This window comes from Pelotomaculum sp. FP, from assembly GCF_004369245.1.
Classification (GTDB): Bacteria; Bacillota; Desulfotomaculia; order Desulfotomaculales; family Pelotomaculaceae; genus Pelotomaculum_C; species Pelotomaculum_C schinkii.
Genome location: NZ_QFGB01000031.1, coordinates 1 through 49,090, shown reverse-complemented (window position 1 = coordinate 49,090; position 49,090 = coordinate 1). Strand labels below are relative to the sequence as shown.

29 protein-coding genes are annotated in these 49,090 nt (G+C 49.7%); 22 read left to right on the top strand and 7 right to left on the bottom strand.

All coding sequences use genetic code 11. The features are described from left to right. Window positions 1-478 precede the first annotated feature (478 nt). The 4 genes from Psfp_RS22050 (at window position 479) to Psfp_RS12860 (ending at window position 4,206) form a co-directional block, all read left to right on the top strand. Window positions 479-883 carry an IS110 family transposase gene (locus Psfp_RS22050; RefSeq protein ID WP_243120632.1) on the top strand — a complete coding sequence of 135 codons (405 nt, stop codon included), beginning with the start codon at window positions 479-481 and terminating at the stop codon, window positions 881-883. Beyond that, window positions 828-1,652 carry an IS110 family transposase gene (locus Psfp_RS12870; RefSeq protein WP_243120630.1) on the top strand — a complete coding sequence of 275 codons (825 nt, stop codon included), beginning with the start codon at window positions 828-830 and terminating at the stop codon, window positions 1,650-1,652. Before Psfp_RS22050 ends, Psfp_RS12870 begins: the two co-directional genes overlap by 56 nt. A 1,359-nt stretch (window positions 1,653-3,011) precedes the next feature. Continuing rightward, on the top strand, window positions 3,012-3,761 hold the full coding sequence (locus tag Psfp_RS12865; protein WP_134218945.1) for a transposase: 750 nt from the start codon (window positions 3,012-3,014) through the stop codon (window positions 3,759-3,761). After that, window positions 3,727-4,206 carry a transposase gene (locus Psfp_RS12860; protein WP_192895420.1) on the top strand — a complete coding sequence of 160 codons (480 nt, stop codon included), beginning with the start codon at window positions 3,727-3,729 and terminating at the stop codon, window positions 4,204-4,206. The genes Psfp_RS12865 and Psfp_RS12860 overlap by 35 nt, the downstream gene beginning before the upstream one ends. Window positions 4,207-4,263: 57 nt before the next feature. Here Psfp_RS12860 and Psfp_RS12855 read toward each other — a convergent pair whose 3' ends face one another. The 3 genes from Psfp_RS12855 to Psfp_RS12845 form a co-directional block, all read right to left on the bottom strand. Next, window positions 4,264-6,540, bottom strand: coding sequence for a penicillin-binding protein 1A (locus tag Psfp_RS12855; protein WP_134218943.1), 2,277 nt, complete (start codon window positions 6,538-6,540; stop codon window positions 4,264-4,266). 133 nt (window positions 6,541-6,673) lie between these two features. Beyond that, window positions 6,674-7,075 (bottom strand): LysM domain-containing protein, encoded by a 402-nt coding sequence (locus Psfp_RS12850; RefSeq protein ID WP_190258610.1) that lies wholly within the window; start codon window positions 7,073-7,075, stop codon window positions 6,674-6,676. 222 nt (window positions 7,076-7,297) lie between these two features. Further along, window positions 7,298-8,416 carry an Ig-like domain-containing protein gene (locus tag Psfp_RS12845; protein ID WP_134218941.1) on the bottom strand — a complete coding sequence of 373 codons (1,119 nt, stop codon included), beginning with the start codon at window positions 8,414-8,416 and terminating at the stop codon, window positions 7,298-7,300. Between the two features lie 462 nt (window positions 8,417-8,878). On the opposite strand from Psfp_RS12845, the gene Psfp_RS12840 reads away from it, so the two are divergent. The 16 genes from Psfp_RS12840 to Psfp_RS12765 all read left to right on the top strand — a co-directional run bounded on the left by Psfp_RS12840 (window position 8,879) and on the right by Psfp_RS12765 (window position 39,795). Next, a complete protein-coding gene (locus Psfp_RS12840; RefSeq protein WP_134218940.1) occupies window positions 8,879-14,050 on the top strand; it encodes a fibronectin type III domain-containing protein in 5,172 nt (1,723 codons plus the stop codon). A gap of 254 nt (window positions 14,051-14,304) precedes the next feature. Continuing rightward, window positions 14,305-21,894 (top strand): fibronectin type III domain-containing protein, encoded by a 7,590-nt coding sequence (locus tag Psfp_RS12835; RefSeq protein ID WP_134218939.1) that lies wholly within the window; start codon window positions 14,305-14,307, stop codon window positions 21,892-21,894. Window positions 21,895-22,082: 188 nt separating this feature from the next. Then, window positions 22,083-26,381, top strand: coding sequence for an S-layer homology domain-containing protein (locus Psfp_RS12830; RefSeq protein WP_190258606.1), 4,299 nt, complete (start codon window positions 22,083-22,085; stop codon window positions 26,379-26,381). A gap of 93 nt (window positions 26,382-26,474) precedes the next feature. After that, window positions 26,475-27,629, top strand: a complete 1,155-nt coding sequence (locus Psfp_RS12825) for an S-layer homology domain-containing protein (protein WP_134218937.1) — start codon at window positions 26,475-26,477, stop codon at window positions 27,627-27,629. Window positions 27,630-27,822: 193 nt separating this feature from the next. Next, window positions 27,823-28,665, top strand: a complete 843-nt coding sequence (locus Psfp_RS12820) for an energy-coupling factor transporter ATPase (RefSeq protein ID WP_243120628.1) — start codon at window positions 27,823-27,825, stop codon at window positions 28,663-28,665. After that, window positions 28,638-29,486, top strand: coding sequence for an energy-coupling factor transporter ATPase (locus Psfp_RS12815; protein WP_134218935.1), 849 nt, complete (start codon window positions 28,638-28,640; stop codon window positions 29,484-29,486). Before Psfp_RS12820 ends, Psfp_RS12815 begins: the two co-directional genes overlap by 28 nt. Continuing rightward, window positions 29,483-30,322, top strand: a complete 840-nt coding sequence (locus tag Psfp_RS12810; RefSeq protein ID WP_243120627.1) for an energy-coupling factor transporter transmembrane component T — start codon at window positions 29,483-29,485, stop codon at window positions 30,320-30,322. The genes Psfp_RS12815 and Psfp_RS12810 overlap by 4 nt, the downstream gene beginning before the upstream one ends. Before the next feature lie 60 nt (window positions 30,323-30,382). Then, window positions 30,383-31,225 (top strand): hypothetical protein, encoded by an 843-nt coding sequence (locus Psfp_RS12805; protein ID WP_134218934.1) that lies wholly within the window; start codon window positions 30,383-30,385, stop codon window positions 31,223-31,225. Between the two features lie 13 nt (window positions 31,226-31,238). After that, window positions 31,239-31,682, top strand: coding sequence for a hypothetical protein (locus tag Psfp_RS12800; RefSeq protein ID WP_134218933.1), 444 nt, complete (start codon window positions 31,239-31,241; stop codon window positions 31,680-31,682). A gap of 34 nt (window positions 31,683-31,716) precedes the next feature. Then, window positions 31,717-32,298, top strand: a complete 582-nt coding sequence (locus Psfp_RS12795) for a hypothetical protein (RefSeq protein WP_134218948.1) — start codon at window positions 31,717-31,719, stop codon at window positions 32,296-32,298. 55 nt (window positions 32,299-32,353) lie between these two features. After that, window positions 32,354-33,088: a hypothetical protein gene (locus Psfp_RS12790; protein WP_134218932.1), complete on the top strand. Its 735-nt coding sequence runs from the start codon at window positions 32,354-32,356 to the stop codon at window positions 33,086-33,088. Between the two features lies 1 nt (window position 33,089). After that, window positions 33,090-33,353 carry a hypothetical protein gene (locus Psfp_RS12785; RefSeq protein ID WP_243120626.1) on the top strand — a complete coding sequence of 88 codons (264 nt, stop codon included), beginning with the start codon at window positions 33,090-33,092 and terminating at the stop codon, window positions 33,351-33,353. A 74-nt stretch (window positions 33,354-33,427) separates the two neighbouring features. Continuing rightward, window positions 33,428-35,416 (top strand): (Fe-S)-binding protein, encoded by a 1,989-nt coding sequence (locus Psfp_RS12780; protein WP_134218931.1) that lies wholly within the window; start codon window positions 33,428-33,430, stop codon window positions 35,414-35,416. 362 nt (window positions 35,417-35,778) lie between these two features. After that, complete coding sequence (gene acs, locus Psfp_RS12775; RefSeq protein WP_134218930.1) at window positions 35,779-37,884, top strand: acetate--CoA ligase alpha subunit; 2,106 nt, start codon at window positions 35,779-35,781, stop codon at window positions 37,882-37,884. Window positions 37,885-37,893: 9 nt separating this feature from the next. Next, the gene (locus Psfp_RS12770) at window positions 37,894-38,943 is read left to right on the top strand and encodes a phosphotransacetylase family protein (protein ID WP_134218929.1); all 1,050 of its coding nucleotides are present in this window, start codon (window positions 37,894-37,896) and stop codon (window positions 38,941-38,943) included. 147 nt (window positions 38,944-39,090) lie between these two features. Next, on the top strand, window positions 39,091-39,795 hold the full coding sequence (locus tag Psfp_RS12765) for a FadR/GntR family transcriptional regulator (RefSeq protein ID WP_190258600.1): 705 nt from the start codon (window positions 39,091-39,093) through the stop codon (window positions 39,793-39,795). A 37-nt stretch (window positions 39,796-39,832) separates the two neighbouring features. Here Psfp_RS12765 and Psfp_RS12760 read toward each other — a convergent pair whose 3' ends face one another. The 4 genes from Psfp_RS12760 to Psfp_RS12745 all read right to left on the bottom strand — a co-directional run bounded on the left by Psfp_RS12760 (window position 39,833) and on the right by Psfp_RS12745 (window position 46,140). Next, a complete protein-coding gene (locus Psfp_RS12760; RefSeq protein ID WP_134218928.1) occupies window positions 39,833-40,330 on the bottom strand; it encodes a hypothetical protein in 498 nt (165 codons plus the stop codon). A 205-nt stretch (window positions 40,331-40,535) separates the two neighbouring features. After that, window positions 40,536-40,961 carry a hypothetical protein gene (locus Psfp_RS12755; RefSeq protein ID WP_134218927.1) on the bottom strand — a complete coding sequence of 142 codons (426 nt, stop codon included), beginning with the start codon at window positions 40,959-40,961 and terminating at the stop codon, window positions 40,536-40,538. A gap of 681 nt (window positions 40,962-41,642) precedes the next feature. Next, window positions 41,643-42,752 carry a hypothetical protein gene (locus Psfp_RS12750; protein WP_134218926.1) on the bottom strand — a complete coding sequence of 370 codons (1,110 nt, stop codon included), beginning with the start codon at window positions 42,750-42,752 and terminating at the stop codon, window positions 41,643-41,645. A gap of 91 nt (window positions 42,753-42,843) precedes the next feature. After that, window positions 42,844-46,140 (bottom strand): PAS domain S-box protein, encoded by a 3,297-nt coding sequence (locus Psfp_RS12745; RefSeq protein ID WP_134218925.1) that lies wholly within the window; start codon window positions 46,138-46,140, stop codon window positions 42,844-42,846. 581 nt (window positions 46,141-46,721) lie between these two features. Here Psfp_RS12745 and Psfp_RS12740 point away from each other — a divergent pair. Both Psfp_RS12740 and Psfp_RS12735 read left to right on the top strand, forming a co-directional pair. Continuing rightward, window positions 46,722-48,017 (top strand): helix-turn-helix domain-containing protein, encoded by a 1,296-nt coding sequence (locus Psfp_RS12740; RefSeq protein ID WP_134218924.1) that lies wholly within the window; start codon window positions 46,722-46,724, stop codon window positions 48,015-48,017. Window positions 48,018-48,267: 250 nt separating this feature from the next. Then, complete coding sequence (locus Psfp_RS12735) at window positions 48,268-48,807, top strand: PadR family transcriptional regulator (protein ID WP_134218923.1); 540 nt, start codon at window positions 48,268-48,270, stop codon at window positions 48,805-48,807. The last annotated feature ends 283 nt before the right edge of the window (window positions 48,808-49,090 follow it).

Here is a 49,090-nt window from a genome sequence, read left to right as displayed (position 1 = left end):
GGCATTTTGCATCACTTTTGGGAGAAGTGACTGAGGTTTATCAGGAGCCGGATACGAGGCCCGTAAGTCCGGTTCTGTGAGAGGGATAACGCCGCAGAAAATTACTGCGGCGCTACCCTACTCGATTTTTTCATAATAGTAATTGACCTTTGGGATATACCCTGGGACAATCACGGTAGAACCGATGGCGGGGCAGTTCAAATCCTCCTGCACTTTAAGTGCTTTTAAAGACTGCTCCCGGCCTGGTGGCAACCGCTTACGCGCGGGTTGCACGCCCCAAGAGGTTCTCCCTTCAGCAAGGAGCATTACACCAATCTCTTTAGGTGAGTGCTCATCGGCAAGGTTGCTATTACACCAGGTTTCCAGGGATACCCCAAAATATTGGTTTCTTTAAGTTCATCTGAAAGGAGGTGTTGATACATGGGCCGTACTCTTTTTGTCGGCATTGACATAGGGGCCGACACCAATGTAGTTTAGAATCCTTGATGATACCGGCAACGATGTCTGTGGATTCACGGTCTCCAACGACCTCCCTGGAACGGAAAGATTTGTCGAAAAAGTAGTTGATACAGCTGATGCCTTACCCGCCGACAAGGTCAAGATTGGCATGGAGGCCACCAACCTTTACTGGTGGCATCTGTCCCAGGCACTTCATGATGACCCTCAGTTAACAGCTCTCAGAACTGAAATCGCTGTGATTAATCCCAAGGTCATTGATGGGTTTAAGCGTATCTACACAGATATACCCAAGACAGATGCCCTAGACGCCAGGGTTATTGCTGCATTGCTTGCGGTTTGGACGAGTCCGTCCAACACCACCTCCCGACATGAGGTATGCACCTTTGCAACGGCTAACCCGGTTTCGCTATCACATGGTGAGTAACCTGACCAGGGAAAAGAACAGGGTCTTGAACCTGATTTTTCTTAAGTTCTCCACATACAAGAAGGACTGTCCTTTCTCGAACCTGTTTGGTCAGGCTTCTTCAGCGGTGATTGGAAACTTAACTCCTGACCAGATCGCTGCGATGCCTGTGGAAGAACTGGTAGATTTGATACTGCAACACGGAAACCAGCGGTTAAAGGATGTTCCCGAAATGGCCAAGACTATCAAAAGAGCTGCCCGCAACTCCTACCGCTTAAACCCGAAAATGCAAGAGTCTGTGGACATTACTCTGGCCATGTCCCTTGAAACCATTCGGTTCTTTGAAAGCCAGCAAAAGAAAATCGACCAAGCCATCGCTAAAGAGATAAAGGCCATTCCACACACATTGGAAACAATTCCTGGCATCGGACCGGTTTACGCAACCGGCATAGTTGCTGAAATCGGTGACATATCAAGGTTTGACAATCATAATGCTCTTGCCAAATTTGCGGGCTTAACCTGGCGTGAGAATCAGTTAAGTAAGTTCAACGCCCAGGATATTCCCCTGACCAGGTCCGGTAATTATTATCTGCGGTATTACCTTGTAGAAGCGGCCAACTCCGTCCGGGTGTGGGAGCCGGAGTACGCTGAATTCTACCGCAGGAACTTTACCGAGGCCAGGCATCATAACCATAAACGTGCAGTAGTCCTTACGGCCCGCAAACTCGTTCGCATGGTCTTCACGTTGCTGAGTGAGGGCCAAATCTACAAGCAAAGGAGGCTTTCTTAACCAATACTTTACAATTCTCACTTTTTTGTATAACTGGGAGTCTCTTACGATTGCTGGGAAGGATATTTGTTGCCTTTTTTACATAATGGTCAAAAAAATTTCCAATTCAGGGACTTGACATTTTACCGCGGGTCTTTAATTTCTGATTCTGGATTTCCGTTGAAATCTAAATTTAGATGTGTTTAAATAGAAGCAGTGGTTCAGGCTAGGTTGCTATGGGTACAAGGCTGTAAGTTTGTTCCCCGGTTTACCTACCGAACCACTATTATACTTTTTGGGTTCCGGGGGGGCTCGATTTTTTTGATAATAAATCACATTCTCACCTCCTATGTTTGGGTAGGATAGCATTGGCATCAGTGACAACAAGGGTAAATAATATCCATTTGTTTCTCTATTACTACCAATATCCTTCTATTATTTTTATTTTTTTCTATTTATATCCAGCATGCATCGACATATTTCGACTAAAAATTGGAGCATTGAACATTATCGAAGGTACCTAAAGCTTGTTTCAGCCCGGACTTTATTAGTAATAAATTGGGCAAATTCTTTTAAATATCGCGTCTCCGGCCGGGTACCCACGTGTATCGTTAACTTATTTAAAATAATCAAGGTCGTACATCAGCACTTTCTTTGCTTATTGCTCGCTTAACAGATTTTGCGCATAAGAAATTGTTTAATATAACATGTCCTGACCTAAATAAAACAGGATATATTTACACCCAATTATACTAACTATATAGTTTGCCTGGTACAGGCGAAGTGTTGTTCCTGCTCACTTCGATACTCAGTGCAAGATGCGCGCCGCAACTCGCTTCGGTCCAAACTAGCGGCGCTGTAAAGACGGCGATGAGCTTAAAAAGCCCCGGCTATAATAAAAAAAAGCAGCCTTCGCGGTCAGCTTTAAAACATACTTTTACCTGTTTTAACTCAGTAAATTTATTTTATGATAGTTAGGGTTCGTTTATTATTCTAAAACAGAATGCGACTTACTATGAGTACCTTAAAATGGCATCCGGTTCAAGCATTTCAAGTGAAATTGAAAATGGAGGTTTCTGCTAGGCCTTTGCATACTGCATTTCTACGGGGTCATGTGCGAATGAATTCGCACCTCGTATATACTTGTGGTAAAACCTTAGCCTACACAAAGGTTAACCTCTTTAGAACATAGAATTCTTTTGGCAATGTCTGAGGGCAGCGTTTCGCACCTTGAGGTAAATGGCCTCGTAATGCAGGATGCTGCCTCGGCTTTGTGAGACAAGACTCGAATAAGTAATGCGACGCATAACGAACGAGGCAGAGTTTGCTCCAAAGCTGAGGGTTCCCTTAGCAGCAATATCATGCTTTGGAGGGGATTAAATGTTCTTTATTGGCGTGGACATTGGCAAAAACCAACATGAAGCAACTGTACTGGATAGTGTAGGTAAACCGGTCGGAAACTCTATCCGCTTCCATAATGATGAGGATGGTTTCCGGCAACTTTGGGAAACAATACCTGCCCAGCCACGCCAATTTGCAATGAAGGGTACTGGCCATTACTGGCTAAACCTTTATACCTTCCTGGTAAGCAAAGAAGAAAAGGTTCTGGTGATTAACCCCATCCAAACCGAGGCATTTCGGCGAGGCCAGATCCGAAGGACCAAGACAGATCGCCGTGATTCCTGGGTAATTGCCGAGCTTTTGAGGACCAACGCTGTACATGCGAGTTATGTTCCTGAACAGCGAGTACAACAAATACGCGACCTGACCCGTTTTCGCTTTGGCTTAGTGGACCAAGTAAGTGATTTAAAACGACAGTTACTTACGGTACTGGATCGGGTGTTTCCCGAGTTTGAAAAGATTTTTTCTAACCCATTTATCCGCTCAGCCCGGGAGCTTTTAAGGACGGTCCCTCTACCAGAGGAAATCGTCAATTTTGACCTCTCCGAACTGAGTACCTTGTTGGCTGAAGCAAGCAGGGGTCGCTTCAAAGATACCAAGGCTCAAGAGATAAAGAAGGTTGCAGGCTGCTCTGTTGGTACCCGGTTTAGTCAGGACGCTGCACGCCTACAGATTCGCTGTCTGTTGGAACACATTGAGTTTTCTAGAAGCCCAGATAGCCGATATTGAAGCGCAACTAGAGGAGTTGGTACAAAACCAAGATCAGTATCTTTGCACAATTCCAGGGATCAGTACAACAATAGCAGCGGTCTTACTGGGTGAAATCGGAGATATTAACCGTTTTGAAAAGGTGGAGCAATTGGCTGCCTATGCAGGCATTGATCCAACCACTGTTCAGTCAGGTGAGTTTACCGGTAGTAAGAACCATATGTCTAAACGTGGCTCACCATATCTTCGCAGAGCATTGTGGTTGGCTGCTACACCAGCCCGTAATAATGACCCTGGTTTGCAGTCCTTTTATGAAAAGAAACTTGCTGAAGGTAAGCACCACAGCACTGTTACAGGTGCTGTTTGCCGTAAGCTACTTAATCGAGTCTTTGTAATTCTCAAAGAGCATAACCTTATGAAAAACTGTAAATATTACTTGACTTTATATAGTAGGCTGCATTTTTAAGGTAGAAAAAAGCAAAACCCCCTTGCAAAAGGAGGTTTGCTTTTTTTTAAAATTATTTTACTGGTTTTTATCGCTTTGGTCCTCAGTCTGGTTGGTTTTGTTGGGTTTTGTAACCGGGATGGCCGGGTTGACCGGAGCTCCAGTTTGTTCCGGCGTAATACCCTGGCCGTGTATAGTGCAGGTCTCAGTAGGCACACGCTGGGCGTAATCCAGTACGGTGGCAGGGACCGGGTAGGGCAGTTTAATCAGTGGTTTGATAATCCGGTCAGGACAGTACTGGTTGGGGAGCTGCCCGCTGGCCGCGCAAACTTCCACAAAGACATGCACATTATCCTGCTCCGTTGGCACTGTTCCTTCAGCAAACAAGTCCGTTACCAAAGAGTCGGCAGGTGTGTTTGGCCCCGGCAAAAGACCGGACTTGCTGTCGACCGTTGCCGAGATTACCCCGGCCGGCCGGTTGAAGTCCTGGACCGGAAGGCCGCTTAAGGCTTTGCTCATAATTTCCTGCCAGATTTTGGCCGGATACATGCCGCCATAAGCCTGCGGCATAGATGTGGGAGTATCGTAGCCGATCCACACTGCCGCCGTAAGCTCGGGGGTATAACCAACAAACCAGATGTCCTTACCTTCGTCGGTGGTCCCGGTTTTGCCCGCCGCCGGTCTCCCGATTTGGGCGCCGGTTCCGGTACCGCTCTGGATCACCGAGCGCAGCATGTCTGTAATCAGATAAGCGGTGGTAGCCTTCATGGCCGATCGCTGCTTGGAGACATGCTGATCGAGGATGATCCCGTCTGCTTTTTCAACTCTAATGATGGCGGTAGGCTCAATGTACACACCATGGTTGGCAAAAGCGCCATATGCAGCCGCCATCTGCAGCGGTGTCACCCCTTCATGCAGGCCGCCAAGCGCCATGCTGAGGCCGTGCACGTCCGGATCAAGATTTATGCCAAGCCCGGATGCAAACCGGACAGCATTATTAATCCCGGTGTCATTTAAAAGTTTTACGGCAACTATGTTCACTGAACGGGTAAGAGCCTCCCGCAGGGTTAGCAAGCCCCGGAAGACACCGTCAGAGTTGCGTGGCGAGTAGGAGCCATAGCTTACCGGGACATCGTCAACCACCGAGGCAGCCCCGCGTCCAAGGTATTCAATGGCCGGCCCGTAAGCTGCTATTGGTTTGAAGGCGGAGCCTGGCTGCCGTGTTGTCTGACTGGCCCGGTTCCAGGACCTCTTCTGAGTATGCTCGCGTCCTCCTACCAGAGCTACAATATGGCCGGTGTCGGGATCAATGACTACTGCCGCACCCTGCGGCTGCATGACACCATTGGCATCTGCGCTTGAGGAGGGGAAGTTGGAGGACCTGCTCATAGCTGCCTCGGCAATCAGCTGTATTTTAGGATCAAGGGAGGTGTATACCTTAAGACCTCCTTTGAATACCTCAGCCTCGCCGTACTTTTCAATCAGTTGTTCAGTTACGTAATCAAGAAAATATGGATACGGGTACTGTCGTTGGGAAACCTCATTGGTGTCCAGCTTCAGTTCCGTATCCTTGGCCTGGTTAGCTTGCTCTTGAGAGATAAAATTGTTCTTGACCATGCTGTTTAGTACAGCGTTACGCCTTGAAATAACGGTATTAATTTGTTTTTCTTTTTCCTGGCCTTCCAAAGTATAAATTTTAAATGGGTTGTAGGCGCTTGGCGCCTGAGGAAGTCCGGCCAGCAGGGCTCCCTCCTCAAGGGTAAGCTCGCTTACATCTTTACCAAAAAAGGTCTGGGCAGCGGCCTGAATGCCGTAGGCGCCTTGACCGAAGAATGTATTATTGAGATACATCTCCAAGATTTCGTCCTTGGTGTAGCGTCTTTCCACCTGGAAGGCCAGGATAACTTCCTGGATTTTCCTCTTGAGGGTTTGGTCAAGGCTCAGAAAAGAGACTTTGACCAGCTGCTGGGTAATGGTGCTGCCTCCCTCAACGATTTGCCTGGAGATCAGATCGGACCAGGCGGCCCTGGCAATACCGCGGATGCTGATGCCGTGGTGTTGGTAGAAAGCCGGGTCTTCTATGGCCAAAAAGGCGTTCTTAACATTGTCGGGGATTTCCTCTAAATCAACCGGAACGCTGTTTTTAAGACCAACATTGGTAACCAGGTTGCCGTCCTTGTCGTAAATCATGGTGGAGGCGCCGGATTCCAGGGCGCCCGGGCTGATGACCGGCAAATCCCTGATACTGGTAAAGAGCACGGCCGCCAGCACGCAGCCGGCGCCTATAATGGCGATGCCCAGCAGAAGAAAAAAGAACCGTGAAAGTTTTAACTTCCTTTTTAACCTTCTTGCCAAGTCTTTGATCCTCCATTTAAACAATTTACTGAATTATAACATATCCTTAAGGGCATGTAATAAACAAATATTACCTGTTGGGTAAAGCAAAAAATAAGGCCTCCTGTGGAGGACCTTATCGGAAATTTTATCATCAAAAGGGGTCGAAGGGTGGAAAGTTGGGAGGCAGGTTCGGTTTTTGTATTGGGGTCACCGGCATCTGTGGTAAGGCTGCATAAGGCAGGGGAATGGTAATAATCTGACCGGGGTAAATCAAGTTGGGATTGGTAATTTGGGGATTGAACTGCAATAGTGCCCCCGGCGGGATATTATACCTTAATGCGATTGAAGTCAACGTATCTCCAGGCTGGATAATGTAAAGCGACCCCTTTGGTATGGGGCTTACACCTGCGATTGGAATATGGATAATCTGCCCGGGGTAGATGGCATTCGGATTTACAAGTATTGGGTTGACTCTGACAATGTCTTCAACAGTGACACCAAAGCGGGCCGCGATGGATGTTAACGTATCACCGGGCTGGATGACGTAGTCCATAAGGACACCTCCTTTTTCCCTATAATATTCTTCAGTGGTAGAAAGTGTAACCGGAAGGGACCCTGCTTTCAAAAAAGCCCTCCCTGACATCGTTCACGGTTACAAAGATATGGTCCCGGCGAGGAGAAGATCCGCCTGAAGATGGGCATAAAAAAAAACGGCTCAAGATAACCTCGATTATCTGGCCTTGCTTGAGCTTCACCCTCCGGCGCCGCTCTCCATCTACGCAATCGATGAGCCGTCTTGTTCATCGGTACCGGTGATGTTGGCATTGCCGGTGGTGAAGGTGATAACTTTGTCGGTTCCCAACAGCTTTTGATTGGCGCCCTGAAGGTTTTCGGAGATGGTCAGGATATAGACAGTATTTCTATGTAAGCCGTGCCGGGGATGGATAATGATTTCCTTTTTCTTCTCGGAATTATCATTCGGTTCAGCCATGGTAACATCTATCTCAACGGGCTGCTTCTTGCTGCTTTCCATAGAAAAGCACTGCAGATTGTGGTTCCGCACCGCATTGGCAACGACGTTGCTGGAAAATGTCAGCCTGATATCGGTATTAACCGGAACATTCTCGTCGCCGGATGAGATATTGCTGCCGTCCAGTGTCAGTGAAAGATAAGGACTGCACAGTTTCTTGTTAAAGGGCGTGATGTCTATGATTTCGTACGTTGAAAATGTGATCGTGTGGTTTTCTTTCAGATATTTGTAGTTATTGGCTTGCAAGAGTTTGGATATGTTCAGCTTATACGCCCTTCCGTCAGTAAGCCGGATCTGGGGCCTAACAATAAAGGTCCTTTCAGCTCTCTGCCCAAGCATTTTTTTGTTTCCGGGTATGACATCGATAGGCACTTCTTTCATCCCGTCGTCAAACAGATGGAAGCCCGTCATATTCCTCTTCGTGCCGTCCGGGATCCGGTGATCCATGATGGCGGAAACATTGGCAGAGAAGACCAACTCAATTTCAAAACCATCCTTATCAGGGTGGTTAAGATTAATTGCCTGTAAGGTTAATGGGTTCTCACCAGCCGCGTGTCCCTGGGAAAGCGAGGAGATAAATAAATCAAGCGCATCAACCTGTTCGACCGGGAGTTTTCGTATATTGCCGACGATCCTGTTGATCTTCGGCGATTCAGGTTCACTCAACAACTCTTCACCGAGCAACTCGCCTAAACTCATCCCCAGCCCAAGTGATAGTTTCCTCAGAGTCTCAAGCGTCGGCTGCTTTTCTCCGGATTCAATTCTCCAGATAAACGACTGGCTTAGACCGGATTGTTTGGATAACTTGGATGTTGAAAGCATCTGGCGTTCTCTAATCTGTTTCAAGCGATTACCAAAGTTCATGGATGCAGGTCATCTCCCTAGTAAGGATTATGCCATAATTTCAGACAATAAACAATATTTGGTTGTCTGATTCGGTTGCTGCATTTATCAGAATATCTTATTGCTCATTTCATTACTAAACAAAAACATACATAACAAAATAAAATAATTTAATATGTAGTTTTTCATCATGTTAAATTATGCTATAATATATATTGCCTAAAGGCATATGGTTTTGATGCCCACAAGGATGGGCTGTGCAGCTCAATTTAAAATGACGGAAACATATATAACGAGACAAAAATGCATCTAAGCATCTTCTTGCTGGAGAGTTTGTTTTTTTGGGGGGGGGAGAGCCGGGAACACAATTGCTGTACCAACGGGATATTAAAAGAAAGAGGGGGGAAAAAACGCCTTCAGATAAGGCTATTGTATTGATAGTTAAGCAATTAATCATCAATTAAAAAGGAGGAACTAAGGCTCATGCGTTTTAAAGCAAAGTGTCGCGCCCTGTCCTGGCTGCTCACGGCATTGATGTTGCTATCGTCGTTCCTTAATATCATGCCGTTGACTGTAGCAGGCGCAGAAACGGATACAACTCCGCCCGCCTGGGAAAACGGTACGCTCAATGCCACCGCTGTGACTGATCAAAGCCTGACCCTGGACTGGTCCGGCGCCCAGGATGACACCGGGGTGACGGGCTACATAGTATATGAGAACAGCTCTGTGCTGACCATGGTGTATGGGGCCGATACCTGTGACGTCAGCGGCCTGCAGCCCGCAGCATCCTACAATTTCGCAGTGCAGGCGCTGGATGCGGCCGGCAATGAAAGCACAACCGGACCCGGCGTCACAGTAACAACGACACAAGTTGCTTCGGGTTCAACAGATCAAACTGCACCCACCTGGACTGACGGAGTGCTCAACACGGCTAATATAACAGCGACCGGCTTGACTCTAAATTGGTCGGGAGCAAGCGATGACACGGCTGTAACCGGTTATAAAGTCTACCAGGGGACAGAACTTCTGGTTGCTCTGGGGGATGTTACAACTTATGACGTCAGTGGCCTGAGTGCTGCCAGCGCATATACCTTTACAGTACAAGCCCTGGATGCGGCCGGCAATGAAAGCAGTAACGGACCTACGGCCACTGCAACAACTGCAACGACTGCAACAACTGCAGCAACACCTGAAAGCGATGCCACAGCGCCCGCATGGCCGTCCGACAGCACCTTGACGGCGAGTAATGTGGCTCAAAACAGTCTGACCCTGACTTGGACTGGGGCCACCGACGATGTGGGTGTGACGGGCTACCAAATTTACCAGGACAATACGGTTCTGACGACAGTCGATGGAAACACATTGAATTACAATGTCACCGGGCTAACCGCCGGCACTCCATATAGCTTTAAAGTCGAAGCCGGTGATGCGGCGGGCAACTGGAGCAGCGGCGGCCCGTCTGCTGATGTGACTACAGCAGCTGCTGTAACCGCGGACACCAGAGTCACCGCTTATCTGGCCAGCATCAACAGCGATAACATTACTTCAACGAATATAGAAGCAATTGACAGCAGTGTATTGGCGCCGCTAAACCCCATTATTAAACTGAAGTTTGCCTATAATGTGATAGCTAACACTGCCCAGAATATCAACTGTATTACTTTGCTGGACAGCAGCGGCCAGCAGGTGCCAAACGTGAATGTATTTAGTTTGGGAGATACAAGTAATACACAAAATCCCGAGAAAACCAACTTATTTGTTCAACCCCAGACCCAGTTAACTCCCAACTCAACTTATAAGATTGTCGTATCACCGGACGTTACCTTTAAAAATGGAAGTACACTGGGTGAGCCTGCGGTGGAGATTCCCTTTACCACAGTGGCGGACATCCCTGACGTTGCTTTGACAAGCGCCTTGCTGTCCGGCCAGACATTAACTTTGACCGGACTACCTGATGGAGCCGAACTGGAATACCGGATTGTTACCGGCAGCACCTCTGGTGACTGGACTGCCCTGCCCTATACGGGAACGACGGCGGCAATTGACGCTGCTGCATTAAGCATCCTTACCGGAACCAGTCAGGTGGAAGTGCGGGTCAAAGGCGGGGATGGCGCAACAGTCAGCAAGACTGTCTTCCTGACCGAGGACGGGAACCAAGTGGAGATGCAAAACGGCGTTCCTCTTTGTTTTGAAGACAATGTCACCGTCACGGCGGAAAACCTCGATTCTGCTGCGACCAACCGGGTCAGTCTAAAGCGTACTGTTATCAATAAAAAGTATTATATCACTCCAGTAGGGTTTGCTTATGAGGTTTATCTCCAGGGTGCCGGAGACGGTAAGAAAGTAACCCTTACCTTCCCGGTGGACCCGAGCCCGGATATCAACAAGATGTCTGTATATACCGGAGATCTGCTGTACCTGACCCCGGACCGCAGTCAGGCTGATAAACACCTCATCAGTATAACCACCACCGATGTGCCGGAAGCGGGCGGGACTTTTGTCTATCAAGTTTTCTACGATAATACCGTACCAGGACCGGTAGCTTTTACAGCCCCTCCCACTGTTGATATCGAGAACCATAAAATTGTCTTCCCGCAGATCCAGTGCTATGACAACGACTGTATCAGTTATGTCGAAGTGTACAGGAACGGCCAAATGATCGGTTACGTTGACGGCTCCGGCGGGTTCGGAAGCGCTAAATTTATAGATTCCGATCCTACTCTGCAGGTGGGTCAAACTTACGCCTACAACATGAAAGCCTATGACCGCATGGGCAACTGGGACTGGTGTACTAATAATGCACCCCCGCCAGGTGAAATACCCAACCAGACCGGGGATGTCAAGGTGCTGTTCAGTGCTAATGCCGATGTATTTGCCACAATCAGGCAGCAGCTCGAAGACGGGACTATTCCCATCGTCTATGCCGACGGCGACAATGCCGACCATGTGATTGCCGATATCAAACTACCTTGGACCACATCCGTGGATGAGCAGGTCCGTATTTGGTGGACTTCGAGTGATCCGGAAATCATCAAGTTAACATCTGCAGAATCTGCTATGGTGGTTAAACCAGCTGACGGTAGTGATAGAGTGGTAACCCTGACGGCAACGATAAAACGCGGTGAAGTAATTGATCCTGTCACTGTATCGAAACAGCTGCGGGTGACCTGGGAACCATGGGCCAACGGGGTTATGCCTGTTCATACCTTGTCTGAACTCCAGTATGCTATAAATCAGGACAATATTCAGACGGTTATTCTTAAAGATGGTTTTCCTAATTTTCCCAATAATGTCTTTGATGCCAAGGGCAAGACCCTTGTAGTGGGGCCATTTGCAGTTAATGCTATTAACGGCGCCGGTGTTAATATTATTATTAAGAATGCCGTAATTGATGCTAATGGCTCCGAATACCCCGGCTTATTGGACCCGGCATTAGGCTATTCATTTGTAGCTCTGGCGCAAAGCCGTAGCGGTTATGACTTTGAAAACGTGGAATTCAAGGGTGGGGAAAACCTGGACAGCTTCATCTTGTCCCATGGCGGCAGCCTCGTGCTTACCAATTGCCGCTTCGGCAGCACCAAGGTTGCGCCTGTTATCGTTACACAGGGTAATGCGGTCAATGAGCCCACGGGCATCAGGATTGAGAACTGTACCTTCGACGGCGCCGGCAAACCTGGCTATGGTGTACTCTACGATAAAATCGGAACCCTTACCGCTGTTAACAACAACATTACAGGATACCAGGGAACCATGACCAGCGGCGGACCTTCGGCCGGATTACTGATCACCCCGGGCCGTACTGCGACCCTGATCGGGAACAAGATCAGCAATTGTGATGACGGCATTTTAGTTCAAACCAAGTCGACAGCCAATACCGTCATCAATGGTGTAAAGATCACCGATGCGGCGTCTGCAGCGACTGCGGGAACAGCCTTGCTGACAAATAATGAACTGACCGCCGGCAGCGGACCGGTAGTTGTTGTCAACAACGTGGACAGTGTTTTCCATCCGGTGGTCTTGTATCAGGCGGCAACGGATGACCAGACTGCCTCCTCCCCGGGAGCGCCTGCCTGGGCGGCGAACAGTACCCTCACCGCCAGTGCCATTGATGAAACGGAACTGACTCTCACCTGGATCGGAGCCAGTGATACCGTGGGAGTGACCGGATACCGGGTGTACCAGGGAGCTGACCTGATCGCTATAGTCAGTAATACTTCCTGCCATGTCACCGGCCTGCGGCCCGGTCAAACCTATCAGTTCAGAGTTGAAGCCGGCAATGCCGAGGGGAAATGGAGTCTGGACGGTCCTGTTACCACTGCTGCGACTCTGCCCAATACTCTCCCGGTCTGGCCGGAAGGCAGTAAGGTCACTGTAACTGCAGTAAACCCCAACAGTGTAATACTGAGTTGGACCCCGGCTACTGATAAAGAGGGGCTCCACGCCTATTGGATCGGTGTTAATGGTCAAAGGACAGCCCGCTGGACTGCACCGGGCTGCCTGGGCTGTGAAGTTAATGAATTACAACCGGATACCGAGTATACTTTCCAGATCTATGCTGAAGACGCGTTGAGCAGGTTGTATAGCCCCGGTCCCAGTGTAACCGCCAGGACAGCAGCCAGCTCCGCTATGAACTGGTCCATAAATAACAAAATTATTGTCAGCAACCTCAACAGCACCAGTCTTACCTTGAATTGGGCGCAGCCCTGGCAGAGCGCCAGTTCAGGATTGCAGTACAAACTGTACCAGAATGGCGAAGTATTGACTACTTTCACTTACGGCTACACCCTTCTTCCCTTTACCTGCCGCTACAATGTAACGGGACTGCAACCAGGGACGACTTACAACTTCAAGTTGGAGTTAATGGATACAGAGAATTCCGAAACCACAGATGGTCCCAGCATCTCCGTCACCACTCCGGCTCAGGGCAGCCAGAGCGGATACATCGGGCAGCCGGTGGATATCTATTTTCAGGGCGATACGGAATGGATGAATTCAATCAGTGACGTGCTCCTAGGAGTTCAGGGTGCCTGGCCGGAGCTTGGTACTTCTGTTTTCAACCAGTGCACCATAACCACGGGCCATATCCTGATTGCTGCCGGTGTGTTTGAAAATCCCAAGAATGATACGGTAGTGATCAGGGCCAACGGGTATCCGGATATTTTTGTCAACCAGATCATGGTTGCAGATTCCTCTTCAAAATTATTGGCGCCATCCCTGGCAGCGGCTGTTAATAACACCGTCGGCCTGTCAGTGAAGCTAACCTTTGCCGACAATGAAGCCTGGCGGGCGGCCATTACCGGCATAACCGTAGACGGTGCGGTTGTGGACAAGGCCCGGTACAGCGTCGCTGCCGGTGTCATCACTATTGATTCGAGTGTTTTTACTGCAGCCAAAGACTATGCAATCGTAGTAAACGCCACAGGTTATAACGACGCTGCGGTTACCCAAACCATGAAGGCATTAGCTAGCAATACCTGGGGTGATGTAAACAATGATGGTACAGTTAATATCCTGGATGTTGTGCAGGCAGTAAACTTTGCGCTTGGCAAGGCAACTCCGACTGCGGCGCAGTTAAATGCTGCCGACCTCAATGGTGATGGTAATATCAATATCCTGGATGTGGTGCAGATGGTGAAAAAGGCTGTAGGAAATTGATGGCAGGATAAGCAACTTTGGTAAACCATTAAAAAATTGCAGGAAAAGGCATACCGCAGGGCAGGGCAGGGGGCGGGATAGGCGATTCCCTAGACGGGTAAGCAATTTCTTTATCAAGGGAATAGGCAACTCCCCCTGCGCGGCTTGCCTTCTTGTGATAGCAGGCGGCTCATAACTATGGATGACCGATAATTGATATTACGCAATCTAGGTGAAAGAAGAAGCTATATCAATTTGCTGAAGGTGATTATTAAGTGAAAAACAAACATAAACCTATTATTTTAATTGCCATCATGTTGTGTTTCCTGGTTGCGGCTGGCAGCATACCTGCTTTTGCGGCAGAGAACACAGTGGATGTGGTCAGCACTGTAGCCGGTACTGGAATTAACGGCTATGCAGGCGATGGCGGACCGGCTGTTAGTGCGCAAATATCGAGTGTTTACGGGCTGGCGGTTGACAGTGCAGGCAATATCTATATACCTGATCAATACAATCATCGAGTCCGCAAGATTGACACCGATGGCAATATCAGCACCGTAGCGGGTACCGGCAATTCCGGTTATTCAGGTGACGGCGGTTCAGCCCTGAATGCAGATCTGAAAGCTCCAACAGCGGTGGCGGTAGACAGCTCTGGAAACCTCTACATTGCCGGTTATAGAAGTTATCGGATTCGCAAAGTTGACGCCAGCGGCAACATTAGCACCGTGGTGGGTACCGGGAGTTCCGGTTATGCAGGCGATGATGGACCGGCTGTCAATGCGCAAATATCATCGTATGTTTACGGGCTGGCGGTAGACGGCGCAGGTAACCTCTATATTGCTGATAGTAACAACTACCGGATTCGCAAGGTAGATAACAACGGCAACATCAGCACTGTGGCCGGGACTGGAAGCAACGGTTATTCGGGCGATGGCGGGCCGGCTGTGAGTGCGGAAATATCGGAGGTTTATCAGCTAGCCGTAGATAGCGCCGGCAATCTTTACTTTGCAGATAGCCAAAATAACCGAATTCGCAAGGTGGATACCGCTGGTGTTATTAGCACCGTGGCAGGCAACGGCGCCGGTGGTTTTGGCGGCGACGGTGGTCCGGCTACCGCCGCGCAGCTAGGTTATCCTCATGGAGTGACAGTGGACAGCGCAGGCAATATTTACATTGCCGATAGTAATAACCAGCGAATCCGTAAGGTGGACGCCAGCGGCAATATCAGTACTCTGGCAGGTAGTGGAACTTATGGTTTTTATGACGGACTGGCTACCGCCGCTGAATTTTTTTCACCGTATGGTGTGGCGATTGACGGGAGCGGTAAACTTTATATTGCCGATAATAGCAACTATCGAATTCGCCTGGTTAAGTCTGTTGAATTTGATCCAACGATACCCAGTTGGCCGGACAGGACTTTCACTGTTTCGAACCTGACCGCCACCGGCCTGACTTTGAATTGGAACCCGGCGGCAGATGATGTGGCTGTCACCGGCTACAGGATTTATGAGGGCACAACTTTACTGACGCCTGACCTGGTAACTACGACCACTTACAATGTAAGCGGGCTTACGCAGAATACCAGTTACACCTTTACCGTTCAGGCGGTTGACGGGGATGGGCACGAAAGTCTCTACGGACCCAGGGTTTCGGCAACCGCATTAGACGCCACTCCGCCCGCCTGGACCAGCGGCAGCCTCACGCAAACCGGGCTGGTTGCGGACAGCGTAACCCTGAACTGGAGCGTAGCAACCGACAACCAGAATCAACTAAAGGGCTACAAGCTCTACCAGGGCGCCGCTTTATTGACGCCTGACCCGATCACGGCAACTGCTTATACTGTGAGCGGTCTGACTCCCGCTACCCAGTATACTTTTACCGTCCAGGCAGTGGATACGACCGGGAACGAGAGCACTGATGGCCCCAGTCTCACTTTGACCACCAATGCTTATGACGTGACCCCGCCCGCCTGGACCAATGGCAGCCTTACCACTGCCGATCTGTGCCCGCAGAGTGTGACGCTGAACTGGAGCGGGGCCTGGGATAACATCGGGGTGACAGGCTATAAGGTTAAGCTCTACCAGGGCAGTGATGCCAGTACTCTGGCGGATGAAACAACCGTTACCGATGCCAGCTGTACACTGCCGCTTTTTTCCGGTACGGATAACACTATAAAAGTGGAAGCGCTTGACGCCAATGGCAACGAAAGCAGTGACGGTCCCCAGGTAACTGTTACTACCCCGAAACTCAATCCCGGAAGCACTTACCCGATTTATACCGGCCGCCCGATGATCTATGAAGGTGGACTTGTCATCGACCTGTTGAACTTAAAAGTTCCTTCAGGTGCTACTATGACAGTTACCGAATACACACCGGATCCTGTCCCAGGTCTTCAAGTGGCTGGCAAATTTATACATGCGGAATTTACCGGTTTTGAGTTCAAAGGAGCGATGAAGATTACTTCCCCCCTGGTAGAGGGAGTAAACCCCGAAAAATGTACGGTTTACCCGCTTCAAGGAAAATGGGTGACTGGCATCGTTCCAGAGGTGCAAGGTAACAATATAACCGGAACGGCGTATTATGATTACCGTTTTGTTAAAGACTTTGGCGTCTGGGAGGATACGGAGGCGCCATTGGGGTATGCCTTTGATACGCCCTCGATTTCGTCCAATCAAGTGAGGCTTGATATCAAAGAGCCCAAAGCTGGTGCAGATGTGTACCCGGACCCCGCCGGCATCGTTAGCTACAATATTTACCGTGATGATTTCCTATTGGGTCATTACGATGTGTCCCATGAATCTGGTAATTGGTGGTGGTATTTTGGCACCCCAACCTATCCAGGCTTCTATGATACTAATGTCGAGCCGGGACATACCTACCGTTACAGTGCAGAAGTCATAGACTGGTTTGGCAATATTTCAGCAAGAATTCCGGAAATCAGCGTATACATCTCAACGAGCGATGCCGATACTGTGGCAACTATCAAGGCCATGGACCTGGTTACATTTGCCGCTGGGGACAGCGTTGACAGCGTAACCCAGAACTTGGGTAGAAAGCAACAACCTTATCCCAACGCTACGGTGAGCTTTGCATCTTCAAATAGCGCGGTCCTGGATCCTAACGGCTTCTATGTAACCAAACCGGCGGATGCCGATAGTGCTGATGTTACATTAACCGAAACGATTACATGCGGGTCAGTGACTGACACCAGGATTTATAACCTGACCATACGCTGGACGGAGACCGCCCCGGCCCGAACCTGGGACGAGTTTAAAATCGCACTGGACAAATCCCAGGTGAAAAACATCGTTCTGACCAATGCAATGATGGCAGGAGGCACATATGACTGCAAGGGCAAAACGCTCATGGCCAACTTTAGCGGTGAATATATCTTCTGGCCGGATTGGCAAAAGGGTCTGAACCTGGGCAACTTTACCTTTGACGGTAATGGAGTATCAACGATAAGCAAATTTGCTTCTGTGCCCGACTACCTTTTCATTAACTTGGATAACATTAATTTCCAGGGAATGGATAATTACGGTTATATTATTAATGCTGTCGAGAATAATACCACACAGCAATATGAAGTAGTTCTCAATAATTGCCAGGTTTCCAAAACGAAACAGTATGCCGTTTTTGCTACCGCTTCTACATTGGGAACACCTGGCACAGGCAAGAAGCTGACCATAACCAACAACACTTTTGCCTCGGGGGCCAATAACCGCATTGAGGCCGGTGTCGTGACTATAACCGGCAATACCTTTAATTCCCGGCTGGAAGCCGTTGCCGGCGCCACCCTCAACGGGGTTGCCATCACGGACGCAGCTTCAGCCCAGACAGCGGCACAAGCGGTGTTGTCAGCCAACACATTTACCGGCTCTGATGCCAAAATCGTCATCTATGATACCCAAAACAATATTCTGTACGATTCAGCAGCGGTAGCATCTGCGCCTAGCTGGCCGACCGGCAGCACCCTGACGCCAAGCAATATTGCCCAAAACGGCCTGACCCTGACCTGGAGCGCGGCCACGGACAACGCGGGCGTAACCGGCTACAAGGTTTATCAGGACGGCATGGAACTGACTACGGTTGACGGCGATATCCTGACTTACGATGTTACCGGCTTGACCGCTGACACCCAGTATACCTTTACGGTGCAAGCGGGCAACGCGGCCGGAAGCTGGAGCACAGACGGGCCATCAACAACCTTATCCACACTTCCTTCCAGTGCCGCGACGGTGCTGACCGCCGGTAATGTTAGCGGAGTTGCCGGAGATGTGATTACCGTACCGGTTGATTTAACAAGTACGGGTGAAGTAACCGGAATGCAGTTTGATTTAAGCTATGACCAGACCCAGTTGATTTACCAGCAAGCCAGCCTAGGAAGCCTTACCAGCGGCTTTATGGTTAGCGCCAACCCGGTAGGAGACAGACTGAAGGTGATGATCTTCAGCGTTAGCAATACACCTATTGCCAGCGGCAGCGGGTCGGTGGTGCAGTTGCAGTTTAAGGTCTCCGAAGGAGTGCAGGCTGGACAAACAAGCACACTGGGGTTAAGCGGGGTAATTCTTTCCGATGCCCAGGGCCAACCTATTACGGCAACAGTGAACAACGGGCAATTCAGCGTACCCCAGCCTGCTGACACCGCAGCGCCCACCTGGGCAAGCGGCAGTTCGCTAACCGCCCGCAACGTAACCCAGAGCGGATTGACCCTGAGCTGGAGCGCCGCCGCGGACAACACGGGCGTGAACGGCTACAAGGTTTACCAGGACGGCACTGAACTGGCTACGGTTGATGGCAATATCCTTACGTATAGTGTTACCGGTTTAACCGTCGGTACCCAGTATACCTTCACGGTGCAGGCAGGCGACGCGGCCGGCAACTGGAGCACAGACGGCCCGGCTGCAACAGCCACGACCGAGACTGCACCGGTAAGCGATACCGCAGCACCCACCTGGGCAAGCGGCAGTTCGTTAACCACGAGCAATGTTACCCAGAGCGGATTGACCCTGAGCTGGAGCGCCGCCGCGGACAACACGGGCGTGAATGGCTACAAGGTTTACCAGGACGGCACTGAACTGGCTACGGTTGATGGCAATATCCTTACGTATAGTGTTACCGGTTTAACCGCCGGTACCCAGTATACCTTCACGGTGCAGGCGGGCGACGCCGCCGGCAACTGGAGCAGTGACGGCCCGGCTGCCACGGTATCCACATTGTCGCCTCCTGTTGGTACGGCTCCGGTGTTGACGGCTGGTAACGCCAGCGGCGGTGCCGGAGATGTGATTCAGATACCGGTCACCTTAACGAGTTCGGGTGAAGTAGCCGGACTGCAGTTTGACTTAAGCTATGACCATACTCAACTGGTTTACCAACAAACCAGCGCAGGGAGCCTGGCAAGCGGTTTTACCGTTATTACCAACCCGGTAGGTGATAACTTAAGGGTGATCATCTACAACGGGAGCAACACACCTGTTCCCAGCGGCAGCGGCACGGTAGCGCAGCTGCAGTTCCAGGTTGCCGCAGGAGTGCAAGCCGGACAGACGAGCGCACTGGGATTAAGCGGGGTAATTCTCTCTGACGCCCAAGGCCAGTCCATTGCGGTAACAGTGAACAACGGGCAATTCGGCGTACCCCAGCCTGCGGACACCATGGAACCCACCTGGCCGTCCGGCAGTACTCTGACGGCTGGCAATATAACCCAGACCGGACTGACTCTGACCTGGACCGTCGCCACGGATAACGTGGGTGTAACCGGCTTCAAGGTTTACCAGGAAGGTACGGAAGTGGCTGCAGTTGATGGTAACACCCTGACGTATAATGTTGCCGGTCTGACCGCCGGCGCCCAGTACACCTTCACCGTGCAGGCAGGCGACGCGGCAGGCAACTGGAGCACGGACGGCCCCAGCGTCACCGTGGCGACAAGCAATGCCGTAACGATTACTGATTCGAGTGTGACGATCACAGATGACGGCGCCAATAAAGATCTTGCCGTAACCGCGGATACACCGGCCGATGTCAAGATCACAGTACCTGCCAGTGTAACCGACGCGACGGTTAGCGTGTCGGCATTGCTCAACACGCCTGTCGCAGGTACGGTAACCACAACAGCTTTACCGGCGCTGGACATAGCAGCCAATACTTCCGTCAGCGCCGACCCAGTGCAGGTAACCATTCCGGCAGGAGCTACCGTAAGCGCTCCCGAAGGGTGGAACGGCGCCATTCATATGCCGGCAGTCCGGTCTAACGGTTCCGTAACGGTAACACCGGACACCGGAAAAACTGCTACAGTCAACGCTGTCATAGAAATTGGCTATGGCGATGTGCCATTGACCTTCAATAAAGCTGTAAGGATCCTGATCCCAGGGCAGGCAGGCAAAGATGTTGGTTATAGCAGGGGCGGCGTGTTCACCAAAATAACCAACGTCCTGACCTCTGACAGTCAGGAGGCGGGTGACGCTCTGATCTCGGGCGGTGATGGTAAGATTGACGCTGGTGATGATCTGGTGATTTGGACCAAGCACTTTACCCAATTTGTCACTTACACCCAAACTGCGGTTGTGTCCGACACCACCGCGCCGAGTTGGAGCAGCGGCAGTCTGACGACTTCCAGCGTGAGCCGGACCGGGCTGACCTTGACCTGGAGCGGCGCCTCAGACAACGTCGCCGTGACCGGGTACAACGTTTACCGGGGAACCACCCTGCTGACCGCGAGCCCGGTTGCTGATACCAGCTACAATGTAACCGGTCTGAGCGCGGGCGCCCGGTATACCTTCAAGGTGCAGGCGGTAGACGCGGCCGGCAATGAGAGCGCGGATGGTCCCAGTGTCACCGTGACGACAACTAGTTACAGCGGCGGCGGTAGCTCAAGCACATCGAATACGGTTAACTCCACGACAGGAGCGGCAATTGTAACACCCAGTAAGGGTGGTACAATAAGCCTTGGTGATGAAGCTACTGTAGAAATTCCGGCAAACTCACTGCAGGGAACCAGTACTGTAGAAGTAAAAATACAGAAAGTAGACCAACCTCCCGAAGTGTCTGAAGGCTTCAAACTGGTTGGTAGTGTATACGAGTTCAGCGTAGACGGCCAGGACAACTACAGCTTTGCCAAGGATGTAACCTTAAAGTTTAGCTTCAACCCGGCGGACCTTGCTTCGGGCGAAACCCCGGCTGTCTACTATTATGACGAGACTGCAGCTAAGTGGGTGAGCCTTGGCGGAGCCGTGTCGGGCTCTACCATCACCGTGAAAGTTAACCACTTCACCAAATTCGCCGTACTCGCTGCTGTCAAACAGGAAGAAGAGACTACAGTCGCTAAGGATGATATCCCCGGCCAAGAGACTACGCTCACCCTGAATGATATTGCCGGCCACTGGGCTGCGGACAACATCAATAAGCTGGTTGCCCTCGGCGCCATTAACGGCTATTCTGACGGCAGCTTCAAGCCCGACAGCAACATCACCCGGGCCGAATTTGCCACTGTGCTGGTAAAAGCATTCAAGCTGACCCCCCAGAGCGGCAAAGTGTTTGCAGACACCGCCGGCCATTGGGCCAAGGATTACATTGCCACGGCAGTTTATTACGGAATTGCCGACGGGTACGATACCGATACTTTCGGGCCGGACGATTTGATTACCCGCGAGCAGATGGCGATGATGGTGGTCAAAGCCGCGAAGCTTCCCGTGGGAACTGATGAAACCACCTTCGCGGACAGCGCGGACATCTCCTGGTGGGCCAGGAGCGTCGTAGCCACGGCTGTCGAGAACGATGTTATCAAGGGGTACCCTGATAACACCTTTAACCCTCTGGGCAGCGCCACCAGGGCCGAAGCTGTCACTGTGATCGTCAACGCCCTCAAGTAACAAATTAGCTCAAAATCATGTATGAAGGCGCAGAGGGAATCCTATACGGATTTCCCTCTGCTGGTATATTAATAACTCGACAATAACTCGACAATAACTCGACGGTCAACCTATGAAACATGCTTTGGAGCAATAACAAACCTTGCAGAATTGGAGCTGAAATGATCTGTATTAAGGAGGGTAAGGCATTGAAAAACATCAGAAATAAAGCTATGGGCATACTGCTCTTCGCATTAATTTTACTTGCTTCATACATAGGCGTATTACAACCGGCTGAAATTGCGGCAAATGCTGGTACGGCTCCGGTACTGACAGCCGGCAATGTCAGCGGCGCTGCCGGGGATGTGATCCAGGTACCGGTTACTTTAACAAGTTCAGGTGAAGTAACCGGACTGCAATTTGACTTAAGCTATGACCATACCCAGTTGATTTACCAGCAAACCAGCGCAGGGAGCCTGGCAAGCGGCTTTTCCGTTATCACCAACCCGGTAGGTGATAACTTAAGGGTGATCATCTACAACGGGAGCAACACACCTGTTCCCGGCGGCAGCGGCACGGTAGCGCAGCTGCAGTTCCAGGTTGCCGCAGGAGTGCAAGCCGGACAGACAAGCGCACTGGGATTAAGCGGGGTAATTCTCTCTGACGCCCAGGGCCAGTCCGTTGCGGCAACAGTGAATAACGGGCAATTCAGCGTACCCCAGCCTGCGGATACCATGGATCCCACCTGGCCGGATGGCAGTACTCTGACAGCCGGCAGTGTAACCTCGACCGGCCTGACCCTGACCTGGACCCAGGCCACCGACGATACCGGCGTGACCTCTTATGCCATCTACAGGGATGGGACGAAAATTGGTACGGTCGACGGGGCCTTATACAGCTACAGCGTTACCGGCCTGTCGGCAAATACATCCTACACCTTCACCGTGCGGGCGGGGGATGCCGCCGGCAACTGGAGCACTGCCGGGCCGGGCACGGGCGCTACCACCCTGGTTGCTTCAGCCGGCCTGACGCCGGTCAGCGCCGCCACCGATCACCTGGGCAAGGAGGTCATTCTGCAGTTTGACCGGGCGATGGCCGATCCCAGTGGGACCCAAAACCAATTCACGGTTAATAACGGTACGACCTCAGACCCGGTCACAGGAGTGGCCCTGGGAGCTAATACCGACCAGATCGTGCTGTTCCTGGCCAACTCTGTCTCCAGCGCCGCTACCGTTACCCTGAGCTATGCCCCGGGCACGGTTACCGCAGCCGACGGGAGCGAGCTGCAGTCCCTCACCGTTCAGGCGGTAACCAATAACGTGCTGCCTGTCAGCTCAAGCATGGTAGGCTTCGATGGAAACGCGGTGGAGACATCCTACGATGCGACCGGCGCTGTCCTGAAGTACCGCTACGTCGACCCGGTGGACTACGACAACGTCCAGCTTGCCTGGTACTTTACCAACGGGTTCGCTAACCCCATGGTGAGCAACCTGAACAGCTATGTGAAGATCTACGAGAAAGACAGCGGCGCCCCGGTAACGCTCCCGAATCTCATGACCCAGCCCAACACTCCGAAGACGTATAACGGGCCGCTGGCGGCATACTACGGACAGACCATCAACGAGCAGGTGGTTACCGACTGGTACTTCTGGCAGATAGGAGGCAACTCTCCCCTCGGCCTCGACCTGGTGAGCCGCGCTCTCAAGCCTTCCACCACCTACATCGTGGAGATCGACAAGGGCTTTACCTTCAACAGCGGAAAGTCGACCGCCACCACCTATACCTTCGAGTTCACCACGACAGCGACCTCGCAGTACGCTCCGTCCTGGGCTGATGGCAGCAGCCTCACGGTCTCAAATCTCGGAGATACCAGCCTGACTTTAAGCTGGCCGGCCGCTCAGGATAACCACGGAGTGGCTTATAATGACACTTACAGTGGTCAGTACATTCCTAACATTAGTTATAACATCTACCAGAATGGTACTCTGCTGGCCACAGTTGACGGTAAGGCCACTTCCTATGATGTTTGCCGTCTTAGCCCTGACTCATCCTATAATTTCAAGGTGGAAGCCACTGATTTTGCTAATAATCATAGCCTGACTGATCTGCAGACTACGGCCAAAACGAATGAGCAGAGCCCTGCAGTACCTATCACCAGTCCAATTGTTACTATTGATGAGAGTGGCAGCAATAGGAATCTGGCGGTAACCGCCAGTACTCCCTCTTTCCAATTGACCGTGCCGGCCAGTGTAAGTAATGCCACCCTCGATCTATCTTCATTGCTGAATACCTCCGGTGTTACCACAGCTACCAGTGCATTACCGGCGATGGACATAGCTGCTTACACGGGTATTAGCAGTTCCGCGGTAGTTGTACGCGTACCTGCCGGGACCACCATCAGCGCTCCGGCTTCATCCAATTGGGACGGCACCATCAACGTGCCCGCAGTACAGCCCAACAACACCGTGACCGTAACCCCGGATACCGGGAAAACCGCCACAGTTAACGCGGTAATAGAAGTCGGCTTTGGTGACGTGCAGCTGACATTCAGCAATGCCGTCAGGATCCTCATTCCCGGCCAGGCCGGCAAGGATGCAGGTTACTACAGGAACGGGACATTTACTAAAATAACCAACGTCCTGACTTCCGACAGCCAGGACGTTGGTGACGCGCTGGAGCCGGGTACGGACGGCAAAATCGATGTTGATAATGATCTCGTAATCTGGACCAAACATTTCACCGGGTTTGTCACTTACACCCAAACTGCTGCGTCTAGCGGTGGCGACAGTGGTGGTAGCCACAGTGGCGGGTCTGATACACGGTCGCCTGAATGGCCGGACAATGCCGCGGTGACAGTCAGCAGAAATCAAACCGAAGCCACCCTGACCTGGCCGGCAGCCACGGACAACGTAGGTGTCGTCAACTACAGAATCAAACGTGACGGGGTAGTATTGGGCAGCGTAGACGGCAGTACGACCACATACACCGACACAGGGTTGCAACAGGGCACGAACACATATGTCTGGTCGGTTGAAGCGGTTGATGCGGCAGGCAACTGGAGTACGGCCATTACCGGACAGGGTTTGTCCGGACAAAATCCTTTGTCTTTCGTTGCCGCAAGCTCCACACTGACGACAGTCAACGGTGACAATTCCACCGACGACGGCCCCATAGAGGGGAGTACCACTGTGCCGGTGAACCCCACGGTCAGGCTTTACTTTGACCGGGGTGTGACGACCGATGCTGTCTGGAGCAACAACCAGCAATGTCTTACCATGCAGGACAGCACAGGCACAAAGGTACCCATAAATGTTTTCAAATTAGACTCTACAACAATTAACGATAACTTACACTATATCTTCATCACCCCGAAGAGCAATCTGACTTCCGGGAAAACGTACAAAATCATCATCAGCAAAAATTTGACGGCCAATAACGGACATACACTCGGCGAAAACAACGGAAACACGAACGAAGTCGTTACCTTCACTGTAGCGGCAAGCTCCGGCTCTCCCACTTCCGGTGGCAGTGGGATCTCTGTTACCACCAACGGCCCCACCTATACCAACGGGAGCGCCTCTGTTGACCCGGCTGTCGGGGCGACAGTCGGATTGGGCGACCTGGCCAGGGTAGTTATACCCGCCAATGCTCTACAAGAAACCGGCTCTGTTACGGTTGACATCAAGAAGGTAACCTCGCCGCCGGAAATTCCCGCAGGCTTTAAAGCGGTAAGCGACGTGTATGAGTTCAGCGTTGGAGACAAGACTGCCTATAGCTTTGCTGAAAAAGTTGCCCTGACGTTTGAATTCGACGCTTCCCAAATCGGATCGGACGGGGTACCGGCCGTATTTTACTACGACGAGTCCCAGGCAAAGTGGGTCAATATCGGGGGCACGGTGTCCGGTTCGACCATCACTGTGGAGGTGGAGCATTTCACCAAATATGCCGTGTTTGCCGTACCAAAGGCAGCGACCCCGGTTGTCACACCCACGCAGGAAACCTTGAATGACATCGAGGGCCACTGGGCTCAAAACAACATTGAAAAACTGGTGGCCTTAGGGGCTGTCAGCGGCTATCCCGACGGCAGCTTCAAGCCCGACGGTACCATCACCAGAGCAGAATTTGCCACCATACTTGTAAAGGCGTTCAAGCTTACCCCCAAAAGCGGTAAAGTCTTTGCGGACACCGCCGGTCACTGGGCCGAAGACAATATTGCTACGGCAGCAGCCAACGGAGTACTCAGCGGTTATGACGACAACACTTTTGGTCCGGACGACCTGATTACCCGCGAGCAGATGGCCATAATGGTTGTAAAAGCCGCGCGCTTAACCATGATCTCCGAAGGAACCTCTTTTGCGGATAACTCCGGTATATCCGAGTGGGCTAAAGGCGCTGTTGCCACGGTGGTAAAGAACGGGCTTATGAAAGGATACCCGGACAACACCTTCCAGCCCCTGGGCAGCGCTACCAGGGCGGAAGCGGTGACGGTGATCGTCAACGCACTGTAACCACCGCTAATAACTAGTTGTAAAGCACAAGGGAGGAGGAAATTTGCAGTTTTCCTCACTCCCTTGTGCGCCTGGGAAAGGAAGGTAAACGATATGTTAATCAGGAGCATTTCGTGTCGTTCCGGGCTGATTGTTGTAATGCTCATCACGCTCCTGCTGGGAGCTATACCCCTGGTTGCCTACGGAGAGAGCGGCACGGATCAAGGACAGGGCGCCGGTAGCGCCGCTCGAATGGCAAAACTGCTTGGATGTGAGCCGGCGGCTACTTTAATTAGCGACCAGGGTTCTAAAATGGAATATCAGTTTGACGATTTAATTGATTACAATCACGTGGAACTGGTCTGGTATTTTCCCTTCGGTTTTTTCAAAACCTTGGAAGCCAACCTGGAAAACAACGTGAAATTTTACAATAAACAAACCAGCCAGCCTGTTGTATTGCCTAATATAGTAACTGTGCCGATTACAGTTGACAATTACTACATGGAAGTTACCGACTGGTGGTTTAAAAGAATCACTGCGCACGCCCCGCTGGGGTTGACGCTCAAAAGCACCTCGCTTCAGCCGGCCACAACCTATGTTATTGAAATCGGTCCTGATTTTGAATTCAACAACGGGCTGAAGCTGGGGAAGACCTATACCTTTGCGTTTACTACCAAAGGAATAGACACGGGCGGCACAACCACTTCCGTACCCTCTGATGAGCAAGCCACAAATCAAATGACGCCCGGCCAAACGCCAGGCTGTAGCGACATAGGCGGCCACTGGGCTGAAGCCGGCATTAAGCAGCTTGTTGCGGCAGGGATCATGAACGGCTACCCGGATAATACATTCAAACCGGATGATACAATCACACGGGCGGAATTTTGCGCCATACTGGTAAAGGCGCTCAAGCTGACCGGAGAGGCCGGTGCGGCCTTTGCCGATACCGGCGAGCACTGGGCTAAGGACTATATCGCCACCGCCGCCGCCAACGGTATCGTGCATGGTACAAGCGGGAATAATTTTGCGCCCGATGTTCCGGTCACCCGTGAACAAATGGCGCTCATGATCTGTCTGGCGAAAAAAATGACTGCGCTGGATAGCTGGCAAGACTTCAGCGATGCTGATCAGCTTTCCTACTGGGCTATGGACGCGGTGAAAACGGTTAGCGCGAAAAAGCTCATGTCGGGCTACCCGGATAACACCTTCCGGCCGCAAGACTTTGCCAGCCGGGCGGAAGCAGCAGCCGTTATTGTGAAATTATTGTAGTTGTCCATGTCGCTTACGCGGCGCCAGCATAAAACCAAAACTTGAGCCAATGTAGGCGCCATTTCAATCGCACAAAGGCGCGTTAACGCCGAACTTGTGGCAGCCAATGTAACATTTGTGCGAATGAATTCGCACCTGCATTTTGGGGTATCGCTTCGTATGCCGGACTAAAAGGGGGTGATGCGCTATCAGTTTGCAGGGGATTCAACTGCAAAATGTCACCAAAGAATATGCAAACAGCCAGGGTCAAAAAATTTGTGCTTTAAAGGCAGTTAATTTATCCATAAAACCCGGCGAGTTTATAGGCATAGCCGGAAAGAACGGCTCGGGTAAAACCACCCTTGCCCGTCTATTAAACGGTTTGCACCTTCCATCCACCGGCAGGGTTATAGTGAACGGCATGGACACCGGCCGGCGCCGGCAGATCAAGGAGATACGCCGCCAGGTGGCTATGGTTTTTCAAAATCCGGACAACCAGCTGGTAAGTCCGGTGATCGAGGAAGAAGTTGCCTTCGGGCCGGAGAATCTCGACCTGCCTGAGGAGGAGATCGAGCGCCGTGTTGACCAGGTCTTGCAGATTGTAGGACTGAGCGAACTGCGGCATATGTCGCCGCACATGCTGTCCGGGGGACAAAAGCAGCGGGTTGCCATAGCGGCAGCCCTGGCCATGCGGCCTGCTTACCTGGTTTTGGACGAACCGACTTCCATGCTGGACCAGACCGGCAGGCAGGGAATTCTTGACTACTTACGGGAGCTGAACAAGCGGCAGGGGATTACCATCATCCTGATCTCCCACAACATGGAAGACCTGGCCGGGGCGGCCCGGATCATCCTGCTGCAGGAAGGCAGTATTGTTTGTGACGCCCCTCCCTGGGAAGCTTTCAACCGGGAGGAAAAGAACCTTGACTTAAAGCCGCCGAATATCGTTCGCCTGGCTCAAATGCTTAGGAAGAGCGGTTACCTGCTGGATGAGCAAATCACCACTTTGGAGCAGATGGAGAACAGTATATGCCGGTTATTGAAATCAACAACTTAAGCTATGTATACAATAGCGGGACGTCAAATGAGAAGAAGGCTCTTGATAACATCACCCTGTCGGTGGAAAAAGGCGAATTTCTGGGGGTTGTCGGCGCCAACGGTTCCGGCAAGTCAACTTTAATTCAGCATTTTAACGGGCTTTTATCCCCGCAATCCGGAAGCATATCCGTATTGGGCATTGATCCGCGGGACAAGCACAACGGAGCGCAGCTATGGAAATCCGTGGGACTGGTGTTTCAATTCCCCGAACAGCAGATTTTTGAAGCGACAGTATTTGAAGAACTGGCCTATGGGCTAAACAACATGGAGTTGGACAAGGCGGAAATTCCGGTTCGGGTTAATGAAGCCCTGGCAAGTGTGGGGCTTGTCCCTGAACAGGTGCGGGATCTGTCGCCGTTGTGCTTGAGCGGGGGGATGCGGCGTCGCATTGCAGTGGCCAGTATCCTGGCCATGAAGCCCGATATTCTGATCCTGGATGAACCGACGGCAGGCTTGGATCCAGAGGGCTGCGCCCATATTCTTACTACCGTCAAAAGATATCAGCAGGAACAGAAAGTGACCGTCATTATGGTTTCGCATTATATTAACGAACTAATTATCCTGGCAGATCGTGTCGCCCTGCTGGATCAAGGCCGCCTCAAGGCCTGGGGCACGACCAGAAAGGTTCTGGAGCGGGATGAGCTGCCTTATGAGCACCTGTTGCTGCCTGACTATATGAAATTACTGCATAATTTAAAAAAGCGGGGGCTGCCGATAAACACAGGGGTGCTGACTGTAGAAGAAGCGGCCGGTGAAATCGACAGGTTGTTGAAAGCATGAAAATGATGAAAAGAATGAAGTTGGGAAAATACACGCCCGGTACCTCTATCATTCATCAATTGGACCCTCGGACCAAGCTCCTGGGGTGGCTGGCCATGGTTACCGCCATATTGGTTAGTTATAGCTGGCCGGTGCTCCTGCTCAACACAGGGTTGATTTTTGTGGTGATTTACCTGTCGAAAACAAGCCTGTCTTCGGTCTTGCACGGAATTAAATGGCTATGGATTATTTTTATCTGTAGTTTTCTGGCCCAGTGCATCTATACCCAGGGAGTTTCTCTATTCAGCCTGGGGCCGCTGACCGTGACTGTAGAAGGCGTATACCGGGGACTGTCAACATTTTTGCGCCTGCTCATTCTATTTTTGAGTTCCACCATCCTAACCATGACTACTTCACCAATGAAGCTGGCAGGAGGCCTGGAGGCTCTGTTTGCGCCTCTGGTCCGCCTGGGGGCGCCGGTAAATCAGTTTGCCATGCTGATTACGATTTCTCTGAGGTTTATACCCACCCTGCTGGAGGAAGCGGAGACCATCACCAGGTCCCAGAAGTCCCGCGGCGCGCCATTTACATCACCAAAGAAACTGGTGCGTTTGAAAACTTCTCTGGCGGTGCTCATACCTCTAGTGGTGAGTTCGCTGCAGCGGGCCACCGACCTGGCCGCGGCTATGGAAAGCAGGTGCTACACGGGCGGGCCGCACCACAGCCGGACCAGGAAACTGCGCTTTTGCCGCTGTGATCTGGCGGCGCTGCTCATAAGCATAACGGTAAGTATTTTACCGCTAATCTGTATCTATGGCATGGGCCTGCAGGTTCAGTCGCTTCAGAATTTACGTTAGGCCGGCCAGACGCTGGATGCAGCCGCCTGGCGCAAGACTACAGAAAAGGGAAGGAACATTATGAGGCATAGAAATACAGGGCAAAGAACGGGGTTGCTCATGCTGTTGCTCAGCGCCCTTTTGGTCGTGCTGCCTTTAGCCGCCTATGGCGATGGTGGCGACGGCTCGGGCAATACGCAAGGTGTGTTTAAGCCACTAAGTCTGGTGTCAGCCACCCTCGATGATGGAACCAGTGTTATAGACGCGGAGAATGTGTCGTTGAAGCCAAAGATCACCATGCATTTTGACAAGAATGTCGTTTATTTAATCTACTGGGAAAGAAATAAACGTTGTTTTCATCTTTATGATGAAAACGGCAATGAAAAAGCTCTTAATTTGAGTAAAATTGATGATACGGTGGATTTTTCCAAAAGGCAATATATCTGGGTGGAACCGGCAACAGCCCTTTCGCCGGGGACCAACTACAAGTTATATGTTGCTCCGGATTTGCTGGCCAAGAATGGGGGTTCCACGCTGTCCATGAGCACTAACAACCGGGGGGTAACGATCGAGTTTAAAACGGCCGGGGAGAAAAAGGCTAATAATACCGGGTCTGTCGTGTCTACGGGTAGTGCTCCCGCGGCAGCGGCTGCCGGCAGTGAAAGGCCGTCAGCTGATCAGGTCAAGGAGCAAAGCAATGCAACCGTTGAAGATACGGCCGAGTCCGGTGTCACAGTGGCCGCAAATCAAAACAATGAAGTGTCGCCAGGCGGGGCTGCGGCGCCCAGCGAGGCGGATACGGCCAAGGTTGCAGCTTTCGAGGAAGGACTGCGGGTGCAAAATGAGGTGGCTGTAGGCGCCGGGATTTTACTGGTTGGCTGGGTGGCTGTAGAAGTTTTAAGAAGAAAAAGAAAAAAGGGATAGCAAGGGGAGCGGCATGACTATTAACAAACGCGTCGGGATCGGGCTCCTGCTTCTTGTCCTGGTAGTCGGGGGCGCCTTTCTTTTTGAACAGCTCACCAAAGCGCAAGGCAGCCAAAACGGCAAACTTGTACCCGTCGTACAGTATGATAAAATCGCTGTTTATCTGGATGCCGGGGTGATCAGGCAGTTGGGTGAACAGGAACGGGAACTCAAGCAGAGCACGGGAAATTCTAATGAAGTATCACTTGGCTTTGTGCTTGGCTCAGCGGGGATTAGTGATTATAAATCCATCGAGGTGAGCGGGGTAGGCGACAGCGGGGAATTTACATTGAGCTCCAGGGAGATTGGGAGCATTGTCCTCTCTCCAAATAGCAACAGTACCTTTGCGATGATCAATAAGGCGGATGGAAACCGGGTCATGCTTAAAGAGGTCGCCAAATTTTATGTCGCCAATTAATTGAATTTGAAAAGAGGAAACAAACGTGGAAGACATGGAAAAAGAAAAGACGGCTGCTGATTTGAAAAACCCGGTGGACAACTTTATCTTTCACATAGGGCTGGCCGATGTGATCAGACTGACCATGTTCGGGACTTTAATCAGCGTCAGCAGGTTTGTGTTCCAACTCCCCATCGGGATACCGGGCCATACCAGCGTATACTGGATGGGCTTACTGATGTTGGGCAAGGGCTTAATCCCCAAATTCGGCGCCGGAGCCATCATGGGCATTATTTCCGGGATCCTGGCCATTGTTTTCGGTTTGGGTAAAGAAGGCCCCTTACTGGCTTTCAAGTGCATTGTACCGGGGGTGTTGCTGGATATCCTGGCGATTCTATTTTTGAACAAGCTGGAATCCATATGGGTGGGCGTTATCATCGGGGCCTTAATCAGCTGGTCCAAGCTGCTGGCCAGCATTGTTCTGGGCGTCATGCTTGATATCCCAATGGTGTTTCTGGCTATGGGCTTTGGTTATGCGACCTTGCTGCATGTCGTTTTTGGCGCTGCCGGAGGAGTTCTGGCAGCAGTGCTGATTAAGCGGTTAAAACCGCGTCTGGCCGCTTCCTGGCAAACCTGACCTTAACCGCGGCGCCAGGAATTATTATACTATCAAGAAGGGAACGGCGTGTGGAATGAAAATCTATGTAGGGATCGATGACACAGACAATATCGACCAGGGCGCGACCGGGATATCAGCTAAACATATCATCAAGATTATTGAAAATCAGCGCTGGGGAAGTTGTCAGGGCCTTACCCGCCATCAACTGCTCTTGCATCCGGAGATAGCCTATACTTCCCACAACAGCTCCATGTGCTTCACTGCTGATATTGAAGCCGCTTATCTGCAGCCGCTGATCGAAGAAGCCGGCAGATTTTTGGAACGGGATAGCGCGCCTGGTTCCGACCCCGGCCTTTGCGTAGTGGTAGAGGAACAGTTGCAGGATGCAGCGGGTCTGATCGCTTATGGTTATGAAACCAAGAAAAGGATCATGACCAAAGAAGAAGCCTACAGACTGGCAAGAAAGCTGGGTGTACACCTGTCTGAACACGGTGGTACGGGTATCGGCGTGATCGGGGCGCTGGCGGGAGTTGGCTTAAGAATGACCAATAATGACGGGCGCTTCCAGGGCCGGCTGAAACTCAAAGCCCCCGGAGCGATCATAAATGTGGCTGAGATTTTAAACAGCAGTTCTGTGGAAAGGGTACAGAGCCTGGACGGTTATATCCTGCACGATAATGAAGAGGTGCGACTGGGAAACAAATTAAAGACCGTACTGCTGGAAGGGAAACGTATCCTTCTGGTTTATCGCCGGGAAGACGGACTGGAGTGGGAAACCTGTACAACTGTTCACCTGGAGGATTATTGAGGTGATGGACATGGATTTTTGGAGTAAAAATGAAAGAGGCCAGGCGCAGTTCAATGGTGGCAGGCATGACTGGCTGCTGGCCGCCGGAATAGCGGGCAACTGCCCTCATTTTTTACTGGATGACGAGGACGAACTGGTGGCGGAGGAGGAAAGATCCTGCTACAACTGCCGGTTCAGGCGCTGGACCGATCGTTCCTTTATCTGCATGAAACGCCAAACAGTGGTGAATGTACAGAGCGATGAGTCGTCTACCCTGACGAAATGACTGCATTGTGAGGCCTGACCGGGTCGTTGTCCTGCATACGAATTCAGCTGGAACGTCAAATAAGGAATGATGTTATGGAAAGATATTTGTTCTTTTTCTTGATGTCCGGATCGTGCATGTATTTCTTTTATAAAATATACCGGCGTATTCGTTATATCCGCCTGGGCAGACCGGCGCAGCATACCGACCGGCCGCTTGAGCGCTTGAAATATTTTGCCGTTAACGTATTGGGTCAAAAGAAGATCCGCCGTTATCCGCTCTTTGGCTTATGCCACGCCTGCATCATGTACGGTTTTGTGATCCTGTTGCCGGGTATTCCCAACATGGCCGCCGAAAGGCTCTTTAACACCGGCATTCCTTTCGTGGGGAAAAACGCGCTGTATCTCTTTGTAAAAGATCTGTTTATCATATTGGTTATTGCCGGCATAACCGGCTGTCTCTTGCGGCGGATGATCAAAAAACCGGAATGGCTGAAAAATAACACCGAAGCTATTGGGCTTTTATTGCTCATTTTTACTATCGTCTTAACTGAAGCGCTGTATCACGGGACCAACCTGGCGTTGCAGTTAGGCGGCGGTAAGCTTTGGCCCGCTCCCCTGGCCGGAGCGCTCTCCGACTTTTTCGTTAATAAGCCGCCAGAGGTCATCGGGACGGCAGCGTCCATTTTCTGGTGGGCGCACTTCCTGGCCATTTTTTCTTTACTCTGGATTGTCCCCAACTCCAAGCACCTGCACCTGCTCTTTGCTCCTTTCAACACTTACTGGCACTCGCTGGAGCACAGGGGGGCGATTAAGCCAATCGAGCTGGAAGGTGCAACCGACGAGAAGGCCGGGGTCCATAAGATGGAGGACTTTACCTGGAAACAGCTTTTCGAGGCTTACACCTGCACGAAGTGCGGGCGCTGCAACGACCAGTGCCCGGCCCACCAGAGCGGCGAGCCGGTAAAGCCCAAGCCGCTGCAGGGCCGTTTCCGCAAGCACATCGAAGAGAGGGCGCCGCTTCTGCTTAAGCAGAAGTCCAGGCAGGACATCAAGCTGGCTGCTGCCGAACAGGCAATCTTAAAGAAGAATATCATCGGCGATGTCTATAAAAAAGATTTTATCTGGGGCTGCGCCATGTGCGGCAGCTGCGAGGAGGCCTGTCCGGTTTCTGTCGAGCATACTCCCAAGATTATTGCAATGCGGCGTCACCTGGTCTTTGCCAAAAAAGAGTACCCTGGCGAGATGAGGAAGTTTTTTAGCAACATCGAGTCGCACGGCAACCCCTGGGGAGTGGCCCGTCACGATAATAACTGCTGGTCGGCAAGCTCCGGCAACAAAGCGATAGCAGGCAGTAACCTCGCGGAGTATGTTTTTTTCGCAGGCTGCGCCGCTTCATTTGACCCAAAAGCCGGACGTGCAGCCGCAGCCCTGAACAATATGATGAGGAAGGCCGGATTATCTTTTACAACTCTTGGCGCAGACGAGTGGTGCTGTGGTGAAACAGCACGCAGGATGGGCCACGAAGCGCTCTTTCAGCAAATTGCAAAAAACAACATCAGAAAATGGAATCAATTGGGCGTCCGGAAGATTATCACCTCTTGCGCCCACTGCTATAATACTTTAAAAAATGAGTATCCCCAGTTCGGCGGTAATTGGGAAGTGATCCACCATTCCGTCTTACTGGCCGGTTTGTTAAAAGAAGGCAGGTTAAAGCCCACCAAAAACAACAATACGACGATAACCTACCATGATCCATGTTATCTCGGACGTTACAACGATGTCTACCGTGAGCCGCGCGAAATATTGAGGGCATTGCCCGGCGTCCGGCTGCTAGAGATGCAGCGCTCGGAGAACTGGTCGTTTTGCTGCGGGGCAGGCGGCGGCCGGTTCTGGACCAAGGCCGTGTCAGAAAACCTGATTGCTGCCGGCCGGGTACAGCAGGTGGTTGCTACCGGGGCATCCGTGCTGTGCACTGCCTGCCCATATTGCCAGATGCTGATGGAGGAGACGGCTGCCTGCCGGGGGATGCAGGAGCAAATTCAGGTCCTGGATATCGCCGAACTCCTGGAAATGGCCATGTAATCCGGCCGGTATGATTAATTCCATACTTTTAATATTCTCCTTACGGCTGGCGAAGGGAGATCGAAGGAGCCGACATTAAGTTATAATATAGAAAACTTCAGAAAAAATTTGTATTGACTAGGTAGTTTAACTATGATTATACTTTGGATAATGATGGTCATACCACTATACCACTTTGGCCAAAAGTTTTTTAAAGGGGGTGCCATATGCCCCGTTGTTCTTTCAGTCACAACCACATGGTGAGCCAAGGCTGAAAAATAACGGGTTTTTCTAATACGACATCGTATTCCGGTGAGCACAAGGCAGAATTTTTTATTTTGACAAAATATTTTTTTTGCTGGAAAGGAATGTGACATAAAGCAGTGGCTGACTTAACAAGTTTTTTTCGACCCAATTCCGTAGCAGTTGTGGGAGCCTCTAAAACTCCCGGAAAAATCAGCAACGCGATTATGCGTAATATTATTTCCTCCGGTTATCAGGGCGCTATTTATCCCGTCAATCCAAGAGAGAGCGAAATAGAGGGACTTGCCTGCTACCCGTCGGTGGGCGCTATACCAGACTCGGTTGATATGGCAGTTATGGTCGTACCGGCGTCGAAGGTAGTGGCGGCAGCCCGTGAATGCGGTGAAAAAGGAGTCAAAACCCTGACCGTAATCACAGCCGGCTTCAAGGAAATCGGTAAAGAAGGGCTGGAGCTGGAAAAGAAACTGACTGAGATCTGTGAAGAGTTTAACATGCGTATGCTGGGACCCAACTGTGTTGGCGTGATGGATACACATACACCTATTAACGCCTCTTTTACCGCTGCAGCTCCGGTCAAGGGAGAAATCGCCTTTCTTTCCCAGAGCGGCGCTATCCTGCTGGCCATTTTGGACTGGAGCGCTACTGCCGGGCTTGGCTACAGTAAAGTGGTCAGTCTCGGGAACAAGGCCAACCTTTCCGAGATCGATTTTATCGAGGAAGCAGCGAATGATCCTTATACCAAGGTTATTCTGTGTTATTTAGAGGATATTGTGGATGGCGCCCGCTTCCTCAAAGTAGCAGGAGAGGCCGCCAAGAAAAAGCCTATTATCGTCCTGAAGTCCGGGGTCAGCCAGGCCGGAGCCCAGGCAGCTTCCTCTCACACCGGCGCTTTGGCCGGCAGCGATCTGGCCTATGACACCGCGTTTGAGCAGTGCGGGATCATCCGGGCTACTACCATGACCGAGCTTTTCGATCTGGCCATCGCATTTACAAAATCCCCCATTCCCGCTGGAGACAGGGTGGCTATCGTCACCAATTCCGGGGGACCGGGGATTATCGCTACAGACAATGTAGAGGACATGGGGCTCAAAATGGCCCGCTTCGACAAGGGTACCCTTGATGAATTCCGTACCAACCTGCCCAAAGAAGCCAACATCTATAACCCTGTTGATGTTCTGGGAGACGCCAGGACCGACCGTTACCAGTATGCCCTGAACAAGGTGCTGGATGACCCCAATGTCGACAGTGTCCTGGTCCTGATGTGCCCGACCGCCGTTACCGAACCGGTCGAAACTTCAAGGAGCATCGTGGAGGCCAGGGACGCACATCCGGATAAGCCAGTCTTCGCGGCCTACATGGGAGGACCTCTTCTTGCCGAAGGCGCGGGCATTCTGGCTGAAAACGGGATCCCTTGCTTCACCTTCCCTGAACCAGCCATTTTATGCATAAACGGCCTGAATAAATATAAACGGTACCTAGACACGGTGGACAGCAAGCAAGCGCGCGACCAATTGGAAGTCGACCAAAAGACGGTCAAGGCCATTTTTTATGACGTAACCAGGGAACGTCGCCTGAACCTGCTGAGCAGCGAGGCGTCCGCGGTAGCCGAGGCTTACGGTATTCCGGTCGCCCCTATCGTCCTGACTACCACTGCCGATGAGGCGGTGGCCGCTGCCAATGAGATGGGATATCCCGTGGTGCTCAAGGTGGCTTCGCCCAAAATTCTGCACAAATCCGACGTGGGCGGGGTGAAAGTGGGAATAAACTCCCCTGAGGAAGTCCAAAAGGCCTATCTGATGATTATGGAGAGTGTGCACCGCTACCTGCCCAAGGTCGTTGTGCATGGTATTGAGGTGCAAAAAATGATGCCCAAGGGAACAGAGCTGATTATCGGCATGACCAAGGATGTGCAGTTCGGCCCCCTGGTTGCTTTCGGATTGGGCGGGATCCACGTCAACCTCTTAAAGGATGTATCTTTCCGCCTGGCGTCCAGCCTGAACGATGAGAAAGTAGTTGGCGCAATGCTCTCAGAAACCAAAGCCTATACCCTCCTGAAGGGCTACCGTGGAGAGGCCCCGCGGGACATGGCGGCAGTGGTGGATGTAGTTAAGCGGGCAGCCAGGCTGGTCACAGATTTTCCCGAAATCACCGAGATGGACATCAACCCTGTGTTTGCTTATGAGAATGGTGTTTCAGCCCTGGATATTAAAATAACGATTTCTTGAGGTGATAGAATGAAAAGTCTATATATTATGGGCACACCGGGCAGCGGTAAAACGGTGGTTGCGCTGGGCCTGGCGCAGAAGCTGCAGCAGGAAGGCTACAGGGTGGGATATTTTAAACCGGTAGCCAACGGGCGCAACATGACCGGGAAAGTCGACCTGGATTCTGTTCTTATGAAGGAAGTACTACACTTGAATATCTCCCTGGAAAAAATCGCCCCCATTACCGCGAGCCCCTTTTACCTGAGCGCGCAGGCCTCTTTAAAAGATGGCCTGGCGGTCATTATGGATGCTTATGATGAGATAGCAAGCTTTTCAGATATTGTTATTATCGATGGGGCGCTGTCTATTGACATTTTGGCAAGTTACGGGCTGGACAGCGTCAGCCTGGCCAAAAAATTTGGTTCTAAAGCCCTCATGGTGCTTAAAATTGAAAACGATTACAGCCTTGACAACGCCATCTTTATGAATAAGCACCTGGCCCTGGCGGAAGTCCCCATTATGGGCACCATCTTCAGCAATGTACCAAGGCCGCTTTACGCCAAAACAGGAGGCGTATACAGCCCCATCCTGGAACAGGCCGGCTACAAGACCCTGGGGGTAATCCCCACCAGACCGGAAATTGCCTCACCCACGGTTGGCGAATACTTCGATATGCTGGGCGGTGAAATTTTAACCGGACACGAACGGCTTGACCTTCATGTGGAGGATATGGTTATCGGCGGCATGACCATGGCCAGCGCCCTGACCTATCTCAGGAGAGCCGCCAACAAGGCCGTTATCCTGGGCGGCGACCGGGCTGATTTGGCTCTGGCAGCTCTTGAGACCAGTACATCCGTTTTAATCCTTACAGGTGGATTGTACCCCGACGTTAAGGTTATTGCCAGGGCTGAGGAAATGGGGGTCCCCATTATTCTGGTCCACTATGACACATATACCACCGTCGAGAAAATGGGCCAGGTAAGCCGGCATATCCAGCCAACCGACAAGACCAGCATCGGAGTCGCGCTGGAGAATATTGTTACCCACTGTAACTGGGAGCATATTGTAAATAATTTATAGAAATGCTGTTCCGCGGTACTGCCCAATAGCTCACCAGCTAAGATGCCAGGCTGGCCTGTCCGGTCCAAAAGGAATGGTCAGCTCTGGCCCGTAGGCTTGATGCTAGTTTTGCATAGCGGCTGGATAACTATAGGAGGGACCAAGGTTATGCCTGTGGAGTTAAAGCCAATTAAGACCAAGAAAATATACGAGGAAATAATCTACCAGGTAAAAAAGCTGGTCACCGATGGAACCTTAAGGCCAGGGGATAAGCTCATGTCCGAAAGGGAAATGGCTGAACAACTTCAGGTTGGACGTTCGGCCGTAAGGGAGGCCTTTCGGGCCCTGGAGGCGTTGGGAATTATCGAAATAAGGCAGGGCGGCGGGACTTTTATCAGGGAGATCAGCACCCATTCGCTGGCGGAAGCGCTGGCGCTTACCTTGATGACCCAGAAGTACACCTCACGCGAACTGCTGGAGCTGAGGAAGATACTGGAAGTTGAGGCTGCCGGCCTGGCCTCGCTGCGGCATAGTAAAGAGGACCTGGTAAAAATGGAGGCGACCCTCAAGGAGATGTCTGAGGCCCTTCTAACAGGTGATTTGGGACAGCAGGCGGACTGGAATTTTCACTATGTGGTGGCGGAGGCCGCCCACAATTCCTTGCTGTTAAGGTTCATGGACTCAATTGCCGATACCAGGTGCAGGGTCCTGCAGGCAGCCCGGGAAGAGCTTTACCGTACGCCTGGCATGCCACAACAGCTGCTCAAAGATCACCACGCTATTTTTGAGGCAATCAGGGCAGGACGTGACAGGGATGCCAGGCGGGCCATGTACAAACACCTGGTCAGGGTGGAGAAGGCTACTTTAAATTGAAAGCCTTGTGACTTATCGCTGCGGTATTCGAAGGCCTTTAAGCCCTTTTTCCCCAGGGCTTGAGGACCGAAATAAAAACCACTATAATCAGCAGCAGTACCTGAATGCTGCCGAAGTAGTTGTTCATTTCCCGGAAATACAAATACTGAGCATTGTAGAGTGACTGGGCGCGTTCGGCATTCGCAATGGCGGTGGCGCCGTTGGTCCACGGTCCCAGCCAAAATGTGCCGAAAAGGATTTGGGCCACGGTGGCAACCCACTTGAAGATAACCCAATTAAACTTGAAGAATCCCCAGTTGGTAAAAAGGGAAAATAAAAGCCCGGTAATCAGGGAGCCTAAAGCGGCCGGGATGATGATGAAGTCATCGAGGAGTTTGACACAAGCGTTAACGGCATAAAGCTCATCTCCATTTGGAATATAGCCTTTGACCATGGTCAGGACCAGCATGGAGATCCCCGTACCTATCCAGGCGCAACAGAAGAAAAGATGGAATCCTTTCAGCCAGGCTTTACCCTTGACACCAAGTTTTTTCACTATGCCAACGCCTCCTTATGGATCCTTTCCATTATTATATTGCGAATGTAGGCGCCATTTCAATCGCACACGGCGCGCCAGCGCCGAACTTGTGGCAGCCAATGTTGCATTTGTCCGAATGAATTTGCACCTACAATTAAAATTTAAACAAAAAGGAGCTTTAAGCTCCTTTTGTATGTTTACTTATATAGTGTGTAACTCAAGGTTAATGCAGTTTAGGCATAGGGTCGCCTGTCACATACAGCGCGTCAAGCATTTGCTTGAATAATTCTTCTGTGAGAGGCTTCCTCTGATCGAAAAACAACCAGCCTTTGCTTCTGGAATACAGCAGGGTGAAAGAACGCTTGTGGTTGGTAATGTCTACACGGCCTATTGACCCTATGGCAAACCTGCCCACGGGAATGATTTCTATAGGGGTTTGGTCTGTGGTAAGTATGAGCATCGGGGCCTGGTACTCTCCAACAGGTTCTTCAGATTTATTGACCATCAAATCAACAGCACTGAAGCTATCCTTTTGGGGATATGACGAAACCCACTGCTTAACCTGGCTAATCAGGCTATGAAGCGCTGCAATCCATTCCTCAATAATTCTTTGGTTGTTTACCCTAATCGTTTCATCGAGGTCAGACATGACGATCATCCTTTATATGATAATTTCGCGCCGGCCGGCGCCACATTATCATTATAAAAATAAACGCCAAGTTTGTCTATGCAGGGTTAATTGAAAAAGCTCTTGTTGATGAGGACAAACGCAGTCCACTTATCTTACCGCCAGAAGCAGCAGAATAAATATTAAAAAAAGGACAAAAGCGTCATTGCCTGGTAATCCAGTCAAGGCTCCCTCGGTTTTTAACCTTTGGCCCATAGCTTTAACCACCTTTTTATTTGCTAATATATGCTTTAATTAGTCATTTTGTGCAATATCAATAGTTCCACTCGATTTTTGCGAGCCTCAGGTATGGTTAGACATATATTTTTGAAAGGAAGGAACAATAGGTCTGGTGGGCCGGTAAGTCGCGCGCTGCTAAGCGCTTCATTGAAATAGTCTTGCCGGCCGGCCGACTAATAAAGGAAACGGGGTAGCTGCGCAATGGACAAAGAAGAGATAGACAGGTGGATGGAGTTAATCACACTGGTTAATGATCTCCCCATAGAAAAGCAAAAACCTTTTGCCGACCGCATTGAAGGTATGATCAGGGGTGAAGTCTAAACCGCTGACAACCTGGATAATGGAAAATACCGGTTAATCTTACGAGGCGATCACATCGCCTTGTTTTCGTTATAAGCATATATCTTGTCTCTAAGACCCCTGTTATATCATATTGAAAGGCAGTGTGGCGGGCTCCCATTTTTTCTTCAAGAAAGCTCCCTTGTGCTTTTCCATTAATTCATGAAAATCCTTGTCATTATCCCAGTTTGGTTTAGCAAACAAAGCTGCAAAAGCCTGCCGGGAACTCTCCGGGTATCTTTCAACCATTTTACGGAACGGCAATGTGGAGATGCTGTCACTCTCAAGGTAGCCCGTAATCACTTCCCTGTGCTCTTCATCCTCCAATAGACGCGGATTTTTAAAAGGCGCCATAAACGACTCAAAGCCGGGATAAAAGTTCAGGCCTTCCCTCTCGTCAAAAATTAAGCCAACGTTGTCATTACGAGTAAGGGCTTCAGGAAATTCCATCTTCGGCGCCGCAGCCGGATACTCGCTCTTTTTCTCCTCCGGCATGTTGTGCAGGGTTTTCTCAATATGATAGTGGTTGAAATTGTCAAATGCTTCGTCCAATTTGTGGCCGGGAAGTGTGATTAAATCGTCACCGAAATAAGAGATGAAACTATCTCTGTATTTCCTTTGTATTTCCCAGGCCTGATCATATTTCGCGGATGAATTGGACTGCGCTATTTTCGCAGCCAGGTCCTGCAGGGCCTTTTTATCGCCGGGAGGCAAAAGGTACATATTTCCGCTGAATAAATATATATCATCTAATGGAATAAGCCTCGACATAACCAGGCCGCCGGGTTTTAAACGCTCCAGTGTCTCCGGACCCGTTATGGAGGCCGCGGTATATTCCTGCTGATCAACCAGGTTAAATAGCCTTACCGAATCAGCTTCCAGAGCTTTCACTTCAAAGATGCCTTCAAATGAGTCTTTCCAGCGCTCAAGGATTTGAATTTCCAGCCCGGATAATGCCCGGTGTTTTTTTATAAAGCGGTCGATCAGTGTATCGCCTTTTTGGAAGCGGAAGCAATGGATCAGCCAGTCGATGCCGTTTGCCATGATGTCTTCACGGAGCGCATGGTTTTTTGCGTATCTGGTCAGGATAATCGGTTTATACTTTTGCTCTCTTTTTTTATAATAATTTACTAGATCGCTTTTTAATTGTTGCGCGGTTGCAATGTGTTCCAAGGTTTCTTTTGCAAGTACCAATGACTATCGCCACCTCTCTAACTTGGGTTGCAAGTTCAGCTTTTATATATTTCTATTGGATATGTTAAGTTCCTTTTTCCTATATAAATATTCACATCTTAAACCTTACCGAGAAAGTGGTCCCGGTAGGCCCGGTCTCTACTTGGATGGTAGCATTGTGTCTGGCGGCAATACTGTAACACATTGCCAACCCCAGGCCGGTTCCATTGTCTTTAGTAGTGAAGAAGGGGGTTCCCAATTTTTCGAGGACGGCGGGTTCAATACCTTTTCCCGGGTCCCGCACTGCCAGGACTATGACGTTTTCGTCTTGGAATGTTTTTATTTTCATTTTCTGACCGGGGGACATGGCCTCGAAACCATTGCGTACCAGGTTGAGGATTAGCTGGCGGATCTCTTTGTCGTCCAGGGCTATTTCCGGTATAGCATTTAGTTCAAATTCAATGTGTTTATCAGCAACCATGCCGTCAGCCATAATTAATGGAGATAAAGCCTGTACGATATTGTTAAGGTTTTGGGCCTTTTGCACAACCGCTTTGTTTTTTGCGAGGGAAAGAAACTCTGTAATAATTGTATTGGCCCGGTCCAGTTCTTCTATCATAAGGTTCAGATGTTCCTTATATGGGGCAAACTCTTTTCTTGTGCAAAATATTTGTAAAAAACCACGTACACTTGTCATCGGGTTTCTTATTTCATGGCCGATACCCGCCGCCATTTCTCCTACCAGGTCCAGCCTGTCGAGACGTGCCATTTCCTTTTCAAACTGCATTTTTTCTGTGATGTCCCTGATCACAGCAAGAAAACACCTTTCACCACCGAGATATATTTCGTCTCCTGAAAAGAGGCCGGCTCTCTTCTCACCGGTTTTCGTGTGAAATACGAATTCCATATTATGTATTGGCCACTGGTCACTGGATTTAATAATATTTTCATATAGCGCTATGTTTTCATTTATGTACCTTTCGTAAATGGTATGGTTCAACAGCTCTTCACGCTTAAAACCCATTGTCCTCAACCAGCTTTCATTTGCGTCAATGAAACATTTTCTGGACAAGGATATGATTGCCTGAAGAACAGGGCTGGCATTAAAGGCTTTGTTAAAACGTTCTTCCGATGTGCGCAGGGCTTCCTCCACTTGCTTTTGTTGAGTAATGTCAAACATAATGCCCTGCACATAGAGGGGGCAGCCATCAGAGTCCCGGGTTATATTGGCTTCATCTTTCATCCATAAAACACTGCCGTCATGGGCAACCATTCGATATTCTGATTGAAAAGGCTTATTGTTTACATGGAAAAGGGACAGCTCAGCCAAGACCCGCTCCCGGTCATCCGGGTGCAGTTGTTTATGCCAGGTATCCGGTTCGGCCTCAAAATCTGCCTGAGTAAAACCAAGTATTCTTTCTATTTGAGGGCTTACGTATATAGTGGTGCTGGTTTTATCAAGCCGGGTGATATATGTAATCGCGGGAATTCGCTCTACCAGGGTCCGGTATTTTGTTTCTGACTCCTGTAATGCTTGTTCCGCCAGCTTACGCTTGGTTATATCATGCCCTACGGATTGGAACTCAACCAGATGGCCCTGTTCGTTAAATATCCCCCGGTTGGTCCAGTGCTGCCAGCGATTTTCACCCCAGGACATTAAAACATTCAGTTCAATAGTTGCAACAGGGTTTTTGGTATTAATGGTTGAAAAATGTTCTTCAAGTTGTTTCATGGCATTTACACCAATAGATGTCCTAAGATTGCTTCCTAGCAGTTCCTCTCGTTTTATGCCGAAGTAGCGACAGTAAGCTTCGTTAACAAAGGTTATAGTTCCCCCCGGCAGGTGACGGCAGATAAACTCGGTTTGGTCTTCAACTATGGCGCGATAGCGGGCTTCACTCATTTCCAGGTCTTCTTTTATTTGTTTGCTTTCGGTAATGTCAACCATTAATTCCAGCGCCAGCCTGGAGCCGTCCATATCATTGTAGGGATAGTCATAAACCTGGTACACCCTGCCGTCTAAACTGGTCCACTCCCATTCCACGGTGGTTTTAGTTTTAAGCACACTTAGTGTCGGGCAGTGTGAACAAGGTTTATTTTGTTTTCGATAGACTTCATAACAAGGTTTTCCTATGGAGTCGCCAAAACGCTCGCGGAAGTAAAGGTTGGCAAAAGATATCGAATAGTCTTTTGTGATCAGACAAACAAAGGCGGGCAGCCTGTCCAGTACGTAATAAAGCCTTTGCCTCTCGGCCTTCAGCGCTGACTCCGCCTGTTTATGCTTGGTAATATCCCGTATTGATTCGACAGCTCCTACGAGACTGCCATGTTTATCAAATAGCGGCGCCGCAACGCCCCACATGATGGATTCAATGCCGCTAAAGGGAAAACGGGAGTATTTTTCGGCAAATATTTTATTGTCCTGTCTATCGATATACATATATTTTTTTTCAATTTCCCGGTCATTCGAAAAAATGAGATCAATCAGGATTGGTTGCGGGTTTCCGTAAAAAGGTACAGCGTAAGCGTATTCACCTTTTCCCATAACAGCTTCTTTTGGCACGCCTGTCATTTCCGCAATGGCACGGTTCCAGGCGATTACCTTCTTGTCACGGTCTACAACAAAGGTGGGGTCAGGAAGAAAATCAATTATATCCATAAGTTGTTGCTGTGCTGAGCGCAAGGCTTCTTCCGCCTGCCTTCTTTCAGCTACTTCCACCTGTAGTTGTTGATTGGCCTCTCTCAAATCAGCGGTGCGTTCTTTAACCAGTTCCTCGAGGTAGTCACGATGCTTCCTTAACTCATCTTCTATATGTTTCAGGTTGGTGATATCGCGAATGGATTCTATTGCTCCAACCAGGTTGCCGTGGCTGTCATAAAGCGGAGAGGCTTTTAGCCACAGGTGGGCGCCTTTACCTTCAAAAACAGTCTGTAAAAACAGCTGTGCGAACAGTGTGTCTTCTTTTCTTTCGACAGAATAAAAAGGTCCTTCGGTTACCTGCTGGTCTGAATCAATAAAATCAATTAGTAAAGGAATTGGTTTTCCGTGAAAGGCCGCTCCATAGGCATAATCGCCCCTGCCTATAATATCTTCCTTGGGCATGCCGGTCATCTCTTCTATAGCTTTGTTCCAGGCGATAACTTTTTTATCCTGATCGATGACAAATGTCGCGTCGGGGAGAAATTCGATTATATCAAGAAGCCGCTGGTGGGCGGCGCGCAGCTTGTCCTCCGCAGGCTTGCGATCTGAAACAGCAGTCATAAAGGAATTAAAATACTTTATTTTTTCCTGGCAATCATATAACAATGACTCTGTTTGCTTGAGCTTGGTTCCCGTTTCTATAATATGCCGGCGCATTTCGACCAGTTCGTTGATAAGTTGTGCTTTTGGCTTGTTTTCATCTCTCATTCTTTAACCTCCATTCCGCCATTGGAGTAAATACCCAAAGTCAAGCAAGCTTCATTGTTTGACAATCACACCCCAATTACCTTCGGGAATTATGTCGAACCTTATTAGTTGAAAATTATTTTAAATGGATTAAAGATATTTAAGTATTAATTTGTATTATTGTTTTTTTAAAATGAACTCTAATGGATATTGTTTGTTTAACTTTATATAGCAAATTAATTGGTAATAGTACTATACTTTATAGTACTATATACTATATTGAAATTATTTATGGATACTATTTATTTTTTGTTCGGACTACTATATAATGTAATAAATTCAGTAATTATTAAACACAATAATAGTTCATTGTGGATAGATGTTATCCCGTCCAAATATTGTGAATTGAAAACTTCCCGAGCCAGTCCTATAAATAAAAATATTTTATAGAATGGATGCGGAAGTGTTCTTCACTAATACTCGTCCAAGTTGAAGACTTCAGAAGTGAAACCCCATAGTATGGTATCAATTGGGTTTAGACCATGTGACTTAAGGCTGTAACCTTTGTTTTTCTCACATGATTAACGTTGGGGGGTAAGCATATGTTGATGGCTAGAGATTTACTTCAGGCTGACGACGTTGATGTGGATTCACTTTACGACGAGTTTTTGCAAATAATAATTCACGGCGGTGGTTACAAGGGGATTGCCGATTTACTGGCACAGAAGCTTGAGGTAAGTGTCCTTATTGAGGATGAATTCTTCTTTGTGCAAGCGCGTTCTTTTTTTAATACCTCCACCTTTTCCAAAAAACAGAAGAAAAACGGAATTAAATATTGGAAGCCCCAGTATTTGGACCCAAGGATAATTGAATATGTACGCATGCTGCAAAATACTCTCCGGCCTGTGGTGATTCCAGAGTTGCCGGAGTACGGGATAACTTCAGCCAGACTGGTGTTTCCTGTGGTAATTAAAAATAAAATCAAGAAATACTTAAACATTTTTAAAAAAGATTTAAACTGGGAACAGATGAGAATTGCCAGAGCAGCGCTGCACAGCCTGGCGGTTATGGAAACCTGCCGCTATGCGCAAGTGGAACTGGAAGATAGAATTATGAAAAGTTTGGTCCTTGGCCTTATATCGGATAAAGATGAAGCAAGTAAAATTCATGGAGAAAAACAGGTCCTTGGTTTTGATCTGTCCCGGGAAGCTGTTTTTGCGGTTGTGCAAATTAAGGAGGCGCCGGGGAAATGGCAAATAGAAGAGGTCTTACGCAGCATAATCAGCGACCTTTATATAAATGCCAGCGCCATCGCCATTAATGATGAGCAGGCGGTGCTGCTGGTCCAACCATCGGAAGGCTACACGTTGGAATCAACGGTAGTGAATGAATCCCTTCAGGTGATATTTGAGGGCCTGAAGATGATTTTTTCCGGCTGTAAGGTTAAGATAGGTGTTGGACGCCAGTGCTTTAAGCCACGGGATTATAAGGTCGCTTATAACGAAGCCTGCCAGGCTCTCTCTTTTACGGGGCCCAAACAAGGGAGCGAAGAAGGCGTAATTTACTATCATTCTTTGAGGTTGATGGGAGTCCTGCTGCATCCGGTAAATGAGCAAACCTTGCCGGTATTTGTGCGTCTTATTTTGGGAAAACTGCACGATTATAGTATCGCCCATAATATCAACCTGATTGAGAGCCTGGAGTGTTATCTAAAGCACAATTGCTGTATCCAAAGTGCGGCGAGGGAGTTATTCATTCATCCCAACACTTTGAGGTACCGCCTGGAAAAGGCTGAAAAAGTATCCGGTCTTGACTTGGCGGACAATGATACAAAGCTGGAGCTTCAGCTGGCTATTAAGCTCTACAGGTATCAGGGAGATCTTCTCTGGAAGGTCTAACTTACAAATAATTAAAAGGTCCGGTTGTCCGAAAATCTGGCAGCCGGGCCTTTTTGTATGAAGTTAACAAAAACAAAGTATCTTTATGTGTAAGGTTTGTCAGAAGAGCTAATAGATTATATGAATTGTTTGCATTACAATTTATATATATAATGAAATGTCATGGTTTAACGCATTTCATAATAAGGTAAAAAAATCACAATAAAATGTCTTAAATAGGTAGTTAATAATATTATAGGGCGTATGGACAATGGAGCAATTATTATCGAATATAGAGGTTATTCTTCTCCATATTGTAAATGAAAAACCATCCTACGCCTATGAAATTGATAAGGCTATTGAATTGCGGGAAATGAAGAGATGGGTCAGGATCGGTGTGGCCTCTATCTATAGGGTGTTAATAAAGTTAGAAGAAAAAGGCTTGGTTTGCTCAAAAAATGAAAAAGAGGGTAAAATGCCTGAAAGGAAAAGGTATTATATTACAGATTCCGGCCGGGCGGCTTTGGTTGAAGTTTCGAAAAGACTGCTTTCTAATCTCGAATGGTATTACCTGGATCTTAATGTTGGGCTTGAAGCCTGCAATTTGCTGTCTCCAGGCGAAATAAACAGCTGTTTAAAAAAAAGGCTTGCGAAAGTTAGAGCAAACATACAAGGAATGAAAGAAATCTATACATCTGAGGAAGATCTCAAAAATAAGAAAAGAATCATTATTAAAAATCTAATTTATTTACGCGGAGCAGAAGAAAAAATTTTACAGGATGTTATACGAAAAATAGGTATCGATGAGTAAGCATTTGAACCATTTAAATAAATCAATATCGTTCAGTCTAAAAAGGTGTAAGCGTGGAAGAAAATTCCTTGTTTACGCCCTGTCTTGTTATGCTGGGCTCCTGGAATTGGAATAGGTGTTTGAAAATGATTGTGATAGGAATCACTTTTTTCGAGCTATGTCAAAGGAGGAATAATATGAGGATTGCGGTTCTGATGAAACAAACTTTTGACACTGCGGCAATAATCAGTTTGGATGCCAGTGGGCAAATTGAGCGCCAGGGTGTCAACCTGATTATCAATCC

Excerpts from the sequence above, each read along its gene's own strand:
- Psfp_RS12850 (WP_190258610.1), bottom strand. The coding sequence starts at position 7,075 with ATGGACTACGTCATCCAGCCCGGTGATACGTTAACATCCATCGCGGCC.
- Psfp_RS12765 (WP_190258600.1), top strand. The coding sequence starts at position 39,091 with ATGCCTGTGGAGTTAAAGCCAATTAAGACCAAGAAAATATACGAGGAA.
- Psfp_RS12870 (WP_243120630.1), top strand. The coding sequence starts at position 828 with ATGAGGTATGCACCTTTGCAACGGCTAACCCGGTTTCGCTATCACATG.
- Psfp_RS12755 (WP_134218927.1), bottom strand. The coding sequence starts at position 40,961 with ATGTCTGACCTCGATGAAACGATTAGGGTAAACAACCAAAGAATTATT.
- Psfp_RS12740 (WP_134218924.1), top strand. The coding sequence starts at position 46,722 with ATGTTGATGGCTAGAGATTTACTTCAGGCTGACGACGTTGATGTGGAT.
- Psfp_RS12780 (WP_134218931.1), top strand. The coding sequence starts at position 33,428 with ATGGAAAGATATTTGTTCTTTTTCTTGATGTCCGGATCGTGCATGTAT.
- Psfp_RS12735 (WP_134218923.1), top strand. The coding sequence starts at position 48,268 with ATGGAGCAATTATTATCGAATATAGAGGTTATTCTTCTCCATATTGTA.
- Psfp_RS12845 (WP_134218941.1), bottom strand. The coding sequence starts at position 8,416 with ATGAACTTTGGTAATCGCTTGAAACAGATTAGAGAACGCCAGATGCTT.
- Psfp_RS12840 (WP_134218940.1), top strand. The coding sequence starts at position 8,879 with ATGCGTTTTAAAGCAAAGTGTCGCGCCCTGTCCTGGCTGCTCACGGCA.
- Psfp_RS12805 (WP_134218934.1), top strand. The coding sequence starts at position 30,383 with ATGAGGCATAGAAATACAGGGCAAAGAACGGGGTTGCTCATGCTGTTG.
- Psfp_RS12865 (WP_134218945.1), top strand. The coding sequence starts at position 3,012 with ATGTTCTTTATTGGCGTGGACATTGGCAAAAACCAACATGAAGCAACT.
- Psfp_RS12800 (WP_134218933.1), top strand. The coding sequence starts at position 31,239 with ATGACTATTAACAAACGCGTCGGGATCGGGCTCCTGCTTCTTGTCCTG.
- Psfp_RS12795 (WP_134218948.1), top strand. The coding sequence starts at position 31,717 with ATGGAAAAAGAAAAGACGGCTGCTGATTTGAAAAACCCGGTGGACAAC.
- Psfp_RS12810 (WP_243120627.1), top strand. The coding sequence starts at position 29,483 with ATGAAAATGATGAAAAGAATGAAGTTGGGAAAATACACGCCCGGTACC.
- Psfp_RS12790 (WP_134218932.1), top strand. The coding sequence starts at position 32,354 with ATGAAAATCTATGTAGGGATCGATGACACAGACAATATCGACCAGGGC.
- Psfp_RS12745 (WP_134218925.1), bottom strand. The coding sequence starts at position 46,140 with ATGAGAGATGAAAACAAGCCAAAAGCACAACTTATCAACGAACTGGTC.
- Psfp_RS12825 (WP_134218937.1), top strand. The coding sequence starts at position 26,475 with ATGTTAATCAGGAGCATTTCGTGTCGTTCCGGGCTGATTGTTGTAATG.
- Psfp_RS12770 (WP_134218929.1), top strand. The coding sequence starts at position 37,894 with ATGAAAAGTCTATATATTATGGGCACACCGGGCAGCGGTAAAACGGTG.
- Psfp_RS12815 (WP_134218935.1), top strand. The coding sequence starts at position 28,638 with ATGCCGGTTATTGAAATCAACAACTTAAGCTATGTATACAATAGCGGG.